The organism is Luteibacter sp. NPDC104163, from assembly GCF_055584245.1.
Genome location: NZ_JBVJMK010000004.1, coordinates 61,388 through 116,940, shown reverse-complemented (window position 1 = coordinate 116,940; position 55,553 = coordinate 61,388). Strand labels below are relative to the sequence as shown.

Sequence of the window (55,553 nt, the reverse complement as noted above, 5' to 3'; positions counted from 1 at the left end):
GACGCTGAACCGGCTCACGCTTTCCATGCCCTCGCCTTCGATCTCGACCGGCGTGCGCAGCGCCACCATGTCGGGCCCGACCACCGCGGTGAGCGTGCCGTCGTCGTGGGTGTTCACCCACGGTAGCGCGTTGCCATAGTCGAAGCGCAGGGTCAGCCGGCTTTCGAAATCGACGCGACCTTCGATGCCCTCGACGATGCGCGTGACGCCGACCTGGTCGCCCGCGAAGGGCATGAAGTCGATGACGCGGGCCTTGCCCGTGGCCGTGGTCCACGTGGTTTCCAGGACGAGGCTGCCATCGATGTACTGGCGGGTGCAGGCCGCGTCGGGGTCCGCGGGGGCCAGCCACCAGCGGCCATTGTTCTCGTCGCCCAGCAAGGCGGCGAAGCAGGCCCCTGAGTCGAACCGCGGCAGGCAGAGCCAGTCAATGGAGCCGTTGCGCGCCACCAGGGCCGCCGTCCGGCAGTTGCCGAGCATGGCGTAATCTTCGATCCGGGATGCCATCGTGCCTCCGTTTCGCTTTAGCTAACCGGTTAACGGTAGCCAGCGAAACGTTAGGGCGATGTGTCGGGCCATGTCTTGCGAATGCGTGCCCTTCGGGGGTCTTGTGGGAGCGCGCTTGCGCGCGATGGTCTGCCGCGAGCACCCATCGCGCGCAAGCGCGCTCCCACAAGGCCGGCTGAAGGGCCGGCTTAGGGGCCGGCTTAGTGCCCGCCGTGGGCGACTGGCTTCGGCTGTACCGCTTCGAACATGCTGCGGGCCAGTTCCTGCTCGCCGTAGATCACATCGCTGGCGCCCAGGCCTGCAAGATGACTGACACAATCCGGCGAGTGCGCGCGGGCGACGATCGGCAGGTCGGGACGCAGGGCCCGGGCGGCGCGTACCACCTGGCCACCTTCGAACGGATCCGGCACGGCGACGATCAGGGCCCGCGCACCGGCGAGGTTCGCCTCGGCCAGCACCGGCGCCGCCGCGGCGTTGCCGATGACGACCTCCGCACCGCCCTGCTCGCGCAGGTCGCGCACCGTGTCCTCGTCGGTTTCGATCACGAGGATAGGTGCGCCCGCGGCCTGCAGCTCGGCAAAGACGCGGCGGCCGACGCGGCCGAAGCCCACGAGCACGGTGTGACCGCGTATTTCGGGATGCTCATCGGGCGCATCCGCGTCGTGCTTCGCGACCCAGCGGTCCAGGGCGACGAAGAGCAGCGGGTTGACGAGGATCGAGACGATGGCGGCGGCCAGCAGGATGTCGCGGGCTTCCTCGCTAAGCAGGCCCAGCGACACGCCGAGGCCGGCGAGGATGAAGGAGAACTCACCGATCTGCGCCAGGCTTGTCGCGATGGTGAGTGCCGTCTTCGTCGGGCGACCGAACAGGCGCACGATGAAGAAGGCGGCGGCGGACTTGCCGATGATGATGATCAGGCACGCGGCAATCACCAGCCACGGCTGCTGCACCAGGATGCTGGGGTTGAACAGCATGCCGATCGATACGAAGAACAGCACGGCGAACGCGTCGCGCAACGGTAGCGTTTCCTCCGCCGCCTGCTGCGAGAGCTTCGATTCGCCCATCATCATGCCGGCGAAGAACGCGCCGAGTTCAAACGACACATCGAACAGGTGCGCGGCACCGAATGCGACACCCAGCGCGATGGCGAGCACCGCCAGGCGGAACAGTTCGCGCGATCCGGTACCGGAGACGGCCTGCAGCATCCACGGGATGGCGCGCTTGCCGATGACAAGCATCACCGCCACGAACAGCACCACCTTGCCGATGGTGATGGCGACGGTCTGCACCAGCTCACCCATGGACGGCGTGGCGGCGCCTTTGCCATCGCCAAGGAAGCCGGCCAGTGCCGGCAGCAGCACCAGCGCCAGCACCATGGCGAGGTCTTCGACGATCAGCCAGCCGACGGCGATGCGCCCGCGATCGCTATCGAGCAGGCGGCGCTCTTCCATGGCGCGGAGCAGGACGACGGTACTTGCCACCGACAAGGCGAGGCCAAACACGAAACCCTGCGCCATCGGCCAGCCGAGTGCCCAGCCGAGCAACATGCCCAGGCCGGTCGCAACACCCATCTGCACCGCGGCGCCGGGGATGGAGATGCCTTTGACGGCGAGCAGGTCTTTCAACGAGAAATGCAGGCCCACGCCGAACATGAGCAGGATGACGCCGAGGTCCGCGAGTTCCTGTGCGATGTGCGCGTCGGCGACATAGCCCGGCGTAAACGGCCCCGCGACCACGCCAGCGACGAGGTAGCCCGCGATGACCGGCAGGCGGATGCGATTGGCGATGGCGCCGAAGATGAAGGCCAGGACGAGGCCACCGACAATGGTGGCAATGAGTGGCGTGGCGTCGTGCATGGGCGGCTCCCTGAGTCGTCGTTGGCCGCGGCGGCGTGCCACGGCATGCACCCTCGTCTCGTCACGTCGTCGAACGTATCGATGTGGGGTAAGCCCCTAAGGATTGGGGACAGCCCCCTCTCGATGCAAGCGCGTCGTCGCGATTTTCTTCAACGCTGGCACGGGTTTGAGAATACTCTCAAACCCGATCAGGAGGCAGCAGTAAGCACTGCGAGGAAATCCTTGCCGTATCGCTTGAGCTTGCTCTCGCCGACGCCGCTGATGGCCGAGAGCTCTTCCTCGTCCTGGGGCAGCGCGCGGAGCATGGCCAGCAGGGTCGCGTCGTGGAAGATGACGTAGGCCGGCACGCCATGCGCTTTCGCCAGTTCCGCGCGCACGCGGCGCAGGTCGTTCCACAACGGCTCTTCGGTGACCTCGATGCCCAGCGCACTCCCCGCCGCCGGCGCCGCGCCCTTGGAGCGCCGGCCCTTCGACGGGCGGGCATCCTCGCGCAGCTCGACCTTGCGGGCGCCCTTCAGCACCGGGCCGCTCAGCGTGGAAAGCCGGAGGGTGCCGTAACCTTCGGGGTCGGCCTCGATCAGGCCCGCGGCCAGCAGCTGGCGGAACACCGAGCGCCACTGCGTGGCATCCATGTCGGCGCCGACCCCAAAGACGCTGAGCTTGTCGTGGCCGAGGTCACGCACCCGCTCGCCCGCTTCGCCGCGCAGGATCTCGATGAGGTGGCCCGCGCCGTAACGCTGGCCGCTGCGGTAGATCGCGGACATCGCCTTTTGCGCGGCGAGCGTGGCGTCCCACGTTTTCGGCGGAACCAGGCAGTTGTCACAGTTGCCGCAATGGCCCGAGTGCGCTTCGGCGAAGGCCTCCAGAAGCAACTGGCGGCGGCAACGCGTGGCCTCCGCGTAGCCGAGCAGGTTGTCGAGCTTCAACCGCTCGATGCGCTTGCGATCGTCGCCGGATTCCGACTGCGCGATCATCTGGCTCATCGTGACCACGTCGCCCAGGCCATAGACCATCCAGGCTTCCGCCGGCAGGCCATCGCGGCCGGCGCGGCCGGTCTCCTGGTAATAACCTTCCATGCTGCGTGGCAGATCGAGATGGGCGACGAAACGCACGTCGGGCTTGTCGATACCCATGCCGAACGCGACGGTGGCCACCATGACGATGCCATCCTCGCGCAGGAACCGCTGCTGGTGGCGCTGGCGTGTTTCCTGGTCGAGGCCCGCGTGGTACGGCAGCGCATCGACACCCGCCTCGGCGAGCCACGCCGCGGTTTCATCGACCTTGCGCCGGCTCAGGCAGTACACGATGCCCGCGTCGCCGCGGTGTGCATCGAGCAGGTCGAGCAACTGGCGCCGCGCATTCTGGCGTGGCGCCACGCGGTAGCGGATGTTCGGGCGGTCGAAGCTGGAGACGAAGCGGCGCGCCTCGCCCAGGCGCAGGCGCTCGACGATTTCCTCGCGCGTGCGCTCATCGGCGGTGGCGGTGAGCGCGATGCGCGGCACCTCCGGGAAGCGTTCATGCAGGAGCGTGAGCTCGCGGTATTCCGGTCGGAAATCGTGCCCCCATTGCGACACACAGTGCGCTTCGTCGATCGCGAACAGGGCGATGGGGATGCGATCGAGCAGCGCAAGGAAGCGTGGGCTCAGCAAGCGCTCGGGCGCCACGTACAACATGTCGATGTCGCCCGCCAGCAGCTGGTCTTCCACTTCGCGCTGGGTGAGTGAATCGAGGCTGGAGTTGAGGTAACGCGCCTTGACGCCGGCCTCCAGCAGCGCATCCACCTGGTCCTGCATGAGCGCGATGAGTGGCGATACGACGATGCCCGTGCCGTAACGCATGAGCGCGGGAATCTGGTAGCACAGCGATTTGCCGCCGCCGGTCGGCATGAGCACGAGCGCATCGCCGCCGCCCGCAACCTCCTCGACGATGGCCTGCTGCTGGCCGCGGAATGCGGGATAACCAAAAACGGAATGAAGGATGTCGGAGGCGGAGGACTGCATGCGCCCATGCTAACAAACCGCACCCCCGGGCCTGAACGGCGAAGCACCCGAATCAGCGTAGGCCTACACCGCATTCAGCCGACAGCGCTTGTCCCGTCGATCGCCAGGGGAGCGTAATGGACACGGGCCCAGCGCCCGTCAGCCGCCGGCTTTTTCCGGCGCATCCAAGGGGGTATCCACCATGCGCAACGTCATCGTTTTCCTGCCCGTGCTCGCCCTCGCCGCCCTGCCCGCATGGGCGGATGGTGGTGGGGTCGTCAGTTTTTCCGGCGCCATCCGGGAACCCACCTGCGCGGTCACCGCCAATGCACCGGCGTGCGGGAGCGCCCAGGTATCGGCGGCGCAACCGGCCGCCGGCCATCCGCTCGCCCGCGTACCGCTGCTTGCCTACGCGCTTGCCCGCGATCCCGCCAGCCGCTGGCGGGTCATCGAGGTGGTCTACCGCTAGCCCCCGGGGAAGCCCCAGATGGCGCGGTCCAGGTCGTGGTCGAGGCCGAAGGCGCTCATCGGCACCCGGCCGTCCTTCACCGTGACGCCTTCGGCTTTCAGCCGCCGGCACTGCTCTCGGTAGCCCTGGGTCCCGGCAGGGATGCCGATGCGCCCATCGGCCCGGAGGACCCGGTGCCAGGGCAGGTCGAGCCGATCCGGCGCGTCACCCAGCACCCGGCCGATCAAGCGCGCCCGGCCGGGGTAGCCAGCACGCGCCGCGATGGCCCCATAACTGGCCACCCGCCCGCGCGGGATCGCGGCAACGGCCGCGATGATGCGTTGTGCCCGCAGGGCGCGGGCTTCGTCGTCGTCGAGTTCTTCTTCAGCCATGGGTCGGTTCGTGCATGCCAACGAAACACGACGAGCGTACCATCGGGGGTCCACGATCGAGCCCAGGGCAAGGCCATGCGTCACTTCGAAGCGATCCGCTCCCACGTGGGCGGCATCCACAAGCTGCGGCAGAACGAGCCGTACCTGATCAGCTTCGACCTGGAGCTGCCGGATGGCCGGCACCAGGGCATTTACCTGGCTGAGCTGGAGGATGGGGATGGCCAGCGCTTCCTGCGCCTGTCCACGCCGATCGGGCCGCTTTCTGGCGTGGATGCGCGGCGCTGCCTGCGTTTCAACTGGGAGCAGCGCACGGGTTACCTGGCGGAGGCGGATCTGGATGGCTCGCCGTACCTGCACCTGTGTGAAAACCGGCCGTACGATTACCTGGACGAGCGCGAGCTGGCCCGGCTGATCGACGAACTCGGCGCCACCGGCGATGAGCTCGAGCAGGTGGTCAACGGGGAAGCTGACGCCCTGTAAGTGCGGCGGGGCTCGCTCCCGCCCGTCTAGAACAGATGCCCCAGCTTCACGAGGCCATACCCGATCGCCGCCGTGATCGGCAGGGTCAGGATCCACGCCCACACCATCCGCTCGACCACCGACCAGCGGATCGCGTTGAAACGCTTCGCCGCGCCCACGCCCATGATCGACGCCGACACGTTGTGCGTCGTCGACACCGGGATACCCAGCACCGACGCCGTCAGGATCACCGCCGCCGAGCTGCCTTCCGCGGCAAAGCCATTGATCGGATGCAGCTTCACCATCTTGTGGCCCAGCGTCTTGATGATCCGCCAGCCACCGCCGGCCGTACCGCCCGCCATGGTCAGAGCGCAGACCACCTTCACCCACACCGGGATCGGGAAACCACCCGGCGCCGCCGGATCGTGCGCAATGCGCAGGAACGACAGGAACTCAGGCAGGTGGTCGAATTGCCCGGCCGCCGTGGCGCCCGCCAGGGCCAGGGCGATGATGCCCATGCTCTTCTGCGCATCGTTCATGCCGTGCGACAGGCCCATGGCACTGGCCGAGACGATCTGCGCCTTGCCGAAGAAGCTGTTCACGAACGGCGTACGGCCGAAGCGGTGCAGGTAGCCCTTCTGGCTCGAGAACCAGCCGAGCAACGCATACAGCGCGCCCATCAGCGCGAAGCCGATGACGAAACCCAGGAACGGCGAGACGATCATCGGCACGATGACCTTCGGCACGACGCCCTTGCCGAGCCACCAGTGCGCGCCGCCCTGCCACCAGATGATCGAGTGGATGTTTTCCTGCGAGGCCGCCAGGGCAGCGCCGACCAGACCGCCGACCAGTGCATGGCTGGAGCTCGAAGGCAGGCCCAGCCACCAGGTGATCAGGTTCCAGATGGTGGCGCCCAGCAGCGCGCTGATCAGCAACTGCGAGCCGACCTCGACCACGCCGGTATCGATGAGGCCCGACGCGATGGTAGCCGCCACGGCGGTGCCCCACAGCGCACCGGCCAGGTTGGTGACCGCCGCCAGCAGAACCGCCTGGCCCGGGGTGAGCACCTTGGTCGCGACGACGGTGGCGATCGAGTTCGCCGTGTCGTGGAAGCCATTGATGTAGGTGAAGGCAAGGGCGATCAGGACGACCGCGATGACCATGCTCATGGGACGCCCGTCCTCAGGAGTTCTTGAGGACGATGGCGTAGACGACGTTGCCCACGTCGCGGCACTTGTCCACGGCCTTTTCGATCAGCTCGAAAAGATCCTTGGTAAGGATGGCGCGCAGCGGATCCGAGCCTTCGGCGTAGAGCGTGCGGTAGGGATCGAGCAGGAGGCGGTCGGCCTCCGCTTCCAGCGCGTGCAGCTGGTCGCGGAGCTTCTTCACCGGGCCGATCTTCAGGCCCTGGCGGAGCTGGGCGATCATGTCGACGACGACGTCGGCCGAGCGCTCGAGCAGCACGGCACGCTGGCCGAAGTCGACACCCTGGAGGCGTTCGGCGACGATGATGTAACGTTCGGCGAACTTCTCGATGGTCTTGGGGATCTTGTACAGCGCGGAATTCAGCGCCTCGATGTCCTCACGGTCCAGCGCGGTGACGAAGGTGTTGACCAGCTCTTCGCCGATCTGGGCGTGCAAGGCCTTCTCGCGGGCCCGGGTGGTCGTGAACGCGGCCATGATCGGCGAGCGGTCCGCGCGGGTCACCAGTTCGTGCATGGCCTTGGCGCTGTCGCGGGCGGCCTCGGCGCTCTCTTCGAGGAGGCCGTAGAACTTGTCGCCCTTACCGAACATGGTCTGGAGTGAAAACATGGGGTTGCCTGGGGGATCATCGGGGAATATGACGCTTATGTTACCGGACCTCGCCCCGCCCTTGCTGCATCCCGACGGCAAGACCTTGCTGGCCGCGTCTGGTATATAGCCCTCCACATGCTCACCGAACTCCTGCTCGTCTTCATCCTCTCGCTCGCCAACGGGTTCTTCGCCCTGTCCGAAATGTCCGTGGTGGCCTCGCGCAAGAGCCGCCTGAAGCACATGGCCCGGGACAGCCGGCGTGCCCGCGTGGCCCTGCAACTGGCGGAATCCCCGGAGCAGTTCCTGTCGACGGTGCAGGTCGGCATGACCCTGATCATCCTGGTCACCGGCGCCCTGGCGGGCGACAAACTGGCAGAACACTTCGCCGAGCTGATCCACGGCGATGGCCCAGCCTGGCTGGAGCCTTACATGCGGGTGCTGGGCTGGCTGGCCGGCTTCCTGCTGATGTCGCTGGTCCAGATCATCGTGGGCGAGCTGGTGCCCAAGCGTGCCGCCCTGACCGCCCCGGAGAAGATCGCCAGCCAGATCGCCGTCCCGATGATGGTGGTCTCGCGGATCACCCTGCCCCTGGTCTGGCTGCTCAACCACGTCTCCACCGGGATCCTGCGGGTCCTTGGCCTGCACCGGAAGGGCGCCAATGCCGCGACCGAAGAGGAGATCCGCCTGCTGGTAGCCGAGAGCGCAGAGCAGGGCATCCTCGACAGCGACGAGCGGAACATGGTGAACCGGGTGCTCCGCCTGGGCGATCGCACGGTGGGCTCGGTGATGACCCCGCGGATGAAGATCGCCTGGCTCGACATCGCCGCGCCCCGCGAAGACAACCTCGAGGTGCTCCGGCAGACCCCGTTCTCCCGCTACCCGGTCTTCCGCCGCGACGAGAGCGAGGTGATCGGGACGGTGGAAGTGAAATCGCTGATCCGCTCGTTCCAGACCGGTGAGGTGGACCTGTTCGCCCATGTGGCCCGCCCGCTGTTCGTCCCGGCCACCGCGCGCGCCCTCGACCTGCTCGAATCGTTCCGCGATGCCGATACCCAGCTAGCGCTGGCCGTGGACGAGTACGGCGATATCGAAGGCCTGGTGACGCTCAACGACCTGCTCTCGGCCGTCGTGGGCGCGACGGCGCCCGCGGCGGACGATGCCGCCCAGGACGGACCGATCATCCGCCGCGACGATGGCAGCTGGCTGGTCGATGGCGCCCTGCCCGCCGACGATCTCCGCGAACTGCTCCAGCTCGACCGCCTGCCCAACGAGGAAGAACACGACTTCCGCACCGTGGCGGGCATGGTCACCACCGCCTTCGGGCACATCCCGCATGCCGGCGAATCGTTCGCCTGGCAGGGGCACCGCTTCGAGGTCGTGGACATGGACGGCGCGCGCATCGACAAGGTGCTGGTGAGCACGGCGCCCGACGAAACCGTCGTCGAGGAATAACCGCTCATCCCCGGTTCAAGGCCCGCTGGCGACGCTCCGGCCATGGCCGACAAAGAACCCCGCGAAGAGAAAACAGCCGCCCTGCTCCGGGCGGCTGCCCTGGCGACGCCCGGCGAGCGCATGACCGTGGAGCAGTTGCTCGAGCCGCTGAAGCGCCGGGCGTTCGGCTTCCTGCTGCTGCTCCTCGCGATCCCCAATTTCATCCCGGTGCCGGTAGGCATCGGCGGGATCATGGGCGTACTGGTGGTCGGGCTGGGCCTGGAGATGCTGGTCGGCCTGGAACACCCGTGGATTCCGGGATTTCTCAAGCGACGGACGATGTCGCGCGACGGCCTCCTGCGCTTCCTCGATCGCATCGCGCCATTCACCGGGCGGCTCGAGAAAGCCTGCAAGCCACGCCTGCAGCGGCTGAGCCGCCGACCTTTCACCTTCGTCTCGGGGGCCGTGATGATCCTGGTCGGCATCCTGCTCGCCCTGCCGATCCCGTTCACCAATTACCTGTTCGGCGGCATGCTGGTGGCGTTCGCGTTCGCCCTGGTCGAACGTGACGGCGCGCTGCTGCTGGCCGTGTGGGGCTCGACGATCACGGCCGTGGCGCTATCGGCGACCTTCAGCCACGCGCTGCTGAAATTCTTCCGCGACCTTTTCTGACCCCGCCCTGTGGGAGCGCGCTTGCGCGCGATAGCCCGCCGCGAGCACCCATCGCGCGCAAGCGCGCTCCCACAAGGTAACGGTGGCCCGGAGCGACTCAGTCGTTTTTCTTGTGGGCCAGCCCGGCCATGCGCTGGGCATCAGCCAGAATGCCGTGGAGGATGCGCAGTTCACGCAACTCCGGCCGTGCGCGCAGGAACAGCTTGCGCAGCTTGAGCATGATGGTGGTCGGCGAGCGGCCCTTGTGGAACTCGATGTCGTCCAGTGTCTCGCTGAGGTGGGTGAAGAAGCGCTCCACCTGCTCCGCGTCCGCCGGCACTTCGTCCGGATCCAGCTCCGCCGCCTCGGGCGCCGGCGCGGCCTGCCCGGCCAGCAACGCCGTGCGGATCTCGTAGGCCACCACCTGCACCGCCTGCGAGAGGTTCAGCGAGCTGAAGTCATCCACGCTCGGGATCCGCACCATGGCGTGGCAGCGCGACAGCTCGTCGTTCTCCAGGCCGGTCCGCTCATTGCCGAAAACCAGCGCCACCTGCTCGCCCCGGCGGGCGGCGGCAATGGCCTGGGCGGCGCCCTCGCGGGGATCCAGCTCGGGGATGTTCACCCCGCGGCGGCGGGCCGAGAGGCCCAGGGCGAAGGTGGTACCGGCCAGGCCGCCCACGAGGTCGTCGACCACCACGGCGTTGCCCAGCACGTCATCCGCGCCGGCGGCCAGCGCCGTGGCCTCGGGGTCCGGGAAGCGGTTCGGGGCGACCAGGGTGAGCCGGTCGAAGCCCATGGTGCGGATGGCACGGGCCGCCGAGCCAATGTTGCCCGAGTGCGAGGTGCGGACGAGGACGAAGCGGAAGTGGTCGTAGGGCGTGGGGGCCATGGGCGCCGGCTGGGATTCATCAGGACCGGAAAGTCTACACCGGCCCGCGACTTGGGCGACGCCGCCCCCGGTGGTAAACTGCCCGACCGACGCGGCTTTCGACCGCTTCCCCTGTTCTTTTGCCAAGCCGATCCCCATGCCAAGACCCGCCGTCAACGTCGCGGCGCGCGCCGCGCGCTCCGCAGGAAACATCATCCTGCGCTACATGAATCGCATCGAGGGCCTCGCGGTCGTCGAGAAGCAGCGGATGGACTTCGCCTCCGAGGTCGATCGCCTCGCCGAAGCCGAGATCGTCAAGGAACTCCGCCGCGCCTACCCCACCCACGCCATCGTGGGCGAGGAATCGGGCCAGACCGGCAAGGGCCCCCTCGTGTGGATGATCGATCCACTCGACGGCACGCATAACTACCTGCGTGGCATCCCACACTTCTCCGTCTCCATCGCGTTGCTCGACAAGGGCGAGCCGGTGTACGGCGTGGTGTTCGACCCGCTGCGCGATGAGCTGTTCACCGCCAGCAAGGGCGATGGCGCCTACCTCAACGACCGCCGCATCCGCGTCGGCCGCCGCGATGGCCTGAGCGGGGCGCTGCTCGGCACGGGCTACCCGTACCGCGTGCGCAACCACCTGGAATCGCAGCTGGGCATCACCAACGCGCTGCTCCAGGAAGCGGAAGATATCCGCCGCATGGGCTCGGCCGCGCTGGACCTGGCCTATGTCGCCGCCGGCCGCCTCGATGGTTACTTCGAGCCGGGCCTGCAGCCGTGGGACATGGCCGCAGGCGCCCTGCTGGTGCGCGAAGCCGGTGGTGTCTACAACGACTTCTCCGGTCGCGAAGGCCTGCCCGAGAGCGGCAACATCGTCGCGGGTAACCACAAGGTGGCCGCCGCGATGACCGAAGTGATCACGGCCAACGCAACGCCGCGCCTCCTCGGCGTCAGCTAATCACGCGCTAATCGTCAGCGAAACCTGACACGTGATGAAGGTGTTCCCTTCATCACGTGTCGGCCATTCCTCGCTAACGTGTCGTCCGCGGCGACTTTTTCGCCGCGCTCCCCCACGACACAAAGGAATGTGCCATGCGCCACACCTCCCATCGCCTGCTGGCCTCCGCGCTGCTCGCCACCGCGGCGTTCACCGCGTGCGCCGAAACGCCCGAAATCATGGTGGTGACCTCCGATCCGCAGTATCCGTGGACGGATGCGACCGACGAGGGCCGCCCCACCGACAATGCGCTGGCTGAAGCCCTGGTACGCGAGCAATACGAGAGCATCGCGACCTTCCGACGAGCCCATCCGCAGCAGCGCATCCCGGTGATCATCAACGGCGACCTCACCTCGCACGGCCTGTTCTTCGAACACCAGAAGATCAACGAGCTGTTCGGCATCCTTGGCGACAATTTCTATTACGGCCTGGGCAATCACGATTACGAGAACAACCTGCGCAACAACAAGGCGTGCGAGTTCGCCTACTGCGCGACCGATTCGCTGGACAACCTGACCAAACATGTCGTGGGGCATGGCGATCGTGTACGCGCGTTCGACCTGCGATCGCGCGGCGAGAACGGCCGGGTCATCAAGGAAGGCAGCTGGAGCTACGCGTTCAAGGCCGACGGATGGGGCAGCACGCTGCAACTGCAGCTCAATAACTCGCCCCTCTACGAAGCGGATCTGTCGACCTACGCGGGAGCACTGCAGCCCGTGAATTACCGTGTGCTGCCATCGACAGGGTGGTTGCTCGAGCAATCGCGCGGCGCGTTGGCCAGCGGCGATGCCAGGTTCACCTTCGCCCACGCGCACAAGCCAGACGACTGGAGCGGTAGCTGGGGTGCCTGGGAACAAAGCCTGGCCGCGAAGGCGGCCGCCGTGGGCGTCAAGGCCATCTTCGCCGGCCACTACCACAAGGACATGGGCGTCCAGTACGTGCGGATCAGCCCGCGCGATGACGTGCCTCTGTTCACCAGCGGCTCGGCATCGCAACGCACTTACCTCGTCGTCGAGCACTGGCCCGAATCGAAGAGGGTGAAGGTGTTCGGGGTGCGTAATAACGACCCGTCGGCCATGACGCTGCTCGACGAGTTCGACGTCTAATCGGGCTTCAGCAGGTTCTTCAGGAACGGCACGGTCACGCGGCGCTGGGCAGCCAGCGTCGCGCGATCGAGCGTATCGAGCAGGTCGAGCAGCGCGCCAAGGTCGCGCGCGTGGTGCGCGAACAGCCAGTCGAGGACGGTGTCGTCGAGTTCAATCGCACGATCGGCCGCATGATCACGCAAGGCCTGGCGGCGCTCGGCATCGCCCAGTGGCTTGAGCACGGCCTGGGTCAGCGAGCCCAGCCGCGAACGCAGGTCCGGCAGCGCGATATCCAGCGTGGCCGGCGGCACGTTCGCCGCGAAAAGCAGCGTGCAGCCATCGGCCTTGTAGCTGTTGAAGGTATCGAACAGCGCGTGCTCGCCGTCCGGATCCCCTGCGATCGAATCCAGGTCGTCGATCGCCAGCAGGTCGCTGCCGGCCATGCCGCGGATCGCCGCGGCCCGCGTGCCACGCAGGCCCGCGAGCGGGAGGTACTGGGCGCTGCGTCCCGCATCGATAGCGGCCTGGCAGGCCGCCACCAGCAGGTGCGTGCGGCCGCTGCCAAGCGGCCCCGACGTGTACACCCACGGCGCGGCCGCATCGACGGCCGCCGCACGCACGGCCTCCAGCGCCACGGCATTCTCACCGGCGTGGAAGTGTTCGAAGCGCTGGCGACGGGGCCAGCGCAGCGCGAGGGGAAGCTGGGTACTCATGGACCGTTGTCGGGCGTCCGTGGGGGGCCTGGATGGGTTTTGACCGCGACATCGACATCCACGTCGACATCGACCGCCTCGGTGACCGGCGCGGTTTCTTTATACAGATCGCTCTCGCGATACCGCGCGAATACGTAACGCAGCAGCACGACCACCACCGATGCCGCCGGCAGCGCCAGCAGCACGCCAAGGAAGCCGAACAGGTGGCCGCCCGCCAGGACGGCGAAGATCACCGCCACCGGATGCAGGCCGATCTTCCCACCCACCAGGCGCGGCACCAGCACGTAGCCTTCGAGCAACTGGCCGATGGTGAAGACCGCGCCGACCAGGATCACGTGGGTCCAGTCGCCGTACTGCACCAGCGCGGCCACGAGCGCGGCCACGAAGCCGATCATGAAGCCCAGGTACGGTACGAAGCTGAGCAGGCCGGCGATCATGCCGATGAGCGGGCCGATCGAAATGCCGACGAGCGTGAGCGCGAGGCCGTAGAACACGCCAAGCGCCAGCATCACCAGCAACTGGCCGCGGACGAACGCGCCGAGCACCTGGTCGGATTCACGCGACAGGCGCACCACGGTGGGCTCGAGCGAGCGCGGGATGAGCCGCTGGATGTGCGCGATCATCGTGTCCCAGTCGCGCAGCAGGTAGAACGCGACCACCGGGATCAGCACCGCGTTGGTCATCCACGTGATGATCCCCATGCCCGACTGCGTCACCCGCGCGAGCGCGCGGGCCGCGATGCTGCCGATCGAACCGATGTGCTCACGGATCGTCGCGAGCACCTTGTCGGTATCGAACGTATCCGGCTCGAGATGCAGGCGCTGCTGGACCCAGGGCAGCGCGACGGTGCGCGCCCATTCGACATAGTGCGGCAGGTTATCGATGAGGTTGCTGACCTGGCGCTGGATCAGCGGCACCAGCAGGAGCAGTACGCCAACGAAGATGATGGTGATGACGGTGAACACGATGCTCACCGCCCACGTGCGGCCCATGCCCAGGCGCTGCAGGCGGTCGGCCAGCGGGTCGCCCAGGTAGGCGAGCATGGCCGCCAGCGCGAACGGCATGAGCACCGGCGCGAGCAGCCAGATCACGAAGACGATGACGCCGATCAGCGCCAGCATCTGCCAGCGGCGCGAATTATCGTGAGTCATGCGTCAGGGCACCCAGCGCACGGCGAGGTCCGCGCCATCGTGCGCGTCGGCAGCCAGCACATGGCCACCGGCGGCATAGCCGGCGATCAGGCGAGCCAGGGGCGCACCGGCGCTGACGTTGAAGAGCACGCCATCGGCCGTCGCGCTGACCGGAGCGATGGACTTCACCGCGGGGTCGTTCTGGAACGTGGCCAGCAGGCCGGCGTAGTCGGTGGCCGAGCGCAGCCCGGCAACCCAGATCTTCCCGCTGCTGCTGCCGCCGGCATTCGCGGCGAATGAGCGGTCGAGCTTGTCGGCCATGGCGTTCGCGCCGTTACCGAGCAGGGCCGCGCGGGCTTCGCCGCTATCGGACCAGTTGGAGGAGCGGCCGGCGTTGATCAGCGTCCAGTCGGTGCCATCGTCACGGATGGTCCCGATCAGCACGGTGGCGGTGTTGTACTGGCGCGCCACCGCGGCCACGGCGGAGGTATCCCCCGCCGCGACGGCCTTGGCATCGATCGGCGTATCCGACTTGGGGGTGACGATCTGGTATCCGCGCGCATCGGCCATCTGGGCCAGCGGGGCCAGGTCCTGCATGTTCAGCACCTTGCCGGAGGCATCGTGGGCGATGACCAGCACGGGGGGCTTGGGCGCCGCCGCGGCCGCATCGCCGACCGCCAGGACGCGACGGATCGCGCCCGGGTCGAAGGTGATATCCAGCGCCAGCGGGGCGCCATTGGCGCCGCCGGTCCGCTGGTACTGGTACTGCTGGACCAGGCCACCGGGCTGCTTCATGGCATCGGCGTAACCCGGCTTGGTACGGGGGTCGGCGCCGTTCGTGGCGCGGGCGAGCACCTGGGTCAGGCCATTGGCGAAGGCCTGGTCGCGGACCGCCGCGCTGGTGTCCGGCACCGGCACCGATACCGAATACATCGCGGTCTGAGCCACGGCCGGGCCGATGCCGGCCAGCAGGATCAGGGTCAGGAAAGCGAGGGTACGGGCTGCGCGCATGGTCATGGCATCGCTGCGGGGAAGGCGGGAAGTCTGCCCAAACCTTGGCATGGCGTCCATCCAAGCCGCGTGCAGGCCCGGCCGGCGCCCCGCCTTGCTGCTATCATTGCGCGTTTCCAATCAGCGCCGGAACCACGTATGTCCTCCGACCAGGGCTCCCTCACCTACCGCGACGCGGGCGTCGATATCGATGCCGGCAATGCCCTCGTCGAGCGCATCAAGCCGATGGTCAAGCGCACGTTCCGCCCGGAAGTGATGGGCGGGCTGGGTGGTTTCGGCGGCCTTTTCGACCTCTCCGGCCGTTACAAGGAGCCGGTGCTGGTTTCGGGCACCGATGGCGTGGGCACCAAGCTCAAGCTGGCCCACACCCTCAACCGCCACGACACCATCGGCATCGACCTGGTGGGCATGTGCGTCAATGACGTCCTGGTCCAGGGCGCCGAGCCGCTGTTCTTCCTCGATTACTTCGCCACCGGCAAGCTCGACGTGGATACGGCCGCGGCGGTCGTCGGCGGCATCGCGAAAGGTTGCGAGCTGGCCGGTTGCGCCCTGATCGGCGGCGAAACCGCCGAGATGCCGGACATGTACGCGCCGGGCGAGTACGACCTGGCCGGCTTCACCGTTGCCGCGGTCGAAAAGTCCGCCATGAACGACGGCTCGAAGATCGTGGCCGGTGACGTGATCCTCGGCGTCGCCTCGTCGGGCCCGCACTCGAACGGCTACTCGCTGATCCGCAAGATCCTCGAGCGGGCCGGCTCGCCGCTGGATGCGGACGTCGGCGGCGTCAAGCTGGTCGATGCGCTGATGGCGCCGACCACCCTGTACGTAAAGCCAGTGCTCGAGCTGCTGCAGAAGGTGGACGTGCATGGCATGGCCCACATCACCGGCGGCGGCCTGAAGGAAAACATCATCCGCGTCGTGCCCGATGGCCTGGGCCTCAGCATCGACGCCTCCTCGTGGGAGCTGCCGCCGGTGTTCCAGTGGCTGCAGCGCGAAGGCAACGTGGCCCGCGAGGAAATGTGGCGCACCTTCAACTGCGGCATCGGCTTCACGGTGCTGCTGGACAAGAGCCAGGTGGAGGCCGCCAGCGCCGCCCTCGCCGCGCATGGCCTGGATACCTGGGTCATCGGCTCGGTCGTCGCCGCGAGCGGTGACGAGCGCGTCCATATCGCTTGAGAAAAATCGTGGATCGTCCCCTGCGCGTTGCCGCGCTCGCCTCCGGGCGCGGCAGCAACCTTGCTGCACTGATCGCCGCGCGCCTCCCGGTGGAGTTCGTGCTGGTCGGGAGCGACAAGGCCAAGGCGGGCGCGCTCGAGATTGCCCGCGACGCGGGCATTCCCACCGTGGCGATGAGCCCGAAAGCCTTCCCGGATCGCGTGGCCTTCGACCGCGCCTTGTTCGGAGCGGTGGCGGACGCGAAGCCCGACCTGCTCGTGCTGGCCGGTTACATGCGCATCATCGATGCATCGGTGGTCGCGGACTGGGAAGGCCGGGCGATCAACATCCACCCCTCCCTCCTCCCGAAGTACCAGGGCCTGCACACGCACCGCCGCTGCCTTGAAGCAGGCGATACCGAGCACGGCGCCAGCGTGCACTTCGTGACGGCCGAACTGGATGGCGGCCCGGTCGTCGCCCAGGCGCGCATCAGCGTCGGCCCCACCGATACCGAAGAAACCCTGGCCACGCGACTGCTGGTCGAAGAACACCGCCTGCTCCCGGCGGTCGTGCGTGCCATCGCCTCAGGCCGCCTGGCCTGGTCCGGCGAACCCACCTTCGACGGCAAGCCCCTCACCGCCCCGCTGACACCCGCCGACCTCTGAGCGCGGCGAGGCTGTTGTGGGAGCGCGCTTGCGCGCGATGGGTGCTCGCCGCCAGATCCATCGCGCGCAAGCGCGCTCCCACGACACGGCGGCCAGGTGACCCGGCATTCAGCCACCGCGTTTAAACTCGGGGGCATGAAGACCACCCTCCTCCGCGCCAGCCTTGGCCTGGCCCTCGCCCTGCCCGCCGCCGCGTTCGCCGCGGACGTGCCGCAGTCGTTCACCGCCACCTACAACGTCCTCCAGGGCGGCTCGCCGCTGGGTAACGCCACGCTCACGCTGAAGCCGGCCGGCAACGGCCAGTTCGAATACAGCAACAAGGTCACCGGCACGTCGGGTCTCGCTGCCGCCATCGGCGCCAGCAGCTCCGAAGTGTCGCGCTTCACCTGGGCCGGCAAAGTGCCCCAGGCGGTCTCCTATAAGTACGACCTGCAGAACGCGTTCAAGCCGAAGAGCCGCACGCTGACGGTCAACGGCAATACCGTCCAGGTGCAGGACAACAGCAAGTCGTTCTCCTACCCGCTCCAGCCCGGCATGGTCGATCGCAACACGCTGCCGCTCGCCCTGGGTGTCGCCCTGCACGGCGGCGCGAAGGAAGCGACGTTCCCGGTCGGCGTGAAGCAGGCGATCGAAACGCAGACCTTCAAGGTAGCCGCCAGCGAGAAGATCACCGTGCCAGCCGGCTCATTCCAGGCCGAACGCGTCGACCGCACCGACCAGGATCGCGGGTTCAACGCGTGGTACGTCCCCGCGAAATTCCCTGTGCCGGTGAAGCTGGCACAGAAGGATGGCGGCGACCTGACGCTCGAACTGGTGAAGTTCGAAGGCAAGTAAGCCGCTAAAAAAAACCCGCCTCGAAGGCGGGTTTTTTTATTGCCCTGTGGGAGCGGGCTTGCGCGCGATCGCGCGCAAGCGCGCTCCCACAAGAGAGCTATCAGCCCGGCAAGCGGCGGATGCGGGCACCCAGCACGCCGAGCTTCTCTTCGATGTTCTCGTAGCCGCGATCGATGTGGTACACGCGATCGACGGTGGTATCGCCTTCGGCCACGAGGCCGGCGAGCACGAGGCACGCCGAGGCGCGCAGGTCGGTGGCCATGATCGGCGCACCGCTCATCTTCGGCACGCCGGTGATGATGGCGGTGTTGCCTTCAAGGCGGATGTCCGCACCCAGGCGCTGCAGTTCCAGCGCATGCATGAAGCGGTTTTCGAACACCGTTTCGGTGATGACGCCCACGCCCTCGGCCACGCAGTTCAGCGCGGTGAACTGCGCCTGCATGTCGGTCGGGAACGCCGGGTACGGTGCGGTCACCAGGTTCACGGCCTTGGGGCGGCGACCCTGCATGTCCAGCTCGATCCAGTCGCTGCCGGTGCTGATGTGCGCGCCCGATTCCTCGAGCTTCTGCAGCACGGCATCCAGCGTATCGGCGCGCGCGCCACGCGCACGCACCTTGCCACCGGTCATGGCGGCACCGACGAGGAAGGTGCCGGTCTCGATGCGATCCGGCAGCACTTCGTAATGGGCGCCGTGGAGGCGCTCGACACCCTCGACGATAAGCGTGGACGTACCGACGCCATCGATCTTCGCACCCATCGCCATCAGGCAGTGGGCCAGGTCGACCACTTCCGGTTCCTGCGCGGCGTTCTCGATGATCGTGGTGCCCGAAGCGAGCGTCGCGGCCATCAGGATGTTCTCGGTACCGGTGACGGTGACCATATCCATGACGATGCGCGCGCCCTTGAGGCGGCCGGCCTTCGCCTTGATGAAGCCATTCTCCACCGTGATCTCCGCGCCCAGCGCCTGCAGGCCACGGATGTGCTGGTCGACCGGACGCGAACCGATGGCGCAACCGCCGGGCAGCGACACTTCGGCCTTGCCATAGCGCGCCACCAGCGGACCGAGCACGAGGATCGACGCACGCATGGTGCGGACCAGTTCGTACGGGGCGACGCAGCTGTTCTCCGGGCGCGGGTCGATGTGCATCTTCATGCGGTCGTCGAGGACGACGCGCACACCCATGCGGCCCAGCAGTTCAATAAAGGTAGTGACATCGTGCAGGTGCGGCACGTTGCCGATGCTCACCGGCTCATCGGCGAGCAGGCAGGAAGCGAGGATCGGGAGCACGGCGTTCTTGGCGCCGCTGATGCTCACCTCACCGTGAAGCGGCTGGCCGCCGCTGATAAGGATCTTGGCCATGGGTTTCTTTTTATGCCTTCGGGATGCGGAATGCGGGGCGCGGCGCGATCAGGGGCGGCCGGCGGCTTCTTCCGGGGTAAGGGTTTTCAGGCCCAGGGCGTGGATGGCACCGCCCATGAGGTCGCCAAGGGTGGCGTAAACGAGGCGGTGGCGGGCGAGCGGCAGCTTGCCGGCGAACTGGGCCGAGATGACCTCGGCTTCGAAATGGACGCCGTCATCACCGCGCACGTCCACCCGGGCGCCGGGCAGGCCGGCTTCGATCAATGCCTGGATGCGGGCAGCGTCCATGGGGTCTCCGTGGGATGGGAAAGTCGCCGCGGCCGGGGGTTCCGAAACGGACCCTGAATCACCGGTCGATGGCAGCGACGATAAAATGAGAATATGTAATGGTAATGGAAATCCGGTGTCGCAGAAATGGACATTCCGGGTTGCCCAGGGACAGCCCCCAACCCGGACCCCAAGGCCGAATGAACGCCCGCACCGCCCCGCCCGCCAGCCAGACGACCGTGAACGCCGATACCATCGTGCGTAGCGCACGTACCGTCATCGCCACCGAGGCGGCCGCCATCCGGGCGCTGGAGCGCCGCGTGGACGCCTCGTTCGTCCAGGCCTGCCAGATGATCCTGGAGTGCAAGGGCCGCGTGGTGGTTTCCGGCATGGGCAAATCGGGCCATATCGCCCGGAAGATCGCGGCGACGCTGGCCTCCACCGGGACCCCCTCGTTCTTCGTCCACCCCGGCGAGGCGAGCCACGGCGACCTGGGCATGATCCAGCCCTCCGACATCGTCCTGGCCATCTCGTACTCGGGCGAAACCGACGAGCTGCTCTTCATCCTGCCGGCGATCAAGCGCCAGGGCATCCCGCTGATCTCTATCACGGGCAACCCCCGCTCCTCGCTGGCCAGCCAGGCCGACGTGAATATCGACGGCAATGTCGCCTCCGAGGCCTGCCCGCACGGCCTGGCGCCGACCGCCAGCACCACGGCGGCCCTGGTCCTTGGCGATGCGCTGGCCGTGGCCCTGCTCGATGCGCGCGGATTCACCTCGGATGATTTCGCCCGCTCGCACCCGGCCGGCAGCCTGGGGCGCCGGCTGCTCCTGCATATCGGCGATGTCATGCACAAGGGCGACGACGTCCCGCGCGTGCCGGTCACCGCCTCGTTGAGCGAAGCGCTGGTCGAAATGACCCGCAAGCACCTGGGCATGACCGCCGTCGTCGACGCCGAAGGCCGCCTGCTTGGCGTGTTCACCGACGGTGACCTTCGCCGCGCGCTGGATGACGATGGCGTGGACCTTCGCGGTGCCACCGTCGCCCAGCTGATGACCCGCGGCCCGAAGACCATTGGCTCGGACAAGCTCGCCGTCGAGGCCGCCCAGCTGATGGAGAAGCACCAGATCCACGCCCTGCTGGTCACCGACGCCGACGGCTGCGTGGTCGGTGCCCTGAACATCCACGACCTGCTCCGCGCGCGCGTCGTCTGACGCCGCGCCCCGCGCGTCCCCACCGCGCCGGCACCGCCCCTGTATCCTTCACGCCATGGCTTACACGCACTACACCGAGATCCCCGCCGACGTCGCCGAACGCGCCGCACGCATCCGCGTGGTCGTATTCGACGTGGATGGCACACTGACCGATGGGCGGCTCTGGTACGCGGAGGACGGTCGCGAGACCAAGGTCTTCCACGTCCATGACGGCCTGGGCCTGAAGCGTCTGCAGGAAAACGGCATCAAGGTCGCGATCATCACGGCGCGCATCAGCCACCCGGTTTCGCTGCGTGCCGAGGAGCTGGGCATCCAGCACGTCTACCAGGGCCAGAAGGACAAGCGCGCCACGCTTAACGCACTGCTCGAGGCCCTGCGCCTGGAGCCGGCCGAAGCCGCCTTCGTCGGCGACGACCTGCCGGATCTGCCCGCCATGGGCATCGCCGGCCTTGCCGTCGCGGTCGCCAACGCCCATCCGTGGGTCGCCGAGCGCGCCCACTGGCGCACCCGCCTGACCGGCGGCTACGGCGCCGCCCGCGAAGTGGCTGACATGATCCTGGCCGCGCAGGGCAAGGCCGAAGCCGAGCGGGACCGCTGGCTGTGAGCGTCTTCAACCTGTTCAAGGACCGCAGCGCCACCGGAACCTCGGCCATCCTCGCCGCGGTCCTGGGTGCCAGCGTGCTGCTGTACTACTGGGTGGCCCCGGCGAAGAAGGTTGACGACTTCGTGGGTCCGCCCCGTTCGGGCTATGTGCTGACCAACTTCGACCTCGATTCGTACAACGAGGAAGGCAAGCCCGCCTTCAAGCTCATCGCGCCCCACCTGGAGCGCCGCGAGGGCGATGAATCGCTGTACATCAATGCGCCGAATTTCGTGCTGCCCCCGACCAAGGACACGACCGCGCCGCCGTGGACCGGCCACTCCCAGTACGGCTGGGTGAACAAGGACGGCACGATGCTCAAGCTCCAGGGCCTGGTCCACATGGACCGCGTGGCGTTCGCCACCAGCCCGCCGGCCAGCATCGATACCTCTGAGGTCACCGCATGGCCCAAGGAGAACCGCCTGGAAACGGCCGAAGCGGCGCGTATCGTTCAGGGAAGCTCTACAATGAACGGCATCGGCATGCGTGCCAACCTCGACACCAAGCACCTGGAGCTCCTCGATGCAGTCCACACCACGTACCAGCCACGCAAGCGCTAAGGCATTGTTCGCGGCTTGCGGGGTGGCGCTCCTTGCGCTCGCCACGCCGGTCATGGCGAAAAAATCGGACCGCAACGAAGAAGTCCATGTCGACGCCAAGACGTTCGATGGCTCGCAGCAGCCGCAGGGCATCGTGATCTATACCAACAAGGTCGTGATCACGCAGGGCACCCTGAAGATCACGGGTGACAAGGCCACGGTTTACCTCAACGACGATAATTCGGTGAAGCGTGCGGTGATCGATGGCAAACCCGCGACGGTCCAGCAGCAGGACGAAGTGGGCAACTGGATGCACGGCCGCGCCAGCAACATCGATTACGACAACGAGACCAGCGTCGCGATCCTTACCGGCAACGCCCACGTCGACCAGCCCAACAAGGGCACGTCGGATGGCGACAAGCTGACGTACAACACGGAAGACAGCACGATGAAGGGCGAGAGCAACGGCACGTCCACCATCCACATGACCTTCCAGCCGAAGACCCAGCCAGGCGCCGCCCCCGCGGCCAAGCCGGCGGACAACACGAAGAAGCCCTGACACGATGCTTTCAGCCCAAGGCCTGCAGAAGCGGTTCCGCGCCCGCCAGGTGGTACGCGATTTCGCCTTTTCCATCCGCGAAGGTGAAGTGGTGGGCCTGCTCGGCCCCAACGGCGCCGGTAAGACCACCTGCTTCTACATGGTGGTCGGCCTGATCCAGGCCGACGCAGGCCAGATCAAGCTGGACCAGCAGGACATCACCGGCCTGCCCATGCATGCGCGCGCCAAGCTCGGCATCGGCTACCTGCCGCAGGAAGCCTCGGTGTTCCGCCGCCTCAGCGTGGCCGACAACATCCTGGCCGTGCTGGAACTGCGCGACAACATGACCCAGAAGCAGCGCGAGGACGAACTCGAGAGCCTGCTCGACGAGCTGAAGATCTCGCATATCGCCGAACAGAAGGGCATCAGCCTTTCCGGTGGCGAACGCCGCCGTGTGGAGATCGCCCGCGCCCTCGCCGCCCGCCCGCGTTACATGCTGCTCGATGAGCCGTTTGCCGGCGTCGACCCGATTTCGGTGGGCGAAATCCAGCGCATCGTCCGCCACCTGAAGGAACGCGGCATCGGCGTGCTCATCACCGACCACAACGTCCGTGAAACCCTGGGCATCTGCGACCGCGCCTACATCCTCAACGACGGCGAGGTGCTCTCCAAGGGCACCCCCCAGCACATCCTGGCCGACGAAAAGGTCCGCGAGGTGTATCTGGGCCGTGAATTCCGGATCTGATTTCGCCTTTGTGGGAGCGCGCTTGCGCGCGATGGGGGCTCCCGCAGCCCCCATCGCGCGCAAGCGCGCTCCCACGACTACGCAGAATCGGCCGGGCGGCATAGGCGTGCAGGGCGGCTGGTTTAGGGGGGCCGCGAGGGGTTAGGATGGCTCGGTAACCCGATCTTGCGAAGGTAATGAAACCCGGACTTCAGTTTCGCCTGCATCAGCAGCTCACGCTGACGCCACAGCTCCAGCAGGCCATCCGCCTGCTCCAGTTGTCGCAGCTGGAGCTCGAGGCCGAACTCCGCCAGATCGCGGAAAGCAACCCGCTGCTCGAGTTCGCGGAAGACGCCGAGGCGGAAGCGGACGCGCCGGAAGAAAGCGCCAGCTTCGACGAGGCCATGGAGTACCGGGCCCGTGACGAGCAGCCCGCCAAGGCGACCCGCGAGGAAGAATCCACCGCATCGCCCTCCGACGAACTTACGCCGGACTGGGACGACGACCGTTTCCAGGGCGAGGCCGGCGACTACGCGGGCGCCCCGTCACGTAATGGTGGCGGCGACGAAGAAGGCTTCGAGCCGCAGAACGCGGCACCGGAAAGCCTCCAGCAACACCTCGAATGGCAGCTCAACCTCTCCCAGTTCACCCAGCGCGACCACGCCATCGCCACGGCGATCATTCATGCGCTGGACGAAGACGGCTACCTGCGTGATGGCTGCGAGGCGGTCCAGACGGCCCTGCGCGAATTCCACTGCGAGCTCGACGAGATCGAAGCGGTGCGCAAGCGCATCCAGCGCTTCGATCCGACCGGCATCGCCAGCCTGGACCTGCGCGACTGCCTGCTCTGCCAGCTCAGCCAGTTCTCCGAAGAAACACCCCAGCGCAACCTCGCCATCCGGATCGTCACCGACGAGATCGAGCTGCTGGCGCGCAACGATACCGGCAAGATCGCCCGGCGCCTCAAGGCCGCCGAGGCCGATGTCGCCGTCGCCGCCTCACTCATCCGCAGCCTGGATCCCCGGCCCGGTGCCGCGCTGGACGCCACCCCGGTCGAATATGTGGCACCGGATGTCTACGCGCGCCGCGAGAACGGCCGCTGGCGGGTCAGCCTCAATCCGGATGCCCAGCCCCGGCTGGGCCTGAACCAGCATTACTGCAACCTGATCGCCCGTGCCCGCGGCGATGACGCCACCTGGATGAAAGGCCAGCTCCAGGAAGCCCGCTGGCTGCTGAAGAGCCTGCAATCGCGTGCCGAGACGCTGACCAAGGTCGCCGAGGTGATCGTCCGCCGGCAGAGCGCCTTCCTCGATTACGGCCCCGAGGCCATGCACCCGCTGGTGCTACGCGAGGTGGCCGAGGAGGTGGGCATGCACGAATCGACCATTTCCAGGGTGACCACGCGCAAGTACATGCACACGCCGCGCGGTACCTTCGAGCTGAAACATTTCTTTTCGAGCGGCGTGGCCACGGAAGACGGCGGCAGCGCGTCCGCGACGGCCATCCAGGCCATGCTGCGCAAGCTGATCACGGCGGAAGACCCGCGTCGCCCGCTGTCCGACCAGGCCCTCGCGGAGGAATTCCATCGACGCGGTATTCAGGTCGCACGCCGTACGGTGGCCAAGTACCGTGAAGCGATGCGCATCCCCAGTTCCAGTGAACGCGTTCGCGCGAGTTAAGCGCGGCGCGGAACCCCCTCGGAGGATCACGGTCCCATAGTCGACAGGTTCAGGAGCGGCACCCGCCACTCCCCTCTCGCCGCCCCAGCGGCGGCACCCTCAGCAAGAAGGAGGCGTCATGCAAATCCAGATCAGCGGCCAGCACATCCAGATCACCCCTGCCCTGCGCGAGCGCGTGGAACAGCAAATCGGCCGCTTCGAACGCCTTTTCGACAACATCACCGCCTTAGATGTCGTGCTATCCGTGGATAAGGCTGAACACAAGGTGGGCGGAACGCTCCACTGTTCGGGCACCCGGCTCCACGCCGAGGGCATCATCCGCCAGGAAGACGGCACGATCGGCGATGGCATGTACAAGGCCATTGACGCCATGATCGCCAAGCTCGCCGACCAGCTGAAAAAGCATAAGGAAAAGCTTAAGGACCACCACAACAGCGAGGTCCGCGAGGCCCGCGCCGCCACGTAAAGCCCCCAGGCGGCCTGTGGCACAATATAAGCAAGCCGGTACCCCTGCGTACCGGCTTTCTTTTTGACAGGAACCCCCGCGTGGATCGGCTCACCGCCAGACAACTCTTCGACGGCGTCCATGAACGCATGGCCCTGCGCTGGATCGCGGGCATGCGTGGCGAAGCCCGTGTCCTGGAGCCGAACGCCAAGCTCAGCCGCCGCCCCTCGCTGGTCGGCTACCTGAACGTGATCTACCCCAACAAGGTGCAGATCATCGGTACCGAGGAGCTGAACTACCTCGACGGGCTGGATTCCCGCCAGCGCTGGGAAGCGATCCACAAGATCGCGGCGTACCAGCCGGCCGCGCTCATCGTCACGAAGGACCAGGCGATCCCGCCGGACCTTCGCGAGGTGGCCGAGGAAACCGACACCCCGCTCTGGCAGAGCACCAAGCGCGGCCACGAGCTGCTCACCTACCTGCAATACCACCTGGCGCGCACGCTGGCCCCGCGGGTCACCCTGCACGGCGTGTTCCTCGAGGTGTTCTCGATCGGTGTCCTGATCACCGGCGACCCCGGCTCGGGCAAGAGCGAGCTGGCCCTGGAACTCATCAGCCGCGGCCACCGCCTGGTCGCCGATGACGCCACCGAATTCACCCTGATCGCCCCGGATGTCATCGATGGCGCCTGCCCGGAGCTGCTGCAGGACCTGCTCGAGGTCCGCGGCCTGGGCGTCCTAAACATCCGCGAGATGTTCGGCCACACGGCGGTCAAGCCGTCGAAGTACCTTCGCCTGGTGATCCACCTGAAGCCGATGAAGGATGGCGAGGAGACCGACGCGATGACCCGCCTCACCGGCGATGTCAGCAGGCGCAACGTGCTGGACGTCGACGTACCCAAGATCACCATCCCCGTAGCGCCTGGCCGCAACCTGGCGGTGCTTGTGGAGGCGGCCGTGCGCAACCATGTACTGAAGAGCAAGGGCATCGATCCCGCCCAGACCTTCATCGACCGCCAGGCGCACCAGATGCGCCGGTTCTCCCCGTGGTGACCCCGGTGAACGACGAGCTCCTCAAAGGCCCCATCATCGAAGCCGGCGCCATCCACCTGGTGGTGCTCACCGGCATGTCCGGTGGCGGCAAGACCGTCGCCCTCCGCGCGCTGGAGGACCTGGAGTTCTACTGCGTCGACAACATGCCGGCGGAACTCATCCCGCAGCTGGTCGCCGCCGTCAGCCAGGGCGAGCACGGTCCGCGCCGTCGCATCGCCGTGGGCGTGGACGTACGCAACCGTCGCTCCGACCTCGAGCGCATGCCGCACGTGCTGTCGGAGCTCTCGAGCGCCGGCCTCCACGTACACCTGATCTTCCTGGACAGCCGCGACGACGTCCTGATCAAGCGCTATTCGGAGACGCGCCGCCGCCATCCACTGGCGGCCGAGCGCCGTTCCCTCGCCGATTCCATCGCGGAAGAGCGCCGTCTGCTGCGCCCGCTGGTCTCGATCGCCGAGAAGGTCATCGATACCTCGGAGCTCAACGTCCACCAGTTGCGCCGGCTGTTCGCGACCGGCTACGCGGCGGCCAGCGATGGCACCACGCTGCTGTTCGAATCGTTTGCTTACCGCCGCGGGCTGCCGTCCGACGCGGATTTCGTCTTCGATGCCCGCTGCCTGCCCAACCCGCACTGGGACCCGCGCCTGCGGCCGTTCTCGGGCAAGGACCAGCCGGTGCGCGAATACCTCGACGCGCAGCCCATCGTGGGCGAATACTATGCCGACGTGGCGCGCTGGCTGGATACCTGGCTACCGCGCTTCGAAGGCGAGGACCGCAGCTACGTCACGGTCTCCATCGGCTGCACGGGCGGTCGCCACCGCTCGGTGTATCTCGTGGAGCGCCTTGCCCGGCATTTCCGCGAGGGACGCGGCAACGTACTGACTTTCCATCGTGAGCTCGAATGAGCACCTTTAGCTTTCCCTGCCAGCCGGAGTACCTGCGATGAGCGTCGGCGTGCTCCTTATGACGCACGAAGCCGTGGGCCAGGCCCTGGTCTCCGCCGCGCGCCATGTGATGCCCAAGCTCCCGCTCACGGTGGATGCCGTGGAGGTGCCACCCGGCGCCGACCCGGACATCATGCGCTCGCTTACCGCGAAGCATGCCCGCGAGCTCGATACGGGCGATGGCGTACTGGTGCTGGCCGACCTCTACGGCGCCACGCCGTGCAACATCGGCCTCTCGCTGGGCGCGCTGGGCGTGAAGCTCCGCTGCGTGTCCGGCCTGAACCTGCCGATGCTGCTCCGCGTCCTCAACTACTCTGAAAAATCGTTGCCCGAACTGGCGGAAGTCGCCGCCACCGGTGGCCGCGGAGGGATCTTCATCGATCATGCTTGAACAGGAAATCACGGTATCCAACCGGCTTGGGCTGCATGCCCGCGCATCGGCCAAGCTCGTCCAGCTGGTCTCCAGCTTCAAGGCCACGGTGCACCTCATTAGCAAGGGACGCGAAGTGAACGCGCAAAGCATCATGGGGGTCATGATGCTGGCGGCGGGCATGGGCTCGGTGCTGATGGTGCGCGCCGAAGGCGATGATGAAGCGGCCGCGCTGGCCGCCGTCATCGCCCTGTTCAACAACAAGTTCGACGAAGGGCAGTAACAGCATGGGCGCCAGGGGGGCGAAGCACGCATGAGGTACCAGCTGACCGGCAACGCCGCATCCCGGGGCATGGCCCTGGGCCGGGCGCGTCTGGTCCAGCCGAGCCTGTACACGGCTGACATGCGCATGCTCGAGGACGCGGAAGTCGCGCCCGAACTGGACCGCCTGCACAAGGCCCTGGACCATGCGCGCGCCGAGCTGCGCGAACTGCGCGGCAAGCTGCACGGCGCGCTGGCCCGCGAGGTTGGCGACTTCATCGATGCGCATAGCCTGCTGCTCGATGACGAGGAGCTGCTGCGCGGCCTCGATGAACTGATTTCCGTCGGACACTACACCGCCAGCGCCGCGCTCAAGATGCAGCGCGACCGCCTCGCGGCGGTGTTCGACGCCATGAACGACCCGTACCTGAAGAGTCGCGGCGAAGACATCGACCAGGTCATCGGCCGGGTCATGTCCGCGCTCTTCCAGCAATCCAGCCGCGAAGAGCGCAAGCTTGCGGCGCGCGTCGGCGAGATCATCGTCAGCGATACCGTCGCTCCCGCCGACATGGCCAGCCTGGCCGGCCAGGGCATGCTCGGCGTGGTCGCCAGCGCGGGCAGCATCTACTCGCACAGCGCGATCCTGGCGCGCAGCTTCAACCTGCCCATGCTGGTGGGTACGAAGGATGCGCTCGCCACCATCAACGATGACGACCTTGTCCTGATCGACGCCGAGCGCGGCGAGGTTATCGTCCACCCCACCGCCCAGGATCTCGCCCGCTACCGGCAGTGGCAGCGCCAGGCCGCCGCCGAAGGCCGGCGCCTCGCTGAGCTCGCTTCCGCCCGGACGCTGACCCGCGATGGCGCGCATGTGCGTCTGTTCGCGAACGCGGAGCTCGCCGGCGATGTGACCCTCGCGCGCTCACGTGGTGCCGACGGCGTGGGCCTGTATCGCTCCGAATTCCTGTTCCTGCGCCAGCGCGGCCTGCCCAGCGAGGACGAGCAGTTCGCGGCGTACCGCGACGTCGTGCTCGGCATGGGCGGCCTGCCGGTCACCATCCGCACGCTCGATCTCGGCGCCGACAAGGCCGACGCCGCCGGGCTTGCCATCCGTGGCGAAGACAACCCGGCGCTGGGCGTGCGCGGCATCCGCCTCTCGCTGCGCTACCCCGATATCTTCCTGGTCCAGTTGCGCGCGATCCTCCGCGCCGCCTGCTACGGCCCGGTGCGCGTGCTGGTGCCGATGGTCACCCACATCGGCGAGCTCATCGAGGTCCGCAAGCTGATCAAGAAGGCCCGCGAGCAGCTTTCGCTCGAAGACCAGGAACTGCCCGAGCGACTCGACATCGGCGCCATGATCGAAGTCCCCGCCGCCGCGATCGGCGTAACGTCGATCCTGCAGAAAGCCGACTTCCTCGCCATCGGCACCAACGACCTCGCCCAGTACACGCTGGCCGCCGACCGCAACAACGATGCCCTCGAAGGCATCTACGACCCGCTGCAGCCGGCGTTCCTGCGCCTCATCGCACACATCATCGCCTCGGCGCGCCGCGCGAAGAAGCCGGTAAGCCTGTGCGGCGAAATCGCCGGCGACACCCAGTTCACCGCCCTGCTCCTGGCCATGGGCCTCGAAGAATTCTCGATGCACCCGGGCCAGCTGCTACAGGTCCGCGACCGCCTGACCAGCCTCGACTGCGCTGCGCTGCGTCGTGCCGCGCCGCATCTGTTCCGCTCGCATACGCGCGATGAGGTCGAAGAACGGTTGCTGGCGGTAGTCGCCAAACAGGATGGCTGCGCCGGCGCAGCCTGAGTCACCCGCCAAAAAAGGAAGCGCGCCCCGACGCTTTGTGGGAGCGCGCTTGCGCGCGATAGCGACAGGCACACCAAGTGCGCCATGGGCCCATTACCCCGCCGTACAAGCCACCTTAAGCGTCGCCGGCACGGCACGCACTCCATCAGAATCTCGCGCCGTCACTGACAACGTGACGGGTGACCGCTCGACGTCCTCACGCCGACAGAGATATTGAACCTTGAACTTATCAAGCTCCTTCGTGCTGAACAGCATCTTGTCTTTGTTATGGCAACCGCGACCGGTGCAGGCCACGTCCTTTGACCAGATTGTGATGGGAAACCGGGGATTTCCTTTGAGGCTGAGAGGCACGTGCACGTCCACACCAACTCGCCCGTTAACGTCGTCAAAGGGGCTGACCGCGAAATCTCCGCAGGGCAAGTTGTTCCTGTACAGGCGGTAGCCCTTTGCGACGCCGCGCATGGCGAGGCCCTGAAAGCTGCGATCCTGAAGGAAAACAGCGTCTCCGGGATTGGTATGAAAGCCCACCTCGACGATCACGGACGGCATCTTCGCGCGATTATTCTCCCCCTTCTTCGAGTTCAAGGTCGGCTTACTGGCAACCGTGTAGCCAGAGAACCGATCGTCGGTCCGAAGCAACTCCCGCGCCGAGCAAAGGATTCGTTCAGCCAACGACTTGTCTTCAGAGCGGTCGGCGACAAAAGCACGGAGTCCGCTCGCGGAAGAGTCCCCGCTAGCATTCGTGTGAATATGCAAAAGCGCGTCAGCCTTCACGTGATTGGCGTACAGAGGGCGACTGCGAATGTCCTCGTCTCGTTGCTGCATGGAGCTTTTCGTGTCGGGCCCGGATCGCCAGACGTTCACGAGCTTCGGATACTTCTGTTCAAGCTGGTACCGTACCGCGAGACGCCACCACGGCTGCCCACTGGGCTGGTTTGCGAAAGGCTGTCGCTCCGGCCGAAGGTTTTCCACCCGCATATCGTCGCGTTCCAACGCATCTTCGAGATGACCCGCGATCACGGTCGTTATATCGTCCTCAAGAACGTCATTCGTCGTATCTCGCTGAGCCCGCCAATCCTTGAACTTCCCGTGAAAGTAAAAGCCGTGTCCCGGCGAAATCACCAGTAAGGGCCGCGAATCTGCGTCTCGCTTCCTGCGTCCCGTTGATGGCTCCTCGCTTGCAGAGGGAGATTCATCGCGCCAAGGTTCGACTTCCTCCCCTCCATACAGAAGCTTCAAACCTGTTGTTCCTCCGATCCTCTGCATGAGGGGCTGTAGCACGTCGAACATGTAGTCGACCAGATCTTCGGTTTCGGCGCTCTCGGCGTACTTTACCAAGCGCTGATCGAGATCAACGGTGATGACATTGCTCTCCTCATCGAGTCCCACTGTTGCGCTCAGCGACCACGGAAAGTCTTCAAAGAAATGTCTTCCTGAAGTCTTTTCGTCTACTACGCGTTGCATGTCTGTAATCAGTCCCTGCCGCTCGACTGGGTCCATCATCACTATCGTCTTTGGACCCAATTCCTCCCCCGGCGTGCCATAAGCCACTGAAATACATGCGCTGCATACAGCAGCAAGTAGCGTCATTTTCATTCGGCGCCGTTTCATCGAACCATTCCAGTTACGCCGCACATCGCGACACGGAAATGATCCGAAACAGGGGGCGCCGCGATCAGTCGATGAAGCCCTTGCAGTCGTGAAGTCCCTTCCACCCACGCCGCGTCGGCGTCATCTGACAACGTCGTCCGTCTGACACTCGCCGACGAGTGAAGCGACAGGATCCCGTGGATCAACGCCCGAGCCTGAAGCTCCTAACCGCGCCGACAACTCCCGGATGCCGCACGAGAAGCCGCCGACGATTGGTGCCCGCGTCAGATCGGCGAGAGCAGCCCATACAAGCGACCCGTCGCCAGGATCTTCATCAAGGCAAGCCTTCAAGTAGATGATTTGATCCACCTCGGTCTGGAGATGAGCGACCGGGTCCCATCGAGTAAACATCGCGTCCATTGAGTGCCTCTTGTATGCGGGCGCATACGATAGGCCTTCCGGAGCGCGCCTTTGCCAGGGACTACGATGGTGACGGCGTTCACCTACATGTCGTAGCGGCAAAGGCCCCGTGTCAGGCAGGACGCGGGAACATGTGCTTCCCCTCACAGATCGTCTGGAAGACCACCGCGTTCGCGAGCCCAAAGAGCGCGCCGTAAGCCGTGCCAGTCGGCGAGAGGATAACCATCCCGGTTACGGCCCCATACGCGCATATCGGTGTCCAGCGGCGCGAGCCGCGGCGGTGCAGCCACAAGGCAAACGGGAGGCCGAACATCAGGGTCGCGACCGCCGAAACAAGCCCGACAACGACGAATACCAACAGCAATAGGTAGAAGTGGTCCGAGGACCAGTTGAGACGCGAGACGACGTACGCCACTACCAGGGACGGCGTCGCAAGCGAACTGGCGAAAGCAGCGTGCAGCAGGTCATCGTCGCTCGCGGCCGTACTCGCGCTCGTCATCGACTCCCACCCGAATGCGCACGCCGAACCATAAGCGGCGGCCGAAGGATCGCGCACAGAAGCACGCCAGCGAACAGCCCGGGCATCGCGCCCATCGTGGCGACAGGAACCAGGTTGTCGAGGGATACGGTCCCTCGCACGTACAACATGGTCGGCACGACGTAGACCGACACACCAATAACTGCCGACAACAACAGCGTGCTCGTCCACGCGACGGCGTGGTTTCGACGCATCCATGCCATGAGCGGCCACGCGATGAAGATCGATACCGCCAGCGCGAAAGGCATGCCGATCAGGTACCCGATTTCGAGCATGCCGATGGCATCGCTTAGGCTAAGGTGCGCGTGCTCCGGCCCCGACCACAGCCAGATCCAGCAGAGCACGCCTGGGGGCGCAGCAAAGCTGGCTACAGTCAGCGCAAGGGGCAATGGCACTCCTGATAGTGACTGCCGCTCGGTTACCGCACGCTCCATGGTCCACCCTCATCTTCGCCAGTGGGTGGAGATGCTAGGGGTCTGCCCTAGCAGGACAGTGGCCAGACGAAGACACGGGGGCGGCCGTATTCGGACAGTCGGCTGCTCACCGATGCGTCAGCCACTCCGTCGCCCGGTCGAGCACGGCCTCATCACCGACGCGCTCGTCCGGTTCGACAGCTTTGCCGAAGACCTGTCCGTGTCGGTCAACGTCGATGGCCCCCTTCAGCGCGAGCTGGCTGCCATCGCCTAGCCGGAAGAGCGCGTTGGCGCTTGCCTGCCCGGAGGTCGTTGAACCAAACGAACGGGTGACGGGCCTGCCGTGGAAGGCGATGGCCACCATCTCGCCCGCACTCGACGTGTGCGGCCCAAGGATCACCGCGACGGGAACGGCGGCGAGGTCGACAGCGGGCTTTCGTTCGAACGAGAGCTCGCGGCCGGCGTAAACCGCGTGATCCGGCTTGCCCGGTGTACGGTAGGCGCCCACCGGCTCGCTGCCCAGCAACGACTGGATAGCTCCAAGCATCGGGGGGACTGCACCGCCGGTGTCCTTGCGCAGGTCGACGATCCAGCCGTGCGTCACGGAAGGCGCGTCTTTCTCGATCGCAGTGGCGATGGTTTCGACGTAGCGCCGTCGCGCGTCGTCCGGCCCGGTGAAGCCCGGCAGCATCGCGTACCCCACGCCACCGGGTAGCACTTTCACGACGGGCGTCTCGCGCGTTCCTTCATTGCTCGCCATGGATGTCGCCCACGCGGCGTCCATGAAGAAGCTGTGGCCATCGTCGAGCTTCTTGATCGCATCGCGGATCGCGGGATACGCCTTCGCCGCCGGTTCGCCGCTCGCGAGACCCGTATGCGCCACCTTGAGGAACGCATCCCAATCGACCGCGTCAGCGGCGAGCGCATGTGCGCGGATGGTCGCGACAGCTTCATCCAACAACGCAGGTGCGTCCACATTCACGGTGGCGGCGTCTGCGACGGTGAGCCGAAGGTGGGCGGCATTCGCTTGCCCATCGCCAAAGAGCAGCACGCCCAGCACCACATCCTTCGCGTCCTTTGGAATGGTCAGCCGGACGCTGCGCAACACCGCTGGCTCACCGTCGCGCACGGCAAATCGTTGCTGCGTGGTCTGAAACGTGTGCGCTGCTGGCGTCGGGCCGTCCGTGCGCAACCAGATCGCCGCGTTCGTGGCACCACCGGTAATCGCCAGGTTGCCGGTCAGGGTGATGTCCTTGCCGACGAATGGAGCGGCGTCGAACCCGGCCATCAGGCCGCCGGCGGGACTGCTGCTGCCCGGCTGACGAGACACCGTCACGGCGGCGCCTTCGGCCGACCAGAGCTTGCCGGAGGCATTCACCGAGTAGGCATGCCTGTCACCGACCGGTGCCCAGGTCATGGTCGGTGTAAGGCCCTGGGATCCCACTGCCGTCTTCACGCACAGGACCAACGTGAGTGCGGCGAGCGACCAGTACGGCTTGCGCATGGGATATCCGTCCGACGTCTGTCATCCGAGTTGGTCCGAATGCTAGAGCGGTTTGCGCGGTATTTCTGTAGGCGGATGCCTACAAGAAGTGGCATGGCGACCCTGGCGCTGCTGGGTCGGCTGCGTATCGCGCGCAAGCGCGCTCCCACAAGAGCGCGAGCGGCTCTGGGAGTGAGCCGCAACGCCTGGGAGCGCGCTTGCGCGCGATGGGCTCGCGTCAAACAAACCAAAAAAAGGGCCGGCAATAAGCCGGCCCTTTCATCACTCAACCATCGCAAGCCATCAAGCCGCCCGCGATGCTTCCATCTTCTCCGCCTTGGCGGCGGCGCCAGCCTTCAGCTCATCGCTGTCGAAGTCGTCCACCGAGATGAACTCGGCGACTTCGTCGCGCACGCGCTGCAGCAGTTCGCGCTCGGCTGCCGTGATCGCGCCGAGCTTCTCGGCTTCCGCCAGCTGCTCGTTGTAGGTGTGCGCGCGGAGCTGGCCACCCTTGAACGCCTTCAGGAACTTGCGCTCCACCGGCTCGGCGGCGATCACGTCCGGCAGCACCGCGTTCATGCGGCCCACCGTGTTGTTCGCGGTCGGGGTGAGGTAGGTCCAGGTGGTCAGGCGGTCACGGGCTTCGCTGGGCGCAGTGATCAGCGCGGCGACGCGGCGGCCGAGGCGATCCGACGGCGGCACTTCGCGGCGGCCGAACGGGAACACCAGGGCGCGGAGCAGCCACGCCACCGGACGCACCGGGAAGTTACGGATCACGCCATCCAGCGCCATCTGCATGCGCCACACGCACTCGTGGAACGCCCAGGCCAGCAGCGGACGGTCCGCTTCCGGACGGCCGGTGTCCTCGTAACGCTTGAGCATGGCGCTGGCGATGTACAGGTACGACAGCGTATCGCCCAGGCGGGCCGAGAGCTTTTCCTTGAACTTCAGCTTGCCGCCGAGCACGCCCATCGAGACGTCGGCGCACAGCGCCAGCGCCGCCGAGTAGCGGTTGAGCTTGCGGTAGTAACGGCGGGTGTAGGCATCGCCCGGGGCATCGCCGATGCGCGCGGCGGTCAGGCCGAGCACGAAGCTGCGCACCGCATTGGAGAAGCCGAAACCGATGTGGCCGAACAGCGCCTTGTCGAAGGTCTTCAGGCGCTCGCGGTAATCCGCGATGTTCAGCGCCTGCATTTCCTTCAGCACGTAGGGATGGCAGCGGATCGCACCCTGGCCGAAGATCATCAGGCTGCGCGTCATGATGTTCGCGCCTTCCACCGTGATCGCGATCGGCACGCTCTGCCAGCCGCGGCCCATGTAGTTTTTCGGGCCAAGGATCACGCCCTTGCCGCCGTGCACGTCCATCGCATCGGAAGCGATCTGGCGGCACCACTCGGTAGCGTGGTACTTGGCGATCGCCGACGGCACCGCCGGCTTTTCACCGCGATCCACGGCAGCCGCCGTCGCACGCGACAGCGCCTGGGTGGCATAGGTCAGGCCGCCGATGCGGGCCAGCGCTTCTTCCACGCCTTCGAAACGGCCGATGGCCAGGCCGAACTGCTTGCGCATGCGAGCGTAGGCGCCGGTGGCGGCGACCGCCATGCGCGACGCGCCGGTGGCGTTCGACGGCAGCGAGATGGCACGGCCCACGGAGAGGCATTCGACCAGCATGCGCCAGCCCTGCCCCGCCATGTGCGGGCCGCCGATCAGCACGGAGAGCGGGACGAACATATCCTTCGCGTGGATCGGGCCGTTCTGGAACGGCGTGTTGAGGGGGAAGTGGCGGCGGCCGATTTCCATCCCCGGGGTTTCGCGCGGCAGCAGCGCCAGCGTGATGCCCAGGTCTTCCTTGTCGCCCAGCAGCTTGTCCGGGTCGTACATGCGGAACGCGAGGCCGACGATCGTGGCGATCGGGGCGAGCGTGATGTAACGCTTGTCGAAGGTGAGCTTGATGCCGACGGTTTCCTCGCCGTTCCACATGCCCTTCGTGACAATGCCGAAGTCAGGGATCGAGGTCGCATCCGAACCGGCGTACGGGCCGGTCAGCGCGAAGCAAGGGATCTCGCGACCATCGGCCAGGCGCGGCAGGTAATGGTTCTTCTGCTCATCGCTGCCGTAGTGCATGAGCAGTTCGCCCGGGCCGAGCGAGTTGGGCACGGCCACCGTGGAGGCCAGCGTCTGCGACATGCTGGAGAGCTTCTGCAACACGGCCGAATGGGCCAGCGCGGAGAAACCCAGGCCGCCGTAGCTCTTCGGGATGATCATGCCGAAGAACTTGTTCTTCTTGATGAACTCCCAGACGTTCGGCGGCAGGTCGGCCAGCTCGTGGGTGATCTGCCAGTCGTCGATCATGCCGCAGAGTTCTTCGACGGGGCCGTCGAGGAAGGCCTGCTCTTCCACCGACAGCTCCGGCTTCGGCTGCTTCAGCAGCTCCGACCAGCGCGGCATGCCCGAGAACAGCTCGCCTTCGAAGCCGACCGTGCCGGCCTCGAGCGCGGTCTGCTCGGTTTCCGACAGCTTCGGGGTGCCCTTCGCGAACACGGAGAGCAGCGGCGCGCTGATCTTCTTGAGGCGGAAATCGACCATGAGCAGCGGCAGGGCAATGGCCGCCAGCAGGATCAGCACGATGATGGTGGTCACCGGGGCACCCGCGAGGAAGCCCACGACCAGCGTGGTGGCCGCCGTGGCGATAGCCCACGTCTTCAGGGACGTGCGGTGGTAGGCACATGCACCAGAGGCAATCAGTGCCGCCAGTACAACCAGGATCGCAGACATGAATATCACCTCGTAACGTCGTCGTAGTGCTTGGGGGGTGTCGCTTGAAGGGTTTGCATGAACGCTGCGATTTCGCGCGTGAACGCGTCGTTCGCATCGCCGGCCACCATGTGCGTCGCGTCGGCAAGCGACACGTGGCGCGCGTGGGGAACCAGGCGGAGGAATTCTTCAACAGTGTGGCTTGAGACCACGTCGCTGCGGGCTCCGGAGAGCAGCAGCACCGGCACCTGCACGCGCGCCGCGGCGGCGAACAGGCGCGGCTGGTAGCGCTCGCTTTCTTCGACCAGGCCATCGAGCAGGGCCGGATCCCAGTGCCAGCGCAGGCGGCCATCGCCACCCTGGCGCAGCAGGGGCCTCAACTGGTCCTCGGTCTTGCGCTCACGGCGCTGCGGCAGGTAGGCCTCGATCGCCGAGGCGGCCTCGTCGTAGCTGGCGAAACCGTTGGGGTGGGCGCGCATGAAGCCGAGGATACGTTCCACACCACGGGTTTCCCATCGTGGCGTGATATCGACCAGCACCAGTGCCGAGAACGGGCATGGGCCTTCCGCCTCGCCAGCAGCGACCAGCGCCAGGAGCCCGCCCATCGATGCCCCGACGACGACCGGCCGCGGGCCGTCTTCGGGCGTGGCAACGCTGGCCACGGCGAGCAGGTCGGAGACGAACTGCTCCATGTGGTAATCGCCGCGCGGCACGCGCTCGCTCTCGCCGTGCCCACGGGCATCGAACGTGAGTGCGGAGAAGCCCTGCGCGGCCAGCGCACGCGCGCTTCCCGCCCAGGCATGGCGGGTCTGGCCGAAGCCGTGCGCGAACAGCAACGCAGGCTGGCGCTCGCCTTCCCAGCGCTCACCGGCCAGCAGGATGCCGTCCAGACCGGTGGCCCGGACAGGGGTGGAAACGAAGGTAGTGGGCTCGGCAACCATACGGCCGAGTATGTGGGTGGTCGCAGGCCACGTCAATACGGCGCCGTACGGTCATGTAACGGCCGGAAAGTCAAGGTCTTACGCAGCACGTACGGTAGCGGATGGATTGCAAACGGGCGCTTTCCCGCTACCATGCGCCGATGAACGACGCCAAGAACGAACGAGTCCGTCTCTCCGCCGAAGACTGGGAAGACGGTGCCCTGGCCCTGATCGCCGAACAGGGCGTCGGCGCGCTGGCTGTGGAGGCGCTCGCTCGCCGCCTCGGTGTGACGAAAGGCAGCTTTTACTGGCATTTCCGCACGCGCGAAGCCCTGCTACAGGCCGCGCTGGAGCGCTGGGAAGAATACGGCGAACGCGAAGTGCTGGCGGAGATCGAGCGCATCGCCGATCCGCGCAAGCGCCTGCCGGAACTGTTCCGCCGTGTCGCTCACGAACTGCAGCCGCACCGCGTTTACGCGGCCCTGCTGAAAGCGCTGGACCACCCCCAGGTGGTGCCGGTCATGGCGCGCGTCTCGCAGCGGCGCATGGATTTCCTGACCCGCATGTACCAGGAGGCTGGGCTGGAGCCCATCGTCGCCCTGCACCGCGCGCGACTGACCTACGCCGCGTACGTCGGCTTCCTGCAGCTCAACTTCACCCTGGGCCTGCCGCGCCTCTCGCACGACGAGTTCGATGCGTACGTGGAGCACGTCATCAGCACGCTCACCCCGGCCAAGCCCGAGGAATGACCTGAACGGCGCCGCAAAATTGCTGCGCCGTGCCTTGTAAATACCACGAGCCGCAAACTACTGTCTCCACAGGCAATTACGTGGAGACCACACCGGATGGGTTCGCAAGGCAGTTCACTGGAAGCACTGAATCGATGGGTTGACGACGTCGCCCGCCTGACGGAGCCCGCCTCCGTCGTGTGGTGTGACGGGTCGGATGCGGAATACGCGCGGCTTGTCGAAACCATGCTCGCCAGCGGTGATCTTCTCCCGCTCAACGAGAAGACCAACCCACGCAGCTACCTGCACCGGTCCCACCCGTCCGACGTAGCCCGCGTGGAGCACCTCACCTTCGTGTGCACGCCGGAGGAAGAAGACGCGGGCCCGAACAACCACTGGATGGCGCCGGCGGATGCCCACGCGAAGATCGACGCCCTGTTCGAAGGCGCGATGCGTGGCCGCACCATGTACGTGATCCCTTACTGCATGGGCCCGATCGATTCACCGATCTCGCGCTGCGGCGTCGAGATCACCGATAGCCCCTACGTCGTCGCCAACATGCGGATCATGACCCGCATGGGCGCGCCGGCACTCGCGCGCATCGAGCGCGAAGGCCGCTTCGTGAAGGGGCTGCACTCCACGGGCGAGCTCGACCCCGAGCGCCGCTTCATCATGCATTTCCCCGAGGAGCTCTCGATCAAGTCGTACGGCTCGGGCTACGGCGGCAACGCGCTGCTCGGCAAGAAGTGCCACGCGCTGCGCATCGCCAGCCACCAGGCGCGCAAGGAAGGCTGGCTCGCCGAGCACATGCTGATCGTCGGTATCGAGAACCCGAAGGGCGAGAAGCACTACATCGCCGCCGCGTTCCCGTCGGCCTGCGGCAAGACCAACCTGGCCATGCTCATCCCCACCGAGGGCTACCGCAAGGCGGGCTGGAAGGTGTGGACGGTCGGCGACGACATCTGCTGGATGACCCCGGGCGCCGATGGCCGCCTGTGGGCGATCAACCCGGAAGCCGGCTATTTCGGCGTCGCACCGGGTACGGGCGCGAACACGAATCCGGCCGCGCTGGAAACGCTGGGCCACGATGCGATCTTCACCAACACGGCCATCACCGCCGATGGCTGCCCGTGGTGGGAAGGCCTGGGCGAAGGCGAGCCGGTGATGGATTGGCAGGGCCGCCCCTATAACGCCGCGAACGGCCCAGCCGCGCACCCGAACTCGCGCTTTACCGTGTCGGCGAAGCAGTGCCCGAGCTGGGCACCGGAGTCGGAAGACGCCACGGGCGTGCCCATTTCCGCGATCGTCTTTGGCGGCCGCCGGCCATCGCTGGTGCCGCTGGTGTTCGAAGCGAAGGACTGGGCGCACGGCGTGCTGGTCGGCGCATCGATGGGCTCGGAAACCACCGCCGCCGCGACCGGTGCGGTCGGCGTCCTGCGCCGCGACTCCATGGCGATGAAGCCCTTCTGCGGCTACAACTTCGCCGACTACTTCGCCCACTGGCTCTCGTTCGACAAGCCGGGCGCGAAGCTGCCGCGCATCTTCCACGTCAACTGGTTCCGCAAGGACGCCGACGGCCGCTTCATGTGGCCGGGCTACGGCGAAAACCTGCGCGTGCTGGACTGGATGATCGAGCGGGTCGAGGGCAAGGCGGCCGGCAAGAGCACCCCGATCGGCACCGTGCCGGCCCGGGGCGAGCTCAACACGGCCGGCCTGGATGTCTCCCCGGCCACCGTGGACGAGCTCCTGCATGTCGATGTCGAGGGCTGGATCGAGGAGCTCAACGCCATCGGCACCTACCTCGACGGCTTCGGCGCACGCATGCCCGAACGCCTGAAGGCCGAGCGGGCCCGCGTGAGCGAGGCCCTGGAAGCTGCCCAAGAACGCCGCGGCGAGCGGGTGGCTTAAGCGCCCTCGCCCTGGGACCCTGTGGATTGAGACCCTGTGGGAGCGCGCTTGCGCGCGATGGGTGGTGACGCAGCCCCCATCGCGTGCAAGCACGCTCCCACAGCACGCGCCCACAGCGCGCTCCCCCGCAGCCTCCCCCGCCCTGTGGCGGTCTCGTGACCGATTAAACCGTTTCCCCCTTGTCGGCATCCAAGCTGGCAAGATGAACGCCCTATGCCTCGCCGCCACATCCTTCATGCAGCCTGAGCTGCCCGCCGCGACGTCGGATGACGAGACCGTGCGCGCGGCCATGGCCGGCGACCGCAAGGCCTTCGAGATCCTCTACCGCCGCCACGCCGACCGCGTGTACGGCGCCATCCTCCGCCTCGCCGCGTTCGACCACGCCCGGGCGGAAGACCTCACCCAGGAAGCTTTCATCCGCGCCTGGCAGAAGCTGGAAAGCTTCCGCTTCGAGAGCGCCTTTGGCACCTGGGTGTACCGCCTCGCGGTGAACGTGGCACTCATGTCCATACGTGCCCGCAACGCCGATCCCGTCAGCATCGTCGACGACGAACACCTGCCTGACATCACCGATCCCGATCATCCGCTGCGCTCGCTCGAGCGCGATGAACTGGAAAAAGCCATTGCGGGCCTGCCCCCACGGGCCCGTGCCGTCCTCGTCCTGCACGACGTGGAAGGCTGGAAACACGAGGAAATCGCCGTCGAACTCGACATGGCGGTGGGGTCCTCCAAAGCACAGTTGCACCGTGCGCGCGGCCTGCTCCGCCGCATGCTGGGAGAAAGGCCATGAACGAACTCGAATACCTGCGCCAGATGCGCTCGCTCAACCGCCCCACCGCGCCCCGGCGCGACCTGTGGGCCGGCATCGAAGCCCGGCTGGATGAAACCCCGGCCGTCGCGACCCCGCGCCACCGCCGCGCGCAGCCCTGGCTGATGGCCGCCGCCATCGCCGCCGTCGCCGTGCTCAGCGGCGGCATCGGGCTGCACCTGGCGCCCGGCGGCAGCGATGCGGTGCCCGAGGCCCGCACGGCCTGGAAGCCCGCCGATCCGCGCCTCACCGGCGCCGCGGTGGAGCTGGATGCAGCACACATGGAGCTTACCCAGGCCATGAAGGATTCCCCGCAGTCCGCCGCCCTGCAGCGGCTCCTGCAGAAAACCGAACGCCAGCGTGATCGCCTGCGCAACATCGACAAGCAGGCCGGCTAAAACCGCGACAACCGCCAGGATCCATCCCATGAAAACGCTCTATGTCACTCCCCTGCTGCTGGCGCTGTCGATCGGTCAGGCCTACGCCTCGACGCCGATCAACCTGTCGAAAGACATTCGGCCCAACGCGAAGATCAGCATCGACAACACCAAGGGTGAAGTCACCGTCACCGCCTGGGACAAGAACCAGGTGCAAGTCACCGGCACCCTCGGCGATGGCGCCAAGCCGCTCGAACTCGACGGCGATGGCAACAGCATCGATATCCGCGTGGATACCGGTGGCGACAAGAAAGGCTGGTTCGGCAGTTGGGGCAACGACACCCGCATGCAGCCCACCGTGCTGAACGTGCGCGTGCCCAAGGGCGTGCAGCTCGAGGTCAACGTGGTCAGCGCCCCGGTCAGCATCGACGGGCTCGATGGCGGCAAGGTGGAAGTGGACTCGGTCAGCGGCCGCATCCGCGCCAACGTGCACTCACCGGATATCAGCATGCAGACGGTCAGCGGCACGATCGACCTGGCCGGCAAGGCGGGCAAGGCCGATCTGCAGACCGTCTCCGGTGACATAACCGCGCCGTCCATCAGCGACAAGATCGAGGCGCAGACGGTATCCGGCCGCATGACGATCGGCGGCGGCCCGTGGCGGGATGCCAATTTCAGCACCGTGTCGGGCGACACCCGGATCCTTGGCGGCATCACCGACGGCGGCAAGCTCACCGTCGATTCGATGAGCGGCGACGTGGAATTGGGCCTGCCGGGTAACACGTCGGCGCGCCTCGAGGCATCCACCTTCAGCGGCGAACTGCGCAGCGACTTCGGTAGCCCGACCAAGGGCGACGATGGCCCGGGCAAGGAGCTGAAAACCACCATCGGCAGCGGCAACGGCCAGATCCACCTGGAAGCCTTCAGCGGCGACGTGAAGATCCGCCGCGGCGGGAACTGAGCGCCGTACTGTGGGAGCGCGCTAGCGCGCGATCGCGCTCCCACAATGGCAACCGCGAAGCATAAAAAAAGGCCGCGAAATTCGCGGCCTTTCTTTTAGAGATCCTGGTGGTATTGCACGTACGGCGTACGTGACTGGTCCGGCTCGCGGATGTTCGGGCTGTTGGCGGGTTCGCCGGAGCCCGACGACCACACGTTCTGCGCGCCGACGGAGAGCTCGCCACGCCACGGCAGGCGGAAGGTCACGCCGAGGTCGATGGCGTTCCAGCGGCGGTCGCCGTTCAACGCATTCACCGTGCCGGCTTCGGGCTGCATCGTGCGGCCGGTGATCGCGCCGTACAGCGGGCCGCGATCGACACCGAGGCTCAGGGACTTCTGGTCGACCGCACCCATCCCAAGCAGGTTGCCCGGGGTGAGGCGCACGCGACCCACGCTGGCGCCCAGGTCGATGCCGCTGCGCCCGCCCAGTTCAAGGCGGCCGTGGGCATTCAGTTCCGTGCTCGAGGACAGCGCGCTGAACGGCAGCCCCGACGTCGTGGTAAGGCCGGATACGACGCGCGGCAATGCAGCGCCAGCGCCACTCGGACGCGACGAACCCACGCCAATGCCGAGGCTGTAGCCGGACCCGTTATAGGTGGCGCCCACTTCGCTGCCGACGATGCGCGGCGGCGTACCCGGCGAGCTGCAGCGATCGCCGCTGCGCGCGGCCGCGGCGGCCGTGCCGCAGGATTCGGCGGAATTGATCCAGCCCTGGCCGCTGACGTTGGCGTGCGCGGAAACACGCGGGCCGAGGTCGTACTGGAGGCCACTGGAAAGGAACGGGCCCGCCTGCACCGGGCGCACGGCGAGCGAACTGCTCGGGTCCGCGCGGTCATCGGTGATGGCGGAAAGCGAACGGCCATCCTGCGTGCGCCAGAGCGGCACGCTCACCTGGCCGCCATCGCCTTCGACCGGCGCGGCGAGCAAACGGGCCGGCGAAGTATCCGAACCCACCGGCACGACCTGCCCTGCCGCGACGAGCGGCACGAACAGAAGCGTGGTGAGCAAGGTCTTACGCATGGCAACCATATCAGGCAGTTGGCTGGCTTTCCCCGTCCTCCCGCACCAGCCGGGGCGGGGAGGTTGGAGCATAACCCATTTTACTTTTTACTAACACCCCAACGGGGCCATCTTAAGAAAAAAGAATAGCTGCCGTTTATGACACCAGGGGGGGAAAGCCATGGGGTGGCGCAGGGGCCGTGAGACTGGGTCCCGGCGCCCCGTCGCGCCTCGGATCGAACGCATATAGACTGAACCGACCAAGACCGGAACCATGCAGGCGATGACCATCGCTCCATCACAAAGCCCTTCGCTGCAGGCGCCCGGTCCCGGTGAGATCGAGCCCCTGCACGATGCCGTGGAGCGCCTGTTGCGGGCCGCGGACGCCGAGAGCGTCCGCAACGAATGCGAGGCTTTCGCCCGCTGCCTCCTCCCGGAAGCCCGGATCGCCTGGCGCGACGCCGCCGCCGAAGCTGGCGCGGGTTCGCAGCCCGTTGAGCTCGGCAGCGACCCCCAGACCGAACGCTTCCTGGAACTGCACGCCACCGAGCAGGATGCCGCCCACTGGGGCGACATGATTGGCTGGCTCGGCCGCCTGGCCTCGGCGCGCCTGCGCCAGCTGGCGGAAACCGCCAACCTCTACGAGGCGATCTCGCGCCTCGCGCTCGCCGAACGGCTGCAGCGCGCGCTTTACGCCATCGCCGAACAGGCGGGCGCCGAGCACAACATGAACGACATGATGAGCGCGCTGCACGGGATCGTGGGCAGCCTCATGTACGCCGAGAACTTCTTCATCGTGCTGTACGACGCGCAGAACCGCACGGTGCGCTTCCCGTACTTCGTCGACTCGGTCGATCCGGATATCCCGGACCCCGAAGGCATCCGCCCCATCGAGGCGATCGAGAACACGCTCACCTGGCATGTGCTGAAGAGCGGCAAGTCGATGATGGGCGCCAGCACCGAGCTGGAAAAGAACCTGCCCGGCCCGCGCGTGCCGATCGGGCCGCCCAGCGACGACTGGCTGGGCGTGCCGATGAAGCGTGGCGACGACATGGTCGGCGCGCTCGTGGTGCAGAGCTACCGGCCGGATACCCGCTACACCCAAAACGACCGCGAGCTGCTCACGTATGTGGCGCAGCATGTGCAGACCGCGCTGGAACGCCGCCAGGCCCACGAAGAGCTCGAGCGCCGCGTCACCACGCGCACCGCCGCGCTGCGTGAAGCCAACCGCGTGCTGCGCCAGCAGGTGCTGCAGCGCCAGCGTGGCGAGCGCCTGCAGGCCGCCCTCTTCCGCATCGCCGAGCTGGCCAATACCTCGGACAGCATCGAGAATTTCTACGCTGCGGTGCACCGGGTCATCGGTGGCCTGCTCTACGCGCGCAACTTCTACATCGCGCTGCTTTCCGAAGACCAGAACAAGCTGACCTTCCCGTATTCGGTGGATGAGCTCGACGGTGTGCGCGAACCGCGCGAACTGGGCCGGGGCCTGACCGAATACGTACTGCGCAACGGCAAGGCGCTGCTCGCCGACCGCGAGGAGATCGACCGGCTCAACCGCGACCAGGTGCTCTCCACCAGCGGTGCGCGCTCGCTGCACTGGCTGGGCGTGCCGTTGATCTGGAACGAAAAGTCGATGGGTGTGCTCGCCGTGCAGAGCTACACGCCGGAACACACCTACAGCGCCCGCGACCAGGAGCTGCTCACCTTCGTGAGCTACCACATCGCGAACGCCCTGCAGCGCAAGTACACGACCGAATCGCTGAAGCAGGCCTACGCGAGCCTGGAGCGTCGCGTGACCGAGCGCACCCGCGCGCTGGCGCTCGCCAACCGCGACCTGCGCGAACAGATCGCCGAGCGCGAGCGCGTCGAGCGCCGGCTGAAGTACGAAACCCTGCACGATTCGCTCACGGGCCTGCCCAACCGCACGCTGCTCCTGCAGCGCCTGGAGCAAGCGCTGAACCACTACCGGGAGACCCCGACGGATCTCTTCGCGGTGCTGTTCATCGATCTCGATCGCTTCAAGGTCATCAACGATTCGGTCGGGCACCTGGTGGGCGATGACCTGCTGTTCCAGGTCGGCGGCCGGGTCCGCGCCTGCCTGAAGACCCGCGATGTCGTGGCACGCCTGGGCGGTGACGAATTCGCCGTGCTGGTGGAAGGCATCACCGATCCGCAGGCCGCCACGCACATTGCCGAGCGCATCATCGCGCAGCTGCAGACGCCGTTCCGCCTGGGTGCGAAGGAGATCTTCACCTCCGCCTCCATCGGCATCGCCCTGCCGACCCAGGACTACACACGCCCGGAAGAATTGCTCCGCGACGCCGATTCGGCCATGTACCGCGCGAAGGCCGAAGGCCGCCACCGCGCGGCCGTGTTCGACGACCGGCTGCGCCGCGAAGCCCTGCTCCTGCTTGAACTGGAAGGCGACCTGCGCCGCGCCATCGCGCGCAACGAGTTCGTGCCGTTCTTCCAGCCCATCGTGGACCTGGAAGACACCCGCGTGGTCGGCTACGAGGCCCTGCTGCGCTGGCGGCATCCGGAGCGCGGCCTGCTGCCGCCGGCTGAATTCCTGGCGGTGGCCGAGGATACGGGTTGCGCCGAGGCGATCGACTGGCAGATCTTCGAACAGGTCGCCCGCCAGGCCCGTGCGCTCACCCGCGACGAAGGCTTCATCAGCATCAACGTCTCCGGCAGCCATTTCCGCTCACCGAACCTGGACCAGCGCCTGCTCGACCTGTTCGCCGAGCATGAGGTGCCCGCGCGCTGCATCCGTGTCGAAGTGACCGAACGTGCGCTGCTGGAAAACCCGGCCCAGGTGAAGCGGATCCTCGAGAACCTGCGCAAGCACGGGGTCGGCGTGGCGCTGGATGATTTCGGCACCGGCTATTCGTCGCTGAGCTACCTGCACCAGTACCCGATCGAGACCCTCAAGATCGATCGCTCGTTCGTGATCGAGCTGCCGGCCGAGGAAAGCGAAGGCCACAGCACCGCGGTGGTACGGGCGATCCAGGCACTGGCCGATTCGCTGCGCATGCAGGTCATCGCTGAAGGCATCGAGACCGAATCGCAGATGCGCGCCTTGCGCCGCATCGGCTGCCGTTTCGGCCAGGGCTTCCTGTTTGCGCAGCCCGCACCGGCAAGCAAGTGGCTGGGGTCGCCGTTGTCGTTGGACGCGTAGGCGTTCCTGCTACGCCGCTTCGTTGGTTTATCGCGCGCAAGCGCGCTCCCACAACAGCGCGCTGTTGTGGGAGCGCGCTTGCGCGCGATGCCGTTATTGCAAAGTACTAGGCGCCGGCGGCGTATCCGGCCCCGCCAGCAGCTGTTCCGCATCGACACGGTCGAACGCGTAGCGGGTAGCGCAGAACTCGCAGATGACCTCGATCTCGCCATTGCGGTCGTCCAGCGTGGCGTGCACTTCATCGCGGCCGAGCGCGCGCAGCATCCCTTCCACCCGCTCCCGCGAGCAGGTGCAGCCGAAGGCCAGCGGGCGCGGGTCGTACAGGCGCACGTCTTCCTCGTGGTACAGGCGATAGAGCAGCTCTTCCGGGCGGCTCGACAGCATTTCGCGCGCGCCCAGCGTCGCCGTGAGGTGGCCAACACGGTCCCACGCGTCATCATCCGCGCCGGCCGCGCTGTGGCCGCCCTCACCCGGGATCGGCTGCAGCATCAGGCCCACGGCGTGCGTGCCGTCGGCGGCGAGCAGAATGCGCGCCGGGAGCTGTTCTGAACGGTCGAAGTAGCCCTCGAGCGCGGTGTTGATCGAGGACATGCCGTCGAGGGTCACCACGCCCTGGTAGCGCCCCTTCTCGGCATGGCCGACGGTGATCGCCAGCATCGGATCATCCAGTTCGAGCAGGTTCACCGTATCGCCCAGCGCCTCCGGGTTGAACCGGGCCAGGCCGCGGACGCGGCCCTGGTCGGTCGTCTCGGCGAACAGCAGGCGCACGGCGCCCTGGCTCTTGAACTCGAGCGAGAGCGAGCCTTCGAACTTGATGTTGCCGGTCAGCAGCGCGCTGGCGGCGACGGCCTCGCCCAGTGCGTTGCGCAGCGCCTCCGGATAATCCACGCGGGATGCGATTTCCTGCCAGCTGTGGCCCAGGCGCACGAGTACGCCGCGCACGCCCGCCTTTTCGAGCATGAAGCGGTGCAGTACATCGTCGGAAACGAGGGTTTCGACAACAGAATCGGTCACGATGGTCTCCTGATGATCCGACGAAAGATGGGGGCGCGGGCGCTGACCGACAAGGCCGCCGCCATTTGGCCCTTATACTGCGCCATCCTTTGTCATCGCGCCGCCATGCCCACGACGCCCCGCTCGCTGCCCCGCCGCATCGTCCGCCTCGTCGCCCTCCTGGCGATCGCGTGGCTCGCCGTCTCATGGTGGGTCGTGCTGGTGCTTCGCTTCGTGCCGCCATGGACCAGCGCGTTCATGATGGAACGCCGCGTCGAAGCGCTCTTCACGGGCGAGAAGGACTTCACGCTACGCCACCGCTGGGTGCCGTGGGACGAGATCTCGCCGCAGGTGGGCCTCGCCATGGTCGCGGGCGAGGACCAGAAGTTCCCGCACCACCACGGTTTCGATGTCGACGCCATCCAGGATGCCATCGATGCCGCGGATGAGGGCAAGCGCCTGCGTGGCGCGAGCACGATCAGCCAGCAGACCGCGAAGAACCTCTTCCTCTGGAACGGCCGCAGCTTCATCCGCAAGGGCCTCGAGGCGTACTTCACCGTGCTGATCGAGGCGACGTGGCCCAAGCAGCGGATCCTCGAGGTCTATGTGAACACGGTCGAGTACGGCGATGGCGTGTACGGCGTGGGCGCGGCCAGCGACGCTTTCTATCGCACGGCGCCGTCGCGCCTCAGCGTGGCCCAGGCCGCCCGCCTCGCCGCGGTGCTGCCCAATCCGCGCCGCTTCCGCGTCGATGCGCCCAGCGCGTACGTCATGCGCCGCACGGCGTGGATCTCCCAGCAGATGGGCCAGCTAGGTGGCCCTGCTTACCTTACCCGTCCAGCGCCGGTTTCCGGGCGCGTCCGTTGAGCTCCGACATGGCCTATTCGCTTTCCATCATCGTGCCCGCCTACAACGAGACCGAAGTGCTCGAACGGTTCCATGCGCGGCTATCGGCCGTGCTCGATGGCATGGCGACGCGCGCGACCGTGATCTACGTGGATGACGGCAGCCGCGACGATACGTGGGCGATCGTCGGCCGGCTGGCCCAGGCCGACGCGCGCGTTACCGGGCTGAAGCTGTCGCGCAATTTCGGGAAGGAAGCGGCCATGACCGCGGGCCTCGACGCGGCCGACGCCGACGCCGTCGTTCTCATCGATGCCGACCTGCAGGATCCCCCGGAACTCATCCCCGAGCTCGTCGCACGCCTGCGTGAAGGCAATGACGTGGTGTATGCGACCCGCGCCGACCGCGCCGGTGAAACCCGCCTGAAGAAATTCACCTCGGCCGCGTTCTACCGCGTGATGGAACGGCTTTCCGACAACCCGATGCCCCGCGACACCGGCGACTTCCGCGTGCTCTCCCGCCGCGCCGTGGCAGCCCTGCGCGAGCTGCGTGAGCGCCAGCGGTTCATGAAAGGCCTGTTCGCCTGGATCGGCTACCGCCAGGTCTCGCTGCGCTACCACCGCGATGCGCGCTTTGCGGGCGACACCAAGTGGAACTACTGGCGGCTCACCAACCTCGCGATCGAAGGGATCACGTCGTTCTCGGTGGCGCCGCTGCGCCTGGCCACGTGGCTGGGTCTCTCCGCCGCCCTGCTGGCCTTCCTGTACGGCTTGTGGGTGATCCTGAAGGTCCTGCTCTGGGGCGACCCGGTGCGCGGCTATCCCACGCTGATGGTGGTGATCGTGTTCCTGGGCGGCGCACAGCTCCTCGCCCTGGGCGTTATCGGCGAATACGTGGGCCGCACGTACGCGGAAAGCAAACGCCGGCCGCTGTACTACGTGGAAGAGCGCCACGGCGCCATCGGCCCTTCACCGGGCGATGACCCCCACGGCCCCGGGCAGGCGTAAACTGGTCCCATCGCGGCGATCCGCGCCGCGCCCATCCGGGGAGTCGAGCATGCAGCAGGTCAAGCATCTCCTGGGAGCGAAAGGCAGGGAAGTGTTCGCGGTGGCGCCCGATGCGCCGGTCCTCGATGCGATCCGGCAGATGGCCGACAAGAATGTCGGCGCCCTGGTCGTCATGAAGGGCAGCGAGCTGGTCGGCATCATTTCCGAACGCGATTACGCGCGAAAGGTGATCCTGAAGGATCGCTCGTCGCGCGACACACCGGTCGCCGACATCATGACTGCGAGCGTCATTACCGTGGCCACGGGTGCCACCGTCGATGAATGCATGCGGTTGTGCACCGACAACCGCCTGCGCCACCTGCCTGTCGTGGATGACGGCCGGGTCGTCGGCGTGGTTTCCATCGGCGACCTGGTGAAGGCGACGATCAGCGAACAGAAAGAGACGATCAACCAGCTCGAGGCCTACATCACGAGCTAGTGGTCCCGTTCCTCCGGCAGCAGGTCGGGTGAGGTCGCCGCGCGTCGCGCGATTTCCGTAGCGATGGCGGCGACGCCCGCGCAGACCAGGCCGATGGTCGAGATCCCCACGCCGGCCATGCGCGCGGCGGTGAGGGCGCTCGTGACCGCAAGGTCGCCGAACCGCCATACGGCGGTCTCGATGAAGTTCTTGCCCTTGTAGCGCGCCTCGCGCGGCATGCGCGTATACAGCGAATCCGAGGCCGGCTTGATCATGCCGTAGGTCATGCCGCGGCTGCCGATCATCACGATGGCGATCAGCGGCACCGTATACCCCATCACGCCGATATCCGCCGGGCCGAGCACGACCAGCAGCGCCAGCAGCACGAAGTTCACCAGTGACGGCACCACCATCGCCCACATGGCGCCCAGGCCGCGCAGGAGCAAGGGCGTGAGCGTCAGCTGCATGACCGCGCCCAGGCCGTTCACCCAGAGATCCAGGCTCGCGTAGAACGCCGTGCGGCCCGCGTTATCGATGAAGTGCGCCTTGGCGTAATCCGCCACCAGCGCGTAGGCCATGGTGCCGATGCCGTCGCTCAGCAGCATCAGGATCGCCATGTAGCGCAGGAACGGCTGCGTGAACGCCGACTTCGCCCCCTCGAGGATCGAGCCACCCACCGCTTCGCTCCGTACCGCCTCCGCGCCGTCCTGGCGCGAAGACAGGACCATCAGCGCGCCGAGGGCCGCCAGCAGCGCGATCGCCGAGATCACCAGCATGGACGGCACGCCGATGCGCTCCACCAGCAAGCGCGTAATCAGCGGCCCCAGCAGCGCGCCGCCCATGCCGCCGAAGGCGATGAACGGGAACACCAGGCGCGCGTGGCGGCTGCGGAAGATATCCGCCATGAAACTCCAGAACAGCGACACGACGAACAGGTTGAAGACGCTGACCCAGACAAAGAACACGACGCCCAGGGTCTTCGCGCCAATGGTGTCCTGCGCGACGAAGGCGGGAATGAAGGCGACCATGCAGGTGATGAAGGCCAGGTAGCTCGTCGCCACGACCCGCCTGCCCGGAAAGCGCGCGACGAGCCAGCCGAACACCGGCGTCAGCGCCAGCATGGTGACCAGCACGACCGCGTAGAACCAGGGCAGCGAAGAAGACCCCACCGCACCAACGAGCTGGTCGCGCAGGGGACGCAGCACGTAGTACGAGGTCATCACGAAGAAGAAGGCGATGATCGACAGCGCCAGGATGGCGCCCTCGCCCAGCGGGGATCGGCGAAGGTTCACGGTGGCCGGCGGTTCCGGTGGAGGCCGCGAAAGCCTAGCACGGGCCTTATGCGCCGCGTGCTTCGTCCACGAATTCCGGCGGGAGCGGGCAGCCCAGGCTGGCGCAGATGGCGCGCAGGCACTCGGCCTCGGCCACCGTCACCACCCCGTCGGCGGCGATGGCCAGCCACAGGCCGCGGACCACCAGTTCTTTCGAAGCCGGATTGCAGCGAGCCAGCTCGATCACGGCGCCGTCGAACGCCATGCGCCAGTCCGAGACGGCCGGCATCGCCGCGCCGGCTTCGCCAAACGCCTCGCGCTGTGCCAGTTGCCAGGCACGCAGCGCCGCCCCGGGATCCGGATTGCCAAACGTCGCCACCACCGCGCACAGGCGGCTGTACCCCTCGCGCGCGTCACGCAGCTTGCGCTCGCCCGGCCGTGCCGCCGCACGGGGGTCGCCCATGCTGACCAGCCGCGCGCGCAGCAGGCGCGACAGCGCGTACTCGAACAGCTCGACCTGGCGGTCCGCCATGACGAACTCGCGGACCAGGGTCAGCAGCGCCTCGCGCTCTTCAGGCTGCAAGGTGCGCAGGGCAGGCGCAGCGATGTCGACGAGCGGAAGGCGCGCGGCGGGCGCGAGGCCGGCTGCCAGCACCTTCAGTTCGTTCATCCGCTCGACTTCGCCCTCGCCCAGCACCACGCGAAGCGCGTTCACCTGTTGCGCCTGGACATCCGCCTGGTCAGCGGGCGCCAGCAACATCGCCAGCACGAGCGCGCGGGCGGTGGCCGGATCGTGCGCCGCTGCCACGAGCGCGGGCGGCAGCGCGGCGCGTACGGTCCCGGCGTGCGCAAGATCACGTGGCTCCGCCGTGCCGACGCGGCTGGCGACCGCCGTGGCATACGCGACGCCGGCGGCACCGGCAGCGGCGAAGCCACGGGTATCCGCACGTTCTTCCGCCGCCGGCGGAGCGGCGGCGCGCGCAGCGGCCGATGCCACCACGCCCGCGAGGTCCGCCTCACGAAACGCGGGATCAAGCGCCTTGATGCGTTCGAGGATCGGCGGATGCGTGGCAAACCACGACGTCCCGGCCGATGCTTCGCCGAACAACATATGCGCCACTTCGGCACGCTTTGGCGACGCGAGCGTCGAGCCGCCGGGCAGGCCCGCGATTTTCTTAAGGGCACCCGCGAGACCGCGCGTCTGCCGGGTGAACTGCACCGCGGAGGCATCCGCCAGCGATTCGCGCGAGCGCGAGACGCCCGCCTGGATCAGCCGTGCGAAGAACAGGCCGATCGAGCCCACCAGCCACAGGCCCATGCCCGCCAGCGCCACGACGCGGACGGAATTATCGCGGCCGCGACCCGTGAAGCTCATGACCTCACGCCCGATCACCGAAAGCACCAGGATCCCGAACAGGAGGCCCATCAGCCGGATATTCAGCCGCATGTCGCCGTTGAGGATGTGGCTGAACTCGTGGCCGATGACGCCCTGCAGTTCGTCGCGATCCAGCTGGTCGAGGCACCCGCGCGTGACGCAGATGGCGGCATCGTCGGGTCCATAACCTGCCGCGAACGCGTTGATCGAGGCCTCGCCCTCCATGACGAACAGGCGCGGCACCGGCATGCCGGCAGCGATCGCGGTCTCCTCGACCACGTTGCGCAGGCGCCGCAGTGCGGGATCGCTGGTCGCGGGATCCACCGGCACGCCGCCAAGGTCTGCTGCCACGACGGCACCACCCGCCGCGAGGCTGCCGATGCGCCACGCCATGGCGCCGCCGATCACCAGCAGCACCGCGGGCGTGGCCCAGGCGACCCAGAACCACGGCGGCGTCTGCCTCCGGAAGATCATGCCGGCGGTGTAGACCACGGCGTCCACGGCGAACACCGTCCCAAGCACCGCCAGGATGAACAGCACGACGAGCCAGCGGCCCGTGCGGCGTGATTGCTCCTGGCGCTGGAAGAAATCCATGCGCGCGCGCCGCCGTTACGTGAACGACACCTTCGGTGCCTCGCGCATGGCGGGCTGTTCGATCGCAAGCGGCTCGGCGGCGGGGAATCCACCCGCGACGAGCGAATTGGGGAACGTTTCGCGGCGATTGTTGTACGTCATGACGGCGTCGTTGTACGCCTGCCGGGCGAACGCGACGCGATTCTCGGTGGACGCGAGTTCTTCCGAAAGTTGCATCATCGTCTGGTTGGCCTTCAGGTCCGGGTAGGCTTCCTGAAGCGCGAACAGTCGGCCGAGCGTCTGGCCAAGGGCATTTTCACTTTCGGCGACGCGCTGCATCGCAGCAGCCTCGCCGGGGTGGCCCTTCGCCGCGGCGAGGCCCGCCACGGCGGCGTTTCGCGCCTGCACCACGGCTTCCAGTGTGCCGCGCTCGTGCGCCAGGTAACCCTTGGCGGTTTCCACCAGGTTGGGGATGAGGTCGTGGCGCCTTGTTAGCTGGACGTCAATCTGCGCGAAAGCGTTCTTGTAGCCGTTCCGCGCCGTCACCAGTCCGTTGTAGATGCCGATGAAGTACACGACAATGCCAATCACGATGATCAGCAGTACGATCAGTGCCATGGTCCCCTTCCCTCCGCGGCGTGCCCCCACGCCTGATGTGCCGCGAGAATAGCATGCCGTTCCGTTCCGCCTCCCTGCTTGCCTGCGCGCTTGCCGCTGCCCTTTCCGCCCCCGCCGCCTTCGCGGCACCCCCGCCGAAACCGCCCGTGGTCCACGTGGATCCGGATTCGGCAAAGATTCCCGCCGATCGCGTGAAGCAGACGATCGAGGACTACAAGCGCTGGCTCGATGCCGCCGAGGCACGCGATGCCGCGCCGGCGATGGTCACGGCGATCATCGTGGACGACAAGGTCGTCTACGAGCGTGCGATCGGCTACGCCAACGCGAAGACGAAGGAGCCGGCGACGCCCGAGACGGTGTTCCGCCTGGCATCGCTGTCCAAGGCCTTCGCGACCGGCGTCACCGCCGTCCTCGTGAAGGACGGCTTCCTCAGCTGGGATACGAAGCTCTCCGATACCCTGCCCTACTTCAAGCTGAAGGACGCGCAGGCAGGCCAGCAGGCGACCGTGCGCGACATCCTGGGCCAGCGCCTGGGCCTACCGCGCAACACGTACGATGCGATGCTCGAGGCCGACGCCCCGTACGAGGAGCTGGTGCGCAAGCTCGACGAGGTCGATCTCTCGTGCAAGGTGGGCGCATGCTACGGCTACCAGAACGTCGCCTTCAGCATGATCGGCGATGTGATCTACGCGACGACCGGCGATTATTTCTTCCGCCAGGTGGAGCGCCGGATCTTCGCGCCGCTGGGCATGACCACGGCAAGCTATGGCCGTGACGCGCTCGAGGCCAGCAAGAGCTGGGCACGCCCGCACCGCGGCGGCCCGCATAACTGGATCCCCTACGAGCCCAACGACGCCTACTACCGCGTCGCACCCGCTGCCGGCGTCAACGCCAGCCTGCGCGACATGGAGCAGTGGCTGATGGCCCAGATGGGCGGCCGCCCCGACGTGCTGCCCACGCCGCTGCTGGATGTGCTGCACGCACCGGGCGTGGCGACGCCGGGCGAAGAACATTCCCAGCCGTGGCGGCGCGCGCGCGTCACCGATGCGCACTACGCGCTGGGCTGGCGCGTCTTCACCTATGCCAACGAAGACCTCGTCTATCACGCCGGCGCGGTTTCCGGTTACCGCACCATGATCGGCTTCTTCCCGAAGTACCACGCGGGCGTGGTCACCATGTGGAACGCGGCGGCGCCGATCCCCGCCGGCCTGATGCCGATGGTGTTCGACGACCTGCTCGGCCTGCCGCACGTGGACTGGGCCGGCGTCGAGGGCGCGGTACACGCCGCACCGGTGGCGAAGGCGGCGGCGCCCGTGAAGACCAAGGCGAAGACCAAGGCCGCGCCGACGAAGAAGAAGCCGGCCCCTAAGAAAAAGAAGTGATGCCCCCCTCACCGTTGTGGGAGCGGGGGGGGGGGGGGGGGGGGGGGGGGGCGGCCCCCCTCGCGCGGCACGGCGGGGCCCCCCCGAGAGGGCGGGGC

General features: G+C 67.0%; 54 protein-coding genes (1 of these 54 cut by a window edge). 31 read left to right on the top strand and 23 right to left on the bottom strand.

From position 1 onward, the window contains the following. The 3 genes from ACZ6YI_RS06975 to recQ form a co-directional block, all read right to left on the bottom strand. Positions 1-504, bottom strand: partial view of a glycoside hydrolase family 15 protein gene (locus ACZ6YI_RS06975; protein WP_465778007.1) — the start only. The gene continues 1,323 nt to the left of window position 1, outside the view; the window shows 504 of its 1,827 coding nt (coding positions 1-504); the start codon lies at positions 502-504; its stop codon lies off the left edge, out of view. A 200-nt stretch (positions 505-704) separates the two neighbouring features. Beyond that, a complete protein-coding gene (gene ybaL, locus ACZ6YI_RS06970) occupies positions 705-2,360 on the bottom strand; it encodes a YbaL family putative K(+) efflux transporter (RefSeq protein ID WP_465778006.1) in 1,656 nt (551 codons plus the stop codon). Between the two features lie 188 nt (positions 2,361-2,548). Then, the gene (gene recQ, locus ACZ6YI_RS06965) at positions 2,549-4,360 is read right to left on the bottom strand and encodes a DNA helicase RecQ (protein WP_465778005.1); all 1,812 of its coding nucleotides are present in this window, start codon (positions 4,358-4,360) and stop codon (positions 2,549-2,551) included. Positions 4,361-4,541: 181 nt separating this feature from the next. Here recQ and ACZ6YI_RS06960 point away from each other — a divergent pair, with 181 nt between their 5' ends. After that, the gene (locus ACZ6YI_RS06960; RefSeq protein ID WP_465778004.1) at positions 4,542-4,808 is read left to right on the top strand and encodes a hypothetical protein; all 267 of its coding nucleotides are present in this window, start codon (positions 4,542-4,544) and stop codon (positions 4,806-4,808) included. Here ACZ6YI_RS06960 and ACZ6YI_RS06955 read toward each other — a convergent pair. Further along, on the bottom strand, positions 4,805-5,179 hold the full coding sequence (locus tag ACZ6YI_RS06955) for an MGMT family protein (protein WP_440323873.1): 375 nt from the start codon (positions 5,177-5,179) through the stop codon (positions 4,805-4,807). The two genes, ACZ6YI_RS06960 and ACZ6YI_RS06955, sit on opposite strands and share 4 nt — an antisense overlap. A gap of 75 nt (positions 5,180-5,254) precedes the next feature. On the opposite strand from ACZ6YI_RS06955, the gene ACZ6YI_RS06950 reads away from it, so the two are divergent. Beyond that, positions 5,255-5,659, top strand: coding sequence for a hypothetical protein (locus ACZ6YI_RS06950; RefSeq protein WP_440323875.1), 405 nt, complete (start codon positions 5,255-5,257; stop codon positions 5,657-5,659). A gap of 26 nt (positions 5,660-5,685) precedes the next feature. Here ACZ6YI_RS06950 and ACZ6YI_RS06945 read toward each other — a convergent pair whose 3' ends face one another. Together ACZ6YI_RS06945 and ACZ6YI_RS06940 are read right to left on the bottom strand one after the other, a co-directional pair. Beyond that, positions 5,686-6,807, bottom strand: coding sequence for an inorganic phosphate transporter (locus ACZ6YI_RS06945; RefSeq protein ID WP_465778003.1), 1,122 nt, complete (start codon positions 6,805-6,807; stop codon positions 5,686-5,688). A gap of 13 nt (positions 6,808-6,820) precedes the next feature. Then, positions 6,821-7,450 (bottom strand): DUF47 domain-containing protein, encoded by a 630-nt coding sequence (locus ACZ6YI_RS06940; protein ID WP_465778002.1) that lies wholly within the window; start codon positions 7,448-7,450, stop codon positions 6,821-6,823. A 117-nt stretch (positions 7,451-7,567) separates the two neighbouring features. Between ACZ6YI_RS06940 and ACZ6YI_RS06935 the strand changes: the two genes are divergently transcribed. Continuing rightward, entirely contained in the window at positions 7,568-8,884 is a 1,317-nt protein-coding gene (locus ACZ6YI_RS06935; protein WP_465778001.1) for a hemolysin family protein, read from the top strand. 42 nt (positions 8,885-8,926) lie between these two features. Then, entirely contained in the window at positions 8,927-9,535 is a 609-nt protein-coding gene (locus ACZ6YI_RS06930) for an exopolysaccharide biosynthesis protein (protein ID WP_465778000.1), read from the top strand. A 97-nt stretch (positions 9,536-9,632) separates the two neighbouring features. On the opposite strand, the gene ACZ6YI_RS06925 is transcribed toward ACZ6YI_RS06930, so the two are convergent. Next, a complete protein-coding gene (locus ACZ6YI_RS06925; protein ID WP_440324951.1) occupies positions 9,633-10,403 on the bottom strand; it encodes an RNA methyltransferase in 771 nt (256 codons plus the stop codon). Positions 10,404-10,539: 136 nt separating this feature from the next. On the opposite strand from ACZ6YI_RS06925, the gene ACZ6YI_RS06920 reads away from it, so the two are divergent. Both ACZ6YI_RS06920 and ACZ6YI_RS06915 read left to right on the top strand, forming a co-directional pair. Next, positions 10,540-11,346 carry an inositol monophosphatase family protein gene (locus ACZ6YI_RS06920; RefSeq protein WP_440324953.1) on the top strand — a complete coding sequence of 269 codons (807 nt, stop codon included), beginning with the start codon at positions 10,540-10,542 and terminating at the stop codon, positions 11,344-11,346. A gap of 134 nt (positions 11,347-11,480) precedes the next feature. Further along, complete coding sequence (locus ACZ6YI_RS06915; RefSeq protein ID WP_465777999.1) at positions 11,481-12,491, top strand: metallophosphoesterase; 1,011 nt, start codon at positions 11,481-11,483, stop codon at positions 12,489-12,491. Here ACZ6YI_RS06915 and hda read toward each other — a convergent pair. The 3 genes from hda to ACZ6YI_RS06900 are packed head-to-tail and all read right to left on the bottom strand — an operon-like array spanning position 12,488 to position 15,330. Further along, entirely contained in the window at positions 12,488-13,183 is a 696-nt protein-coding gene (hda, locus tag ACZ6YI_RS06910; protein WP_465777998.1) for a DnaA regulatory inactivator Hda, read from the bottom strand. The genes ACZ6YI_RS06915 and hda overlap by 4 nt on opposite strands. Then, on the bottom strand, positions 13,180-14,334 hold the full coding sequence (locus ACZ6YI_RS06905; protein WP_465777997.1) for an AI-2E family transporter: 1,155 nt from the start codon (positions 14,332-14,334) through the stop codon (positions 13,180-13,182). The genes hda and ACZ6YI_RS06905 overlap by 4 nt, the downstream gene beginning before the upstream one ends. 3 nt (positions 14,335-14,337) lie before the next feature. After that, positions 14,338-15,330 carry a DUF2066 domain-containing protein gene (locus tag ACZ6YI_RS06900; protein ID WP_465777996.1) on the bottom strand — a complete coding sequence of 331 codons (993 nt, stop codon included), beginning with the start codon at positions 15,328-15,330 and terminating at the stop codon, positions 14,338-14,340. A 132-nt stretch (positions 15,331-15,462) separates the two neighbouring features. Here ACZ6YI_RS06900 and purM point away from each other — a divergent pair, with 132 nt between their 5' ends. The 3 genes from purM (at position 15,463) to ACZ6YI_RS06885 (ending at position 17,978) form a co-directional block, all read left to right on the top strand. After that, positions 15,463-16,500: a phosphoribosylformylglycinamidine cyclo-ligase gene (purM, locus tag ACZ6YI_RS06895; protein ID WP_465777995.1), complete on the top strand. Its 1,038-nt coding sequence runs from the start codon at positions 15,463-15,465 to the stop codon at positions 16,498-16,500. A gap of 5 nt (positions 16,501-16,505) precedes the next feature. After that, positions 16,506-17,144 carry a phosphoribosylglycinamide formyltransferase gene (purN, locus tag ACZ6YI_RS06890; protein ID WP_465778139.1) on the top strand — a complete coding sequence of 213 codons (639 nt, stop codon included), beginning with the start codon at positions 16,506-16,508 and terminating at the stop codon, positions 17,142-17,144. A 135-nt stretch (positions 17,145-17,279) separates the two neighbouring features. Beyond that, a complete protein-coding gene (locus ACZ6YI_RS06885) occupies positions 17,280-17,978 on the top strand; it encodes a DUF3108 domain-containing protein (protein WP_465777994.1) in 699 nt (232 codons plus the stop codon). Between the two features lie 100 nt (positions 17,979-18,078). Here ACZ6YI_RS06885 and murA read toward each other — a convergent pair whose 3' ends face one another. Further along, complete coding sequence (gene murA / locus ACZ6YI_RS06880; RefSeq protein ID WP_440329303.1) at positions 18,079-19,338, bottom strand: UDP-N-acetylglucosamine 1-carboxyvinyltransferase; 1,260 nt, start codon at positions 19,336-19,338, stop codon at positions 18,079-18,081. A gap of 48 nt (positions 19,339-19,386) precedes the next feature. Continuing rightward, positions 19,387-19,626, bottom strand: a complete 240-nt coding sequence (locus tag ACZ6YI_RS06875) for a BolA family protein (protein ID WP_247333343.1) — start codon at positions 19,624-19,626, stop codon at positions 19,387-19,389. A gap of 179 nt (positions 19,627-19,805) precedes the next feature. On the opposite strand from ACZ6YI_RS06875, the gene ACZ6YI_RS06870 reads away from it, so the two are divergent. From ACZ6YI_RS06870 to ptsP, 12 genes are all read left to right on the top strand, one after another. Then, positions 19,806-20,819, top strand: a complete 1,014-nt coding sequence (locus ACZ6YI_RS06870; RefSeq protein ID WP_465777993.1) for a KpsF/GutQ family sugar-phosphate isomerase — start codon at positions 19,806-19,808, stop codon at positions 20,817-20,819. 55 nt (positions 20,820-20,874) lie between these two features. Next, the gene (locus tag ACZ6YI_RS06865; RefSeq protein ID WP_440329307.1) at positions 20,875-21,423 is read left to right on the top strand and encodes a KdsC family phosphatase; all 549 of its coding nucleotides are present in this window, start codon (positions 20,875-20,877) and stop codon (positions 21,421-21,423) included. After that, entirely contained in the window at positions 21,420-22,019 is a 600-nt protein-coding gene (gene lptC / locus ACZ6YI_RS06860; RefSeq protein WP_465777992.1) for an LPS export ABC transporter periplasmic protein LptC, read from the top strand. The genes ACZ6YI_RS06865 and lptC overlap by 4 nt, the downstream gene beginning before the upstream one ends. Continuing rightward, complete coding sequence (gene lptA, locus ACZ6YI_RS06855) at positions 21,982-22,557, top strand: lipopolysaccharide transport periplasmic protein LptA (RefSeq protein ID WP_465777991.1); 576 nt, start codon at positions 21,982-21,984, stop codon at positions 22,555-22,557. Before lptC ends, lptA begins: the two co-directional genes overlap by 38 nt. A 4-nt stretch (positions 22,558-22,561) precedes the next feature. After that, the gene (lptB, locus tag ACZ6YI_RS06850) at positions 22,562-23,281 is read left to right on the top strand and encodes an LPS export ABC transporter ATP-binding protein (protein WP_465777990.1); all 720 of its coding nucleotides are present in this window, start codon (positions 22,562-22,564) and stop codon (positions 23,279-23,281) included. A gap of 176 nt (positions 23,282-23,457) precedes the next feature. Continuing rightward, positions 23,458-24,939, top strand: coding sequence for an RNA polymerase factor sigma-54 (locus ACZ6YI_RS06845; protein ID WP_440325308.1), 1,482 nt, complete (start codon positions 23,458-23,460; stop codon positions 24,937-24,939). 118 nt (positions 24,940-25,057) lie between these two features. Then, complete coding sequence (gene hpf, locus ACZ6YI_RS06840) at positions 25,058-25,405, top strand: ribosome hibernation-promoting factor, HPF/YfiA family (protein ID WP_440325307.1); 348 nt, start codon at positions 25,058-25,060, stop codon at positions 25,403-25,405. Between the two features lie 80 nt (positions 25,406-25,485). After that, positions 25,486-26,436: an HPr(Ser) kinase/phosphatase gene (hprK, locus tag ACZ6YI_RS06835; protein ID WP_440325305.1), complete on the top strand. Its 951-nt coding sequence runs from the start codon at positions 25,486-25,488 to the stop codon at positions 26,434-26,436. A gap of 5 nt (positions 26,437-26,441) precedes the next feature. After that, positions 26,442-27,341: an RNase adapter RapZ gene (gene rapZ / locus ACZ6YI_RS06830; RefSeq protein ID WP_465777989.1), complete on the top strand. Its 900-nt coding sequence runs from the start codon at positions 26,442-26,444 to the stop codon at positions 27,339-27,341. 37 nt (positions 27,342-27,378) lie between these two features. Then, positions 27,379-27,771 (top strand): PTS sugar transporter subunit IIA, encoded by a 393-nt coding sequence (locus tag ACZ6YI_RS06825; RefSeq protein ID WP_247333268.1) that lies wholly within the window; start codon positions 27,379-27,381, stop codon positions 27,769-27,771. Next, entirely contained in the window at positions 27,764-28,033 is a 270-nt protein-coding gene (locus tag ACZ6YI_RS06820; protein WP_465777988.1) for an HPr family phosphocarrier protein, read from the top strand. Before ACZ6YI_RS06825 ends, ACZ6YI_RS06820 begins: the two co-directional genes overlap by 8 nt. Before the next feature lie 30 nt (positions 28,034-28,063). Continuing rightward, on the top strand, positions 28,064-29,821 hold the full coding sequence (gene ptsP / locus ACZ6YI_RS06815; RefSeq protein ID WP_465777987.1) for a phosphoenolpyruvate--protein phosphotransferase: 1,758 nt from the start codon (positions 28,064-28,066) through the stop codon (positions 29,819-29,821). Positions 29,822-29,914: 93 nt separating this feature from the next. Here the strand turns inward: ptsP and ACZ6YI_RS06810 are convergent, their stop codons facing one another. The 6 genes from ACZ6YI_RS06810 to ACZ6YI_RS06785 form a co-directional block, all read right to left on the bottom strand. Next, a complete protein-coding gene (locus tag ACZ6YI_RS06810) occupies positions 29,915-31,417 on the bottom strand; it encodes an N-acetylmuramoyl-L-alanine amidase family protein (protein WP_465777986.1) in 1,503 nt (500 codons plus the stop codon). A gap of 526 nt (positions 31,418-31,943) precedes the next feature. Beyond that, positions 31,944-32,330: a hypothetical protein gene (locus ACZ6YI_RS06805; RefSeq protein ID WP_465777985.1), complete on the bottom strand. Its 387-nt coding sequence runs from the start codon at positions 32,328-32,330 to the stop codon at positions 31,944-31,946. Then, a complete protein-coding gene (locus ACZ6YI_RS06800; protein WP_465777984.1) occupies positions 32,327-32,803 on the bottom strand; it encodes a hypothetical protein in 477 nt (158 codons plus the stop codon). The genes ACZ6YI_RS06805 and ACZ6YI_RS06800 overlap by 4 nt, the downstream gene beginning before the upstream one ends. 106 nt (positions 32,804-32,909) lie before the next feature. Beyond that, positions 32,910-34,286, bottom strand: a complete 1,377-nt coding sequence (locus ACZ6YI_RS06795; protein WP_465777983.1) for a S41 family peptidase — start codon at positions 34,284-34,286, stop codon at positions 32,910-32,912. A gap of 282 nt (positions 34,287-34,568) precedes the next feature. Continuing rightward, a complete protein-coding gene (locus ACZ6YI_RS06790; protein ID WP_465777982.1) occupies positions 34,569-37,040 on the bottom strand; it encodes an acyl-CoA dehydrogenase in 2,472 nt (823 codons plus the stop codon). Between the two features lie 5 nt (positions 37,041-37,045). Further along, positions 37,046-37,960: an alpha/beta fold hydrolase gene (locus tag ACZ6YI_RS06785; protein WP_465777981.1), complete on the bottom strand. Its 915-nt coding sequence runs from the start codon at positions 37,958-37,960 to the stop codon at positions 37,046-37,048. A gap of 140 nt (positions 37,961-38,100) precedes the next feature. Between ACZ6YI_RS06785 and ACZ6YI_RS06780 the strand changes: the two genes are divergently transcribed. From ACZ6YI_RS06780 to ACZ6YI_RS06760, 5 genes are all read left to right on the top strand, one after another. Beyond that, positions 38,101-38,688: a TetR/AcrR family transcriptional regulator gene (locus tag ACZ6YI_RS06780; protein WP_247433568.1), complete on the top strand. Its 588-nt coding sequence runs from the start codon at positions 38,101-38,103 to the stop codon at positions 38,686-38,688. A gap of 96 nt (positions 38,689-38,784) precedes the next feature. Beyond that, positions 38,785-40,575: a phosphoenolpyruvate carboxykinase (GTP) gene (locus ACZ6YI_RS06775; RefSeq protein ID WP_465777980.1), complete on the top strand. Its 1,791-nt coding sequence runs from the start codon at positions 38,785-38,787 to the stop codon at positions 40,573-40,575. A gap of 202 nt (positions 40,576-40,777) precedes the next feature. After that, positions 40,778-41,365, top strand: coding sequence for an RNA polymerase sigma factor (locus ACZ6YI_RS06770; protein ID WP_465777979.1), 588 nt, complete (start codon positions 40,778-40,780; stop codon positions 41,363-41,365). Next, positions 41,362-41,781, top strand: coding sequence for a hypothetical protein (locus ACZ6YI_RS06765; protein WP_465777978.1), 420 nt, complete (start codon positions 41,362-41,364; stop codon positions 41,779-41,781). Before ACZ6YI_RS06770 ends, ACZ6YI_RS06765 begins: the two co-directional genes overlap by 4 nt. A gap of 28 nt (positions 41,782-41,809) precedes the next feature. Next, positions 41,810-42,721, top strand: coding sequence for a DUF4097 family beta strand repeat-containing protein (locus ACZ6YI_RS06760; protein ID WP_465777977.1), 912 nt, complete (start codon positions 41,810-41,812; stop codon positions 42,719-42,721). A 95-nt stretch (positions 42,722-42,816) separates the two neighbouring features. Here the strand turns inward: ACZ6YI_RS06760 and ACZ6YI_RS06755 are convergent, their stop codons facing one another. After that, positions 42,817-43,779 carry a hypothetical protein gene (locus tag ACZ6YI_RS06755; RefSeq protein ID WP_465777976.1) on the bottom strand — a complete coding sequence of 321 codons (963 nt, stop codon included), beginning with the start codon at positions 43,777-43,779 and terminating at the stop codon, positions 42,817-42,819. Positions 43,780-44,041: 262 nt separating this feature from the next. Here ACZ6YI_RS06755 and ACZ6YI_RS06750 point away from each other — a divergent pair, with 262 nt between their 5' ends. After that, positions 44,042-46,936 (top strand): EAL domain-containing protein, encoded by a 2,895-nt coding sequence (locus ACZ6YI_RS06750; protein ID WP_465778138.1) that lies wholly within the window; start codon positions 44,042-44,044, stop codon positions 46,934-46,936. A gap of 93 nt (positions 46,937-47,029) precedes the next feature. On the opposite strand, the gene hslO is transcribed toward ACZ6YI_RS06750, so the two are convergent. Then, complete coding sequence (gene hslO / locus ACZ6YI_RS06745) at positions 47,030-47,950, bottom strand: Hsp33 family molecular chaperone HslO (RefSeq protein WP_440324773.1); 921 nt, start codon at positions 47,948-47,950, stop codon at positions 47,030-47,032. Between the two features lie 105 nt (positions 47,951-48,055). Here hslO and mtgA point away from each other — a divergent pair, with 105 nt between their 5' ends. Genes mtgA through ACZ6YI_RS06730 form a run of 3 tightly spaced genes read left to right on the top strand, consistent with a single transcriptional unit; the run spans position 48,056 to position 50,257 of the window. Further along, positions 48,056-48,796 (top strand): monofunctional biosynthetic peptidoglycan transglycosylase, encoded by a 741-nt coding sequence (mtgA, locus tag ACZ6YI_RS06740; protein ID WP_465777975.1) that lies wholly within the window; start codon positions 48,056-48,058, stop codon positions 48,794-48,796. Positions 48,797-48,804: 8 nt separating this feature from the next. After that, entirely contained in the window at positions 48,805-49,779 is a 975-nt protein-coding gene (locus ACZ6YI_RS06735) for a glycosyltransferase family 2 protein (RefSeq protein WP_465777974.1), read from the top strand. Positions 49,780-49,828: 49 nt separating this feature from the next. Further along, positions 49,829-50,257: a CBS domain-containing protein gene (locus ACZ6YI_RS06730; RefSeq protein WP_440324767.1), complete on the top strand. Its 429-nt coding sequence runs from the start codon at positions 49,829-49,831 to the stop codon at positions 50,255-50,257. Here ACZ6YI_RS06730 and ACZ6YI_RS06725 read toward each other — a convergent pair. From ACZ6YI_RS06725 to ACZ6YI_RS06715, 3 genes are read right to left on the bottom strand one after another with little or no spacing between them, the layout of a single operon-like run. Then, positions 50,254-51,528 (bottom strand): NTP/NDP exchange transporter, encoded by a 1,275-nt coding sequence (locus ACZ6YI_RS06725; protein WP_465777973.1) that lies wholly within the window; start codon positions 51,526-51,528, stop codon positions 50,254-50,256. The genes ACZ6YI_RS06730 and ACZ6YI_RS06725 overlap by 4 nt on opposite strands. 46 nt (positions 51,529-51,574) lie before the next feature. Beyond that, entirely contained in the window at positions 51,575-53,476 is a 1,902-nt protein-coding gene (locus ACZ6YI_RS06720) for a M48 family metallopeptidase (RefSeq protein ID WP_465777972.1), read from the bottom strand. Positions 53,477-53,491: 15 nt separating this feature from the next. After that, positions 53,492-54,073, bottom strand: coding sequence for a LemA family protein (locus ACZ6YI_RS06715; protein WP_440324384.1), 582 nt, complete (start codon positions 54,071-54,073; stop codon positions 53,492-53,494). Positions 54,074-54,126: 53 nt separating this feature from the next. On the opposite strand from ACZ6YI_RS06715, the gene ACZ6YI_RS06710 reads away from it, so the two are divergent. Continuing rightward, the gene (locus tag ACZ6YI_RS06710; protein ID WP_465777971.1) at positions 54,127-55,455 is read left to right on the top strand and encodes a serine hydrolase domain-containing protein; all 1,329 of its coding nucleotides are present in this window, start codon (positions 54,127-54,129) and stop codon (positions 55,453-55,455) included. The last annotated feature ends 98 nt before the right edge of the window (positions 55,456-55,553 follow it).

Excerpts from the sequence above, each read along its gene's own strand:
- ybaL (WP_465778006.1), bottom strand. The coding sequence starts at position 2,360 with ATGCACGACGCCACGCCACTCATTGCCACCATTGTCGGTGGCCTCGTC.
- recQ (WP_465778005.1), bottom strand. The coding sequence starts at position 4,360 with ATGCAGTCCTCCGCCTCCGACATCCTTCATTCCGTTTTTGGTTATCCC.
- ACZ6YI_RS06960 (WP_465778004.1), top strand. The coding sequence starts at position 4,542 with ATGCGCAACGTCATCGTTTTCCTGCCCGTGCTCGCCCTCGCCGCCCTG.
- ACZ6YI_RS06955 (WP_440323873.1), bottom strand. The coding sequence starts at position 5,179 with ATGGCTGAAGAAGAACTCGACGACGACGAAGCCCGCGCCCTGCGGGCA.
- ACZ6YI_RS06950 (WP_440323875.1), top strand. The coding sequence starts at position 5,255 with ATGCGTCACTTCGAAGCGATCCGCTCCCACGTGGGCGGCATCCACAAG.
- ACZ6YI_RS06945 (WP_465778003.1), bottom strand. The coding sequence starts at position 6,807 with ATGAGCATGGTCATCGCGGTCGTCCTGATCGCCCTTGCCTTCACCTAC.
- ACZ6YI_RS06940 (WP_465778002.1), bottom strand. The coding sequence starts at position 7,450 with ATGTTTTCACTCCAGACCATGTTCGGTAAGGGCGACAAGTTCTACGGC.
- ACZ6YI_RS06935 (WP_465778001.1), top strand. The coding sequence starts at position 7,568 with ATGCTCACCGAACTCCTGCTCGTCTTCATCCTCTCGCTCGCCAACGGG.
- ACZ6YI_RS06930 (WP_465778000.1), top strand. The coding sequence starts at position 8,927 with ATGGCCGACAAAGAACCCCGCGAAGAGAAAACAGCCGCCCTGCTCCGG.
- ACZ6YI_RS06925 (WP_440324951.1), bottom strand. The coding sequence starts at position 10,403 with ATGGCCCCCACGCCCTACGACCACTTCCGCTTCGTCCTCGTCCGCACC.
- ACZ6YI_RS06920 (WP_440324953.1), top strand. The coding sequence starts at position 10,540 with ATGCCAAGACCCGCCGTCAACGTCGCGGCGCGCGCCGCGCGCTCCGCA.
- ACZ6YI_RS06915 (WP_465777999.1), top strand. The coding sequence starts at position 11,481 with ATGCGCCACACCTCCCATCGCCTGCTGGCCTCCGCGCTGCTCGCCACC.
- hda (WP_465777998.1), bottom strand. The coding sequence starts at position 13,183 with ATGAGTACCCAGCTTCCCCTCGCGCTGCGCTGGCCCCGTCGCCAGCGC.
- ACZ6YI_RS06905 (WP_465777997.1), bottom strand. The coding sequence starts at position 14,334 with ATGACTCACGATAATTCGCGCCGCTGGCAGATGCTGGCGCTGATCGGC.
- ACZ6YI_RS06900 (WP_465777996.1), bottom strand. The coding sequence starts at position 15,330 with ATGACCATGCGCGCAGCCCGTACCCTCGCTTTCCTGACCCTGATCCTG.
- purM (WP_465777995.1), top strand. The coding sequence starts at position 15,463 with ATGTCCTCCGACCAGGGCTCCCTCACCTACCGCGACGCGGGCGTCGAT.
- ACZ6YI_RS06885 (WP_465777994.1), top strand. The coding sequence starts at position 17,280 with ATGAAGACCACCCTCCTCCGCGCCAGCCTTGGCCTGGCCCTCGCCCTG.
- murA (WP_440329303.1), bottom strand. The coding sequence starts at position 19,338 with ATGGCCAAGATCCTTATCAGCGGCGGCCAGCCGCTTCACGGTGAGGTG.
- ACZ6YI_RS06875 (WP_247333343.1), bottom strand. The coding sequence starts at position 19,626 with ATGGACGCTGCCCGCATCCAGGCATTGATCGAAGCCGGCCTGCCCGGC.
- ACZ6YI_RS06870 (WP_465777993.1), top strand. The coding sequence starts at position 19,806 with ATGAACGCCCGCACCGCCCCGCCCGCCAGCCAGACGACCGTGAACGCC.
- ACZ6YI_RS06865 (WP_440329307.1), top strand. The coding sequence starts at position 20,875 with ATGGCTTACACGCACTACACCGAGATCCCCGCCGACGTCGCCGAACGC.
- lptA (WP_465777991.1), top strand. The coding sequence starts at position 21,982 with ATGCAGTCCACACCACGTACCAGCCACGCAAGCGCTAAGGCATTGTTC.
- lptB (WP_465777990.1), top strand. The coding sequence starts at position 22,562 with ATGCTTTCAGCCCAAGGCCTGCAGAAGCGGTTCCGCGCCCGCCAGGTG.
- ACZ6YI_RS06845 (WP_440325308.1), top strand. The coding sequence starts at position 23,458 with ATGAAACCCGGACTTCAGTTTCGCCTGCATCAGCAGCTCACGCTGACG.
- hpf (WP_440325307.1), top strand. The coding sequence starts at position 25,058 with ATGCAAATCCAGATCAGCGGCCAGCACATCCAGATCACCCCTGCCCTG.
- ACZ6YI_RS06825 (WP_247333268.1), top strand. The coding sequence starts at position 27,379 with ATGAGCGTCGGCGTGCTCCTTATGACGCACGAAGCCGTGGGCCAGGCC.
- ACZ6YI_RS06820 (WP_465777988.1), top strand. The coding sequence starts at position 27,764 with ATGCTTGAACAGGAAATCACGGTATCCAACCGGCTTGGGCTGCATGCC.
- ptsP (WP_465777987.1), top strand. The coding sequence starts at position 28,064 with ATGAGGTACCAGCTGACCGGCAACGCCGCATCCCGGGGCATGGCCCTG.
- ACZ6YI_RS06810 (WP_465777986.1), bottom strand. The coding sequence starts at position 31,417 with ATGAAAATGACGCTACTTGCTGCTGTATGCAGCGCATGTATTTCAGTG.
- ACZ6YI_RS06805 (WP_465777985.1), bottom strand. The coding sequence starts at position 32,330 with ATGACGAGCGCGAGTACGGCCGCGAGCGACGATGACCTGCTGCACGCT.
- ACZ6YI_RS06800 (WP_465777984.1), bottom strand. The coding sequence starts at position 32,803 with ATGGAGCGTGCGGTAACCGAGCGGCAGTCACTATCAGGAGTGCCATTG.
- ACZ6YI_RS06795 (WP_465777983.1), bottom strand. The coding sequence starts at position 34,286 with ATGCGCAAGCCGTACTGGTCGCTCGCCGCACTCACGTTGGTCCTGTGC.
- ACZ6YI_RS06790 (WP_465777982.1), bottom strand. The coding sequence starts at position 37,040 with ATGTCTGCGATCCTGGTTGTACTGGCGGCACTGATTGCCTCTGGTGCA.
- ACZ6YI_RS06785 (WP_465777981.1), bottom strand. The coding sequence starts at position 37,960 with ATGGTTGCCGAGCCCACTACCTTCGTTTCCACCCCTGTCCGGGCCACC.
- ACZ6YI_RS06780 (WP_247433568.1), top strand. The coding sequence starts at position 38,101 with ATGAACGACGCCAAGAACGAACGAGTCCGTCTCTCCGCCGAAGACTGG.
- ACZ6YI_RS06775 (WP_465777980.1), top strand. The coding sequence starts at position 38,785 with ATGGGTTCGCAAGGCAGTTCACTGGAAGCACTGAATCGATGGGTTGAC.
- ACZ6YI_RS06770 (WP_465777979.1), top strand. The coding sequence starts at position 40,778 with ATGAACGCCCTATGCCTCGCCGCCACATCCTTCATGCAGCCTGAGCTG.
- ACZ6YI_RS06765 (WP_465777978.1), top strand. The coding sequence starts at position 41,362 with ATGAACGAACTCGAATACCTGCGCCAGATGCGCTCGCTCAACCGCCCC.
- ACZ6YI_RS06760 (WP_465777977.1), top strand. The coding sequence starts at position 41,810 with ATGAAAACGCTCTATGTCACTCCCCTGCTGCTGGCGCTGTCGATCGGT.
- ACZ6YI_RS06755 (WP_465777976.1), bottom strand. The coding sequence starts at position 43,779 with ATGCGTAAGACCTTGCTCACCACGCTTCTGTTCGTGCCGCTCGTCGCG.
- ACZ6YI_RS06750 (WP_465778138.1), top strand. The coding sequence starts at position 44,042 with ATGACCATCGCTCCATCACAAAGCCCTTCGCTGCAGGCGCCCGGTCCC.
- mtgA (WP_465777975.1), top strand. The coding sequence starts at position 48,056 with ATGCCCACGACGCCCCGCTCGCTGCCCCGCCGCATCGTCCGCCTCGTC.
- ACZ6YI_RS06735 (WP_465777974.1), top strand. The coding sequence starts at position 48,805 with ATGGCCTATTCGCTTTCCATCATCGTGCCCGCCTACAACGAGACCGAA.
- ACZ6YI_RS06730 (WP_440324767.1), top strand. The coding sequence starts at position 49,829 with ATGCAGCAGGTCAAGCATCTCCTGGGAGCGAAAGGCAGGGAAGTGTTC.
- ACZ6YI_RS06720 (WP_465777972.1), bottom strand. The coding sequence starts at position 53,476 with ATGGATTTCTTCCAGCGCCAGGAGCAATCACGCCGCACGGGCCGCTGG.
- ACZ6YI_RS06715 (WP_440324384.1), bottom strand. The coding sequence starts at position 54,073 with ATGGCACTGATCGTACTGCTGATCATCGTGATTGGCATTGTCGTGTAC.
- ACZ6YI_RS06710 (WP_465777971.1), top strand. The coding sequence starts at position 54,127 with ATGCCGTTCCGTTCCGCCTCCCTGCTTGCCTGCGCGCTTGCCGCTGCC.